The 57,671-nt window shown below is 63.2% G+C and carries 42 protein-coding genes and 2 pseudogenes (1 of these 44 cut by a window edge); 20 read left to right on the top strand and 24 right to left on the bottom strand.

Going from position 1 to position 57,671, the window contains the following annotated elements:
• Nucleotides 1-106: 106 nt before the first annotated feature.
• The 5 genes from NLX68_RS03840 to NLX68_RS03860 all read right to left on the bottom strand — a co-directional run bounded on the left by NLX68_RS03840 (nt 107) and on the right by NLX68_RS03860 (nt 7,248).
• Complete coding sequence (locus NLX68_RS03840; protein ID WP_254282755.1) at nt 107-1,516, bottom strand: efflux transporter outer membrane subunit; 1,410 nt, start codon at nt 1,514-1,516, stop codon at nt 107-109.
• A complete protein-coding gene (locus NLX68_RS03845; protein ID WP_254282756.1) occupies nt 1,513-4,596 on the bottom strand; it encodes a MexW/MexI family multidrug efflux RND transporter permease subunit in 3,084 nt (1,027 codons plus the stop codon). Before NLX68_RS03845 ends, NLX68_RS03840 begins: the two co-directional genes overlap by 4 nt.
• 22 nt (nt 4,597-4,618) lie before the next feature.
• A complete protein-coding gene (locus NLX68_RS03850) occupies nt 4,619-5,716 on the bottom strand; it encodes an efflux RND transporter periplasmic adaptor subunit (protein WP_254282757.1) in 1,098 nt (365 codons plus the stop codon).
• 24 nt (nt 5,717-5,740) lie between these two features.
• The gene (locus NLX68_RS03855; RefSeq protein WP_036996206.1) at nt 5,741-6,226 is read right to left on the bottom strand and encodes a DUF2165 family protein; all 486 of its coding nucleotides are present in this window, start codon (nt 6,224-6,226) and stop codon (nt 5,741-5,743) included.
• A gap of 134 nt (nt 6,227-6,360) precedes the next feature.
• Nucleotides 6,361-7,248, bottom strand: a complete 888-nt coding sequence (locus NLX68_RS03860; protein WP_254282758.1) for an EamA family transporter — start codon at nt 7,246-7,248, stop codon at nt 6,361-6,363.
• 212 nt (nt 7,249-7,460) lie between these two features.
• On the opposite strand from NLX68_RS03860, the gene NLX68_RS03865 reads away from it, so the two are divergent.
• The gene (locus NLX68_RS03865) at nt 7,461-8,882 is read left to right on the top strand and encodes a cytosine permease (RefSeq protein ID WP_254282759.1); all 1,422 of its coding nucleotides are present in this window, start codon (nt 7,461-7,463) and stop codon (nt 8,880-8,882) included.
• A 153-nt stretch (nt 8,883-9,035) separates the two neighbouring features.
• Here the strand turns inward: NLX68_RS03865 and NLX68_RS03870 are convergent, their stop codons facing one another.
• From NLX68_RS03870 to NLX68_RS03880, 3 genes and pseudogenes are all read right to left on the bottom strand, one after another.
• A complete protein-coding gene (locus NLX68_RS03870) occupies nt 9,036-10,244 on the bottom strand; it encodes an MFS transporter (protein WP_254282760.1) in 1,209 nt (402 codons plus the stop codon).
• 164 nt (nt 10,245-10,408) lie between these two features.
• Nucleotides 10,409-11,983: a thioesterase domain-containing protein gene (locus NLX68_RS03875; RefSeq protein ID WP_367949524.1), complete on the bottom strand. Its 1,575-nt coding sequence runs from the start codon at nt 11,981-11,983 to the stop codon at nt 10,409-10,411.
• Nucleotides 11,957-19,561: pseudogene (locus NLX68_RS03880) on the bottom strand (amino acid adenylation domain-containing protein); the annotation flags it as partial. The pseudogene NLX68_RS03880 and the gene NLX68_RS03875, both read right to left, overlap by 27 nt.
• A 531-nt stretch (nt 19,562-20,092) precedes the next feature.
• Between NLX68_RS03880 and NLX68_RS03885 the strand changes: the two are divergent.
• Nucleotides 20,093-20,855 (top strand): annotated as a pseudogene (locus NLX68_RS03885) (IS5 family transposase).
• A gap of 169 nt (nt 20,856-21,024) precedes the next feature.
• Here the strand turns inward: NLX68_RS03885 and NLX68_RS03890 are convergent.
• Together NLX68_RS03890 and NLX68_RS03895 are read right to left on the bottom strand one after the other, a co-directional pair.
• A complete protein-coding gene (locus NLX68_RS03890; protein WP_254282761.1) occupies nt 21,025-21,327 on the bottom strand; it encodes a hypothetical protein in 303 nt (100 codons plus the stop codon).
• A gap of 235 nt (nt 21,328-21,562) precedes the next feature.
• A complete protein-coding gene (locus NLX68_RS03895) occupies nt 21,563-21,778 on the bottom strand; it encodes a molybdopterin-binding protein (RefSeq protein WP_010227092.1) in 216 nt (71 codons plus the stop codon).
• A gap of 214 nt (nt 21,779-21,992) precedes the next feature.
• Between NLX68_RS03895 and NLX68_RS03900 the strand changes: the two genes are divergently transcribed.
• Together NLX68_RS03900 and NLX68_RS03905 are read left to right on the top strand one after the other, a co-directional pair.
• On the top strand, nt 21,993-23,168 hold the full coding sequence (locus tag NLX68_RS03900; RefSeq protein ID WP_254282762.1) for an acyl-CoA dehydrogenase family protein: 1,176 nt from the start codon (nt 21,993-21,995) through the stop codon (nt 23,166-23,168).
• A gap of 10 nt (nt 23,169-23,178) precedes the next feature.
• A complete protein-coding gene (locus tag NLX68_RS03905; RefSeq protein ID WP_254282763.1) occupies nt 23,179-24,279 on the top strand; it encodes a sigma-54-dependent Fis family transcriptional regulator in 1,101 nt (366 codons plus the stop codon).
• Nucleotides 24,280-24,421: 142 nt separating this feature from the next.
• On the opposite strand, the gene NLX68_RS03910 is transcribed toward NLX68_RS03905, so the two are convergent.
• Genes NLX68_RS03910 through NLX68_RS03950 form a run of 9 tightly spaced genes read right to left on the bottom strand, consistent with a single transcriptional unit; the run spans nt 24,422 to nt 37,180 of the window.
• A complete protein-coding gene (locus NLX68_RS03910) occupies nt 24,422-25,834 on the bottom strand; it encodes an MFS transporter (RefSeq protein WP_254282764.1) in 1,413 nt (470 codons plus the stop codon).
• A 1-nt stretch (nt 25,835) separates the two neighbouring features.
• Nucleotides 25,836-27,044 carry an acyl-CoA dehydrogenase family protein gene (locus tag NLX68_RS03915; protein WP_254282765.1) on the bottom strand — a complete coding sequence of 403 codons (1,209 nt, stop codon included), beginning with the start codon at nt 27,042-27,044 and terminating at the stop codon, nt 25,836-25,838.
• Between the two features lie 26 nt (nt 27,045-27,070).
• Nucleotides 27,071-28,732 carry an ABC transporter ATP-binding protein gene (locus NLX68_RS03920; protein ID WP_254282766.1) on the bottom strand — a complete coding sequence of 554 codons (1,662 nt, stop codon included), beginning with the start codon at nt 28,730-28,732 and terminating at the stop codon, nt 27,071-27,073.
• On the bottom strand, nt 28,729-29,619 hold the full coding sequence (locus tag NLX68_RS03925; RefSeq protein WP_254282767.1) for an ABC transporter permease: 891 nt from the start codon (nt 29,617-29,619) through the stop codon (nt 28,729-28,731). The genes NLX68_RS03920 and NLX68_RS03925 overlap by 4 nt, the downstream gene beginning before the upstream one ends.
• 60 nt (nt 29,620-29,679) lie before the next feature.
• Entirely contained in the window at nt 29,680-31,023 is a 1,344-nt protein-coding gene (locus tag NLX68_RS03930) for an LLM class flavin-dependent oxidoreductase (RefSeq protein ID WP_254282768.1), read from the bottom strand.
• A gap of 20 nt (nt 31,024-31,043) precedes the next feature.
• On the bottom strand, nt 31,044-32,327 hold the full coding sequence (locus NLX68_RS03935; protein ID WP_254282769.1) for an acyl-CoA dehydrogenase family protein: 1,284 nt from the start codon (nt 32,325-32,327) through the stop codon (nt 31,044-31,046).
• Between the two features lie 22 nt (nt 32,328-32,349).
• Nucleotides 32,350-33,282, bottom strand: a complete 933-nt coding sequence (locus tag NLX68_RS03940; protein ID WP_010222351.1) for an ABC transporter permease — start codon at nt 33,280-33,282, stop codon at nt 32,350-32,352.
• Nucleotides 33,279-34,985, bottom strand: a complete 1,707-nt coding sequence (locus NLX68_RS03945; protein WP_254282770.1) for an ABC transporter substrate-binding protein — start codon at nt 34,983-34,985, stop codon at nt 33,279-33,281. The genes NLX68_RS03940 and NLX68_RS03945 overlap by 4 nt, the downstream gene beginning before the upstream one ends.
• 44 nt (nt 34,986-35,029) lie before the next feature.
• Nucleotides 35,030-37,180 carry a TonB-dependent receptor gene (locus tag NLX68_RS03950; RefSeq protein WP_254283311.1) on the bottom strand — a complete coding sequence of 717 codons (2,151 nt, stop codon included), beginning with the start codon at nt 37,178-37,180 and terminating at the stop codon, nt 35,030-35,032.
• Nucleotides 37,181-37,614: 434 nt separating this feature from the next.
• On the opposite strand from NLX68_RS03950, the gene fdnG reads away from it, so the two are divergent.
• The 5 genes from fdnG to NLX68_RS03975 all read left to right on the top strand — a co-directional run bounded on the left by fdnG (nt 37,615) and on the right by NLX68_RS03975 (nt 43,482).
• Entirely contained in the window at nt 37,615-40,665 is a 3,051-nt protein-coding gene (gene fdnG, locus NLX68_RS03955) for a formate dehydrogenase-N subunit alpha (protein WP_254282771.1), read from the top strand.
• Nucleotides 40,666-40,682: 17 nt separating this feature from the next.
• Nucleotides 40,683-41,573, top strand: coding sequence for a formate dehydrogenase subunit beta (gene fdxH / locus NLX68_RS03960; RefSeq protein ID WP_269467564.1), 891 nt, complete (start codon nt 40,683-40,685; stop codon nt 41,571-41,573).
• The gene (locus tag NLX68_RS03965) at nt 41,570-42,217 is read left to right on the top strand and encodes a formate dehydrogenase subunit gamma (RefSeq protein ID WP_254282772.1); all 648 of its coding nucleotides are present in this window, start codon (nt 41,570-41,572) and stop codon (nt 42,215-42,217) included. The genes fdxH and NLX68_RS03965 overlap by 4 nt, the downstream gene beginning before the upstream one ends.
• A complete protein-coding gene (gene fdhE / locus NLX68_RS03970; protein WP_254282773.1) occupies nt 42,214-43,125 on the top strand; it encodes a formate dehydrogenase accessory protein FdhE in 912 nt (303 codons plus the stop codon). Before NLX68_RS03965 ends, fdhE begins: the two co-directional genes overlap by 4 nt.
• 129 nt (nt 43,126-43,254) lie before the next feature.
• Nucleotides 43,255-43,482 carry a hypothetical protein gene (locus NLX68_RS03975; RefSeq protein ID WP_010222358.1) on the top strand — a complete coding sequence of 76 codons (228 nt, stop codon included), beginning with the start codon at nt 43,255-43,257 and terminating at the stop codon, nt 43,480-43,482.
• Here NLX68_RS03975 and NLX68_RS03980 read toward each other — a convergent pair whose 3' ends face one another.
• Both NLX68_RS03980 and NLX68_RS03985 read right to left on the bottom strand, forming a co-directional pair.
• A complete protein-coding gene (locus NLX68_RS03980; RefSeq protein ID WP_254282774.1) occupies nt 43,483-44,133 on the bottom strand; it encodes an RES family NAD+ phosphorylase in 651 nt (216 codons plus the stop codon).
• Complete coding sequence (locus tag NLX68_RS03985) at nt 44,126-44,794, bottom strand: hypothetical protein (protein ID WP_254282775.1); 669 nt, start codon at nt 44,792-44,794, stop codon at nt 44,126-44,128. The genes NLX68_RS03980 and NLX68_RS03985 overlap by 8 nt, the downstream gene beginning before the upstream one ends.
• 180 nt (nt 44,795-44,974) lie before the next feature.
• Between NLX68_RS03985 and NLX68_RS03990 the strand changes: the two genes are divergently transcribed.
• From NLX68_RS03990 to NLX68_RS04005, 4 genes are all read left to right on the top strand, one after another.
• Nucleotides 44,975-45,589 (top strand): LysE family translocator, encoded by a 615-nt coding sequence (locus tag NLX68_RS03990; protein WP_010222361.1) that lies wholly within the window; start codon nt 44,975-44,977, stop codon nt 45,587-45,589.
• Between the two features lie 12 nt (nt 45,590-45,601).
• On the top strand, nt 45,602-47,125 hold the full coding sequence (locus NLX68_RS03995; protein WP_254282776.1) for an FAD-dependent oxidoreductase: 1,524 nt from the start codon (nt 45,602-45,604) through the stop codon (nt 47,123-47,125).
• Between the two features lie 76 nt (nt 47,126-47,201).
• On the top strand, nt 47,202-47,465 hold the full coding sequence (locus NLX68_RS04000; RefSeq protein WP_254282777.1) for a YceK/YidQ family lipoprotein: 264 nt from the start codon (nt 47,202-47,204) through the stop codon (nt 47,463-47,465).
• A gap of 1 nt (nt 47,466) precedes the next feature.
• Nucleotides 47,467-47,802 (top strand): hypothetical protein, encoded by a 336-nt coding sequence (locus NLX68_RS04005; protein ID WP_254282778.1) that lies wholly within the window; start codon nt 47,467-47,469, stop codon nt 47,800-47,802.
• Between the two features lie 142 nt (nt 47,803-47,944).
• On the opposite strand, the gene NLX68_RS04010 is transcribed toward NLX68_RS04005, so the two are convergent.
• Nucleotides 47,945-49,126, bottom strand: coding sequence for a sugar transporter (locus NLX68_RS04010; protein ID WP_254282780.1), 1,182 nt, complete (start codon nt 49,124-49,126; stop codon nt 47,945-47,947).
• A 223-nt stretch (nt 49,127-49,349) separates the two neighbouring features.
• On the opposite strand from NLX68_RS04010, the gene NLX68_RS04015 reads away from it, so the two are divergent.
• The 7 genes from NLX68_RS04015 (at nt 49,350) to NLX68_RS04045 (ending at nt 54,965) form a co-directional block, all read left to right on the top strand.
• Complete coding sequence (locus tag NLX68_RS04015; RefSeq protein WP_254282782.1) at nt 49,350-49,925, top strand: NADAR family protein; 576 nt, start codon at nt 49,350-49,352, stop codon at nt 49,923-49,925.
• A 62-nt stretch (nt 49,926-49,987) separates the two neighbouring features.
• Nucleotides 49,988-50,212, top strand: a complete 225-nt coding sequence (locus NLX68_RS04020; RefSeq protein WP_254282783.1) for a hypothetical protein — start codon at nt 49,988-49,990, stop codon at nt 50,210-50,212.
• A gap of 125 nt (nt 50,213-50,337) precedes the next feature.
• Complete coding sequence (glcD, locus tag NLX68_RS04025; RefSeq protein WP_254282785.1) at nt 50,338-51,837, top strand: glycolate oxidase subunit GlcD; 1,500 nt, start codon at nt 50,338-50,340, stop codon at nt 51,835-51,837.
• A complete protein-coding gene (glcE, locus tag NLX68_RS04030) occupies nt 51,837-52,892 on the top strand; it encodes a glycolate oxidase subunit GlcE (protein ID WP_254282787.1) in 1,056 nt (351 codons plus the stop codon). The genes glcD and glcE overlap by 1 nt, the downstream gene beginning before the upstream one ends.
• A 3-nt stretch (nt 52,893-52,895) precedes the next feature.
• The gene (gene glcF, locus NLX68_RS04035; RefSeq protein ID WP_254282789.1) at nt 52,896-54,131 is read left to right on the top strand and encodes a glycolate oxidase subunit GlcF; all 1,236 of its coding nucleotides are present in this window, start codon (nt 52,896-52,898) and stop codon (nt 54,129-54,131) included.
• Between the two features lie 41 nt (nt 54,132-54,172).
• The gene (locus NLX68_RS04040; RefSeq protein WP_254282790.1) at nt 54,173-54,436 is read left to right on the top strand and encodes a PepSY domain-containing protein; all 264 of its coding nucleotides are present in this window, start codon (nt 54,173-54,175) and stop codon (nt 54,434-54,436) included.
• A 1-nt stretch (nt 54,437) separates the two neighbouring features.
• Nucleotides 54,438-54,965, top strand: coding sequence for a cytochrome b/b6 domain-containing protein (locus NLX68_RS04045; protein WP_254282792.1), 528 nt, complete (start codon nt 54,438-54,440; stop codon nt 54,963-54,965).
• A gap of 42 nt (nt 54,966-55,007) precedes the next feature.
• On the opposite strand, the gene NLX68_RS04050 is transcribed toward NLX68_RS04045, so the two are convergent.
• Together NLX68_RS04050 and NLX68_RS04055 are read right to left on the bottom strand one after the other, a co-directional pair.
• Nucleotides 55,008-57,122, bottom strand: coding sequence for a TonB-dependent siderophore receptor (locus tag NLX68_RS04050; protein ID WP_254282793.1), 2,115 nt, complete (start codon nt 57,120-57,122; stop codon nt 55,008-55,010).
• A 162-nt stretch (nt 57,123-57,284) separates the two neighbouring features.
• Nucleotides 57,285-57,671, bottom strand: partial view of a copper chaperone PCu(A)C gene (locus tag NLX68_RS04055; RefSeq protein ID WP_010222377.1) — the 3' portion only. The gene runs 87 nt beyond the window's last position; the window shows 387 of its 474 coding nt (coding positions 88-474); its start codon lies beyond the right edge, outside the window; the stop codon is at nt 57,285-57,287.

The following is a 57,671-nucleotide window of genomic DNA, read 5'->3' on the forward strand; positions in this document are numbered from 1 at the left end:
CGGCCTTGCCGGCGATCGAGCGCGCAGCGGTCGCAATTCAGGCAACACTGATGGCAAGCCAGCTCCCACAATCGATCGCTGTACGCCGGGCCCGCGATGAGGCCGATCACTGCACCGCGCCACTGCCCCAGCCCAACGCCTTGTACAGCGCAATCGCATTCAGGTACGAAGCGGTCTCCGCCTCTGCCACTTCACGCTTGATCAAGAAAAACGCGCGCTGGTTTTCCAGCACCGCCATGTAGGTGCCCGCCCCTCGCCGATAGCGTTTGGAGGCGATGTCGATGGCATCGGCGCCATGCGCCGCCGATTGCATCAACGCACCGAGGCGGGTCTGGTTGCGCGCCAGGCGCGTGACGGCGTTTTCCACTTCTTCGCGGGCCAGCAACAGTGACTGCTCATAGCGCGCCTGCGCCCCTTGCGCTTGCGCCTGCGCAACACGCAAGCGGGCCTTGGCATTACCCAGGCGCAACGCCGGCCAGGTTACTGTCGGCGCCAGCTCATAAGCGCGCGCGGCACTGCCCAGGTCGCCACTGCGCAAGGCGAAGAAGCCGATAAACCCGCCCAGGTCCAGGCGCGGGTACAGCTCGGCGGTGGCCACGCCAACGTCTTCGCTGCTGGCTGCCAGTTGCCGCTCGGCACTGGCAACATCCGGGCGGTTGTTGATCAGCGCGTTGACATCGCCCAAGGGCAATTGCCGCGCCAGCGGTGGCAGAAAGCGTGCTTGCCCTGGCGCCTCGGCAAGGCCCGGCGCGCGCCCGGTGAGCACATCGAGGCGGTACCCGGCCTCCTGGATCGATGCCTGCAATGGCGGCACCGCCGCTTCGCTGAGCAACAGGTTGGCATGGGCGCTCTGCTCGTCCTCGTACTGGCCGCTGCCGGCACGCACCTGGGCACTGGTGAGTTTCAGGGTTTCACGCCAGGCCTCGACCTGGGCCTGCGCCACTTCCAGGCTGCGGTGCAAACCCTGCTGCTGGTAGTAGGCACGGGCGACCTCGGCGGCGATGCTCAGGCGCATCTGTTCAAGGTCGGCGCGCGCCGCCTCCGAGCGTGCCTCGGCAGCGGCGGTCAGGCGTTGCAAGCGGCCGAACAGGTCGATCTCCCACTGCACGTCAAACCCTGCGCGATAACTGCGTGAAAACATGCGCTGCGGGTCGCTGCCATCGGCCAGTTGCTGCTGCTCAAGGCTCTGGTTGAAGGCGGTGCGTGCGGTGACGCCCGGGTACTGGTCCAGGCGCCGGTCATCGAACAGCGCCCGCGCCGCCAGCAGGTTGGCCTGGGCCTGGCGGATATCGTGGTTGTGCTTGAGCGCGGTGTCGACCAGGCGGTTCAGCTGCGGGTCCTCGAAGAACGACCACCACTGCGCCGGCAGTTGCGCCTGCTGGGCGAACTGCTGCTGTTGCGGCGTGCTCAGGGGGATGGGCGCAGGGGTTGTCTTTTCATAGTCGGGGCCAACCTTGCAGCCCGCCAGGGCCAGGCTCGAAATCACACAGGCCAGGGCCAGGTTCACTCTGTTCATCCTTCGCTCCTCAGCGCATCAGCCAGGGACACCGCACGCGGTGTACCCGCGGCGATCGCGTGTTTGCGCGCCAGCAGGCTGTACACCGTGGGCAGCACGAACAGGGTGAACAAGGTGCCGATCAACATCCCGCAGACAATCACCAACCCCAGGCCAAAGCGGCTGTTGGCACCGGCACCGGAGGCGAACAGCAAAGGGATCAGGCCGACCACCATGGCCGCGGTGGTCATCAGGATCGGCCGCAGGCGAATCTGCGCCGCCTTGCTGATCGCCGCCGCGCGGTCGAGCTGCTCGTGTTCCTGCAGGGTGTTGGCGAATTCGACCATGAGGATACCGTGCTTGCTGATCAGGCCGATCAAGGTCACCAGGCCGATCTGGGTGTAGATGTTCACCGTCGCATAGCCCAGCGCCAGCGGGATCAACGCACCACTGATCGACAGCGGCACGGTGATCAGAATGATCAGCGGGTCGACCAGGCTCTCATACTGCGCCGCCAGCACCAGGTAGATGACGATCACCGCGGCCAGGAACGCCAGCATCAGCGCACTGCCCTCCTGGGTGTACTGGCGTGCATCCGATTGCCAGTCGTAGCTGAAGCCGGCCGGCAGCGACGCTGCCACCTGATCGAGAAATGCCACCGCATCACCCAGGGTCACGCCGGCCGCCGGGATGCCCTGGAAGGTGGCGGCGTTCTGCTGGTTGAACTGGGTCAGCTTGTTCGGCTCGACCTGCTCGGACACCTGCACCACGGTCGACAATGGCACCAACGTGCCGTCTTCGCTGCGCACGTACTGGCGGGTCAGGGTTTGCGCGGTCAGGCGCTGGCTGCGCGGGCTCTGGGCGATGACATCGTAGGAACGCCCTTCGAGGCCGAAGCGGTTCAAGTAGTTCTCGCCCACCAGCACCGCCAACGACTCACCGATGTCCTGCATGCGAATGCCCAGGCTGTTGGCCTTGGCCCGATCGACGCGCACCTGAACCACCGGGTTGTTGTAGTCCAGGTCGCTGTCGACCACGGCGAACAAGCCGCTGTCCCGGGCCTTTTGCTTGATCTCCTGCATGGTCTGGTACAGCACCTGGTAGTCCTGGGAGCTGCGCAGCACCAGTTGCACCGGCAAGCCGCCGGTGGAACCCGGCAAGGCCGGCAACTGGAAGGCGAAGATGCTGGTGCCTTCGACATCGTTGACCGCCGCCTGCAGGTCGACCTGAATCTGCGAGGCGGTACGCTCGCGCTCGTCCCACAGCGACAGGTTGATACCGCCGATGCCCGAGGCCAGGCCGTCACTGCCGTTGATGATCCAGGTGCTGACCGTTTCTGGCAGACGCTTGTAGACCTGGTCGAGCTTGTCGGCGAAGCGCTCGACGTATTCGAGGTTGGCGTGCTGCGGCGCCTTGATCGCGGTCAGCAGCCCGGCCTGGTCTTCGGTCGGCGCCAGCTCGCGCTGAGGCAGGCCGTACAGCCAGGGCAAACTGAGCAGCACCAGCAAGGCAAACCCGGCGCTCAGCCAGCGCCGCGCCAGGGAGAATTCCAGCGCCCGGCTGTAGCGTCTGGCCAGGGCGTCGAAAAAGCGGTTGGCGGCATGGGCCATGCGCCCTTCGGATTGCTTGGCCTGCAACAGGAACGAGCTCATCACCGGCGACAGGGTCAAGGCCACCACACCCGACACCACCACCGCTCCGGCCAGGGTCAGGGCGAACTCGCGAAACAACGCACCGGTCAAGCCGCCCATCATGCCGATCGGTGCATACACCGCAGCCAGGGTGATGGTCATGGCGATCACCGGCCCGGCCACTTCCCGCGCCCCCACCAGGGCAGCGGCCACCGGGGTCTTGCCCTCTTCGATATGACGGTGGACGTTCTCGACCACGACGATGGCATCGTCCACCACCAGGCCGACGGCCAGGACCATGGCCAGCAAGGTCAACAGGTTGAGGCTGAAGCCGAACATCAGCATCAGCGCCGCCGCGCCAAGCATCGACAGCGGAATGGTCACCACCGGGATCAGCACCGTACGCAGCGAACCCAGGCACAGGTAGATGACGATGACCACGATCAGCAGCGCTTCGAGCAGGGTCTTGCTCACTTCGTCGATGGAGGCCTGGATGAAGCGCGCGGTCTCGAACGCAAGCTCGGCCTTGACGTCCGGCGGCAGGGTCTTGCGGATGTCCGGCAGCACCTTGCGGATGCCGTCGACGATTACCAAGGGGTTGCCGCCGGGGGTCGGGAACAGGCCCAGGTGCACGGCGCGCACGCCGTCCATGGAGGCGCTGGTTTCCACCGAGGCGGCGCCCAGCTCGACAGTGCCGACATCCTTGATGCGCACCAGGCCATTGCCGTCGTTGCGGATCACCAGCTCGCGAAATTCGCCGACGCTGGTCAAGTCGGTATTGACCCGGATGTTGGAGACCACGAACTGGCCTTTGACCTTGCCGGGCGCCGCCTGGTAGTTGTTGCGCCTGACCGCCTCGGCTACATCCGCGGCAGTCAGGCCGCGCGCGGCCAGGCGCGCCGGGTCGATCCACAGGCGCATCGACAGGGTCTGGCCGCCAAACACCTGGACCTTGGCCACACCGTCGATGGTGGTCAGGATCGGCTCGACCACCCGCGCCAGGTAGTCAGTCATCGCCGGGGTCGACAGGCTGTTGCTGGCAAAGCCGATATAGGCCACCGCCGTCGACTCGCCGGACGAGCGTTCGATCACCGGGTCATAGGCTTGCTCGGGCAGGCGAAAACGCACCTGGTTGACCTTGGCCATCACCTCGGTCAGCGCCTGGGTGGAGTCGCGGTTGAGCTCCATGCGCACAGTGACCAGGCTGCGGCCCTGCACCGAGGACGATGACAGGTAATCGATGCCCTCGACCGACGACACCGCCTGGGCAATCGGCTGGGTGACAAAGCCCTGCATCAGCTCGGCCGAGGCGCCGGGGTATTCGGTGGTGACGGTGATGGTCGAGCTTTCCAGCATCGGGTACTGGCGGATCGGCAGCTGGCGCAGGGAGAGGATGCCCAGCAGCAGGATGAGGATGCTGACCACCAACGCCAGCACCGGCCGCCGCACGAACAGATCGGTGAATTTCATCTAAGGGTCTCTGGGCAATCGGTCAGGAGCCGGACAGCGCCGGGGCTTGCAGGGTGTCTTCGGTGGCTTCGACCGCGACCCCGTCACTGAGCTTGAGCTGCCCGGAGGTCACCACCTGGTCGGCCTCCCGCAGCCCTTCAAGGATGATCACTCGGCCATCCTGGCGTTCGCCGATCTTCACCGGCACCCGCTGCACCACCAGCGCTTGCTGCTGCTCGTCATGGCGGGCGAGAAACACCGTGTCGCCGTAGGCGGTATAGGTCACCGCGGTTTCCGGCAGGCTGAGCACCTCGGCCACCTGCGGGTCGGCAACCTTGACGCTGGCATACATGCCGGCCTTGAGCAGCGCATCGGCGTTGTCCAGGGTCGCCTGCACCTGCACCGTGCGCGAACGGCCGATCAGCGGGTCGATGGCACTGATGCGCGCCGCAAAGGTTCGCTCGGGATAGGCGTCGAGCAACACGTCGACCGCCTGCCCGGGCTTGAGGTGGATGCTCAGCTGCTCGTCGAGGGAGAAGTTCACATACAGGGTGCGGGTATCGATCAGGCTGACGATCGCATCGCCGACATTCAGGTACTGACCTTCGTTGACCTTGCGAATGCCCAGCACACCGTCGAACGGCGCGCGGATGGTCTTTTGCGCGATCACCGCCTCGGTGTGCGCCAGCTCGCCGCTGGCCATGTCGCGTGCGGCCAGGGCGTTGTCGAGCTGCTCCTGGGTGGCGGCGTTTTCCGCGACCAGGTCGCGCACCCGGCGGTGGTTGATCCGGGCGTTGTGCAGTTGCGCCTGCAGGCGAATGCGCTCGGCCTGCTCGGGGGCATCGTTGAGGGTCAGCAGTACGTCGCCACGGCGCACCTTCTGCCCGGAGACGAAGTTGATGCGTGTCACCCGCCCGCCGATTTCGGCCGAGACCAGCACCTGGCGCGCCGCCTCAAGCTCGCCGACCCCGGCGAAAAAACCGTTGGCCGGACCGCGCTGCACAGTGCCCAGTGCCACCTTGACCAGCGTCCGCGGCGCCGGTGCCGAGGCCTGTGCGGTGTGCGCCTGTTGCCAGACCACCAGCACCGCCAGGGCTGCACCCGCCAGCAGCGTACCAAGCGCGAGATTCTTGCTGTTCATCCACCACTCCCTGTGAGGCTGGCCTCAGGCCCACTGCACGTTGAACACCACGAAGGCCAGCAAGGCCCAGAGCACCAGTACCAGATGGGTCAGTTGCAACCCCTCCTGGCGAATCCAGTAACCGAACCACAGGCCGCCTAGCAGCATGGCGAAGGTAAAGCCGAGAAACGCGCTCAGCGCCAGGTTCAGCCAGGGCCGCGCCGCCTCAAGCCCCGCGCCGATCAGCAGGGCGTAGCTGCCGATCAGGGCAGTGGCTGCCGCCGCGACCTGCAGCACCAGCACGACCACCAGGGCGATTCGATGTGCAGCCGTGGAATGCAGGGCCCGGGACAACAGCGGGAAGTCGATGGTCGGAGCCTGGCGCAGCGGCGCCATCGCCATGGTCGCGCCGACCGCACCGAGAGAGGCGCGAAACGCCTGCAGGTTGTTGAGTACCGCGATGCAGAGCCAGAGGCTCAGGCCAATGGCCTGAACGGCCTGGAACAGCCAGAGGGAAGTATGCAAATCCATTTGTACGTCCGTGGTGGTTGAGCGCAATAACACAAGAAAACACTTGGATATTAGAGCCGTGCCTTCCAATGCACAACCCACAAGACGCTAACCACCCAGCGCCGAGCAAACATTGTCGGCGGTCATGCTTTGCCCTAATCGGCCAACCGGGCCAGCATTCGCTGGCGCAAGCGCGGGCCGAAAACGTTGACCAACAGCCCGGCCATCACCAGTAACGCACCCCAACCTTGCAGCGGTGTCAGGCGTTCATCCAGCAGCAGCGCCGAGGAACTCAGGCCCACCACCGGCACCAGCAGCGAGAACGGCGCCACCTTGCCCGCCGGGTAACGCGACAGCAGGTGGCTCCACAGGCTGTAGCCCAGCATGGTGGCCACAAAAGCCAGGTACGCCAGCGACAAAATCGAGCTCCAGCCAATGCCGCGCAGCGAGCGTTCAATCAGCTCGGGACCTTCCAGCCACCAGGACAGGGCCAGGAACGGCAGCGGCGGCACCAGCCCACCCCAAATCACCAGGGCCACCAGGTCGATGTTGCCGAAACGCCGGGTGATGATATTGCCCATGGCCCACATCGACGCGGCGCACAGGGTCAGCAGCAAGGCGAAAAACGGCACGCTGGCGCCGTTCTCGCTGCCGATCAGGGTCAGGCCGCCGGCGGCCACCAGCAAGCCCAGCACGCTGGCCGCGCGCAATCGCTCACCGAGAAAGATCGCGGCAAAAAACAGGGTGAAGAACGCCTGGGATTGCAGCACCAGCGACGCCAGGCCCGGCGGCATGCCGTTACCCATGGCCTCGAACAGAAAGGCGAACTGGCCCAGGGAAATGGTCGCGCCATAGGCGATCAGCCAGCGCCAGGGCAATTGCGGGCGCTTGACCAGCAGCACCGCCGGAAACGCCACCAGGGCAAAGCGCAAGGCCCCCAGCAACATCGGTGGCAGGCCATCGAGGCCAACCTTGATGACCACGAAGTTGACGCCCCAGACGACGATCACCACCAGCGCCAACAGCAAGTCCTTTAATGGCATTGTTCCCTCACCGGCTTTGTAATATTTCGCAACAGCATAACCTTATGCCCGAAATCATCGCACCCACCTATCGCGACGGATGGGCGCATCAAAGCCGACACCTTCACTTGACCGTATTTGTATATACATGCTCATATCTGTCTCAGTCGCCCACCTGCGTTCGACTGGCGACCCGACCGCGACAACACAACAATAGGCGGAGATCCCGAGCAATGACCCAGGCCAATGCCTCGCGCAGCAAGCCCCTGATCGAGCGCCGCTCGATCGACTACATCCCGGAAAACGAACGACACGGACGCCTGTACAGCCAGTTCACCCTGTGGCTGGGCGCCAACCTGCAGATCACCGCAATCGTCACCGGGGCCCTGGCCGTGGTGCTCGGCGGCGATGTGTTCTGGTCGCTGATCGGCCTGCTGCTCGGCCAACTGGTCGGTGGCGCGGTCATGGCCCTGCACGCCGCCCAGGGGCCGAAACTCGGCCTGCCGCAGATGATCTCCAGCCGCGTGCAGTTCGGTGTGTATGGCGCGGCCATCCCGATTGCCCTGGTGTGCCTGATGTACCTGGGCTTCACCGCCACCGGCACCGTGCTCTCGGGCCAGGCCATCGGCCAGTTGCTCAGCGTCAGCGACAGTGCCGGCATCCTGATCTTCGCCGGGGTCATCGTCCTCGCCACGGTGTTCGGTTACCGCATGATCCACTGGATCGGCCGGGTCGCCAGCGTGTTGGGGATCATCGCCTTCGTCTACCTGTTCAGCCGCATCATGGTCATCAGCGACATCGGCCAGCTCCTGGAAAACCGCCACTTCACCTGGGCCTCGTTCCTGCTCGCGGTGTCGCTGTCGGCGTCCTGGCAGATCTCCTTCGGCCCGTATGTCGCCGACTACTCGCGCTACCTGCCGAGCAACACCTCATCGTTCAAGACCTTCCTCGCCGCAGGCCTGGGTTCGGTGGTCGGCGCCCAGGCATCGATGGTGCTCGGGGTGTTCGCTGCGGCCATTGCCAACGGCCAGTTCTCCGGCCGTGAAGTGGCCTACATCGTCGGCCTGGGCGGTACCGGCGCGACCGCCGCGCTGCTGTACTTCAGCATCGCCTTCGGCAAGGTGACCATCTCCACCCTCAACTCCTACGGCAGCTTCATGTGCATCGCCACCATCATCAGTGGCTTTCGCGGGCACATCGACGTGACGCGCCGCCAGCGCCTGTTCTTCGTCCTCGCCATCGTCGGGGCCTCGACCCTGATCGCCCTGCTCGGCCAGCATTCGTTCCTGGCGGCGTTCAAGTCGTTCATCCTGTTCCTACTGACCTTCTTCGTCCCCTGGAGCGCGGTCAACCTGGTGGACTACTACTTCATCACCAAGGAACGCTACGACGTGCCGGCGCTGGCCGACCCCAACGGCCGCTACGGGCGCTGGAACCTGCCGGGCATCATCGTCTACACCGTCGGCGTGCTGGTGCAGATGCCGTTCATTTCCACCAAGCTCTATACCGGCCCGATGGTTGCCCACCTGGGCGGTGTCGACCTGTCGTGGATCATCGGCCTGGTGGTGCCGAGCGTGCTGTATTACCTGGTCGCACGGCGCAAGGCCGCCGATGCCCCAGCGCAGATGATCCTGCCGCAAAGCAGCCACTCCTGATGAAACAAAATAGAAGTACATACACCCGCTTCAGGAACAAAGAGGACCAAACCCGGAAGCAGAGGTAGTGGTGTGGCCTAATCAAAGCCGTTCGTGAAGGGGGCCGCGCCCGTTGCCGGCAGATCGATGCCTCGACGAAGTCCAGAGTGCTGATCACTGGAAGTTCAGCTCGGCACAAACCGCAGACGTGGCACGAAGTGTACGCAGCCCCAAAAGCACGATCACCACCATGGACAGACCCGCGACAATCGCGACACCGAACCCTGCCTGCGCGCCATAGACGTCGATGACCAGGCCCGCCAATACGCCACCGAGCGCTACGCCGATGCTGATGCCTGTCGTCATCCACGTAAGTCCTTCGGTGATCCTGGACGGTGGAACAATGATCGTACCGAGATTCATCACGACGACCATCGTTGGTGCAAATGACATACCTGCCACAAACAGCATCCCGGAAAGAATGTAGACGTCCGGTGAAAGAATGGGCAACACGGCAGTGACTGCCGTTATCAGTACCCCGATAAAGAACTGCTTTTCAATCGGCAAGGAAATCCTTAAAGCACCGAACGTCAGACCCGCGATCATTGAGCCGAGCGCATAGGCTGCCAGGATGAAACTGGCAGACGCCGGCCAGCCTTGTGCGTTGGCGAAGGCAACAACCGCCACGTCGACTGCTCCGCCAATCACACCCATCGCCAAGAGCGCCAGCACGATGGTACGAACGCCGGGGATAAGCAGGGTCGAGCTTGCGCTCCTTCTAATGCCCACGACCACCTTCGGTTCTGTGTGCCGCTGCATAAGAAAAGCCGTCACGCCGACAACCAGCAACAAGACGGCTACAAGAGGTCCGGCTTCCGCGAAAAAGCTGACGCTCAAACCAATGGCAAGTGGTGGGCCGATGATAAAGGCGAGTTCAGTTAGAACCGTGTCCAGGGAGAAGGCCGTGTGTAACTGTGGCTTGCCACGGAAAAGCTGCGTCCAGCGTGCTCTTATCATGGCGGGCATGCTCGGCATCGTGCCCGCCAATGCCGCAAGAATAAACAGCAGTATGGCGGGAGCCCTCATGTAGACGGCAATGATCAGTGCGAGCAACATACCAATGCTGAAGGCCGTCACAAAGGGCAGAACCCGACGTTGCCCCCGCTGATCAACATGTTTCGATACGTGCGGACCGATAAGCGCATTCGCCAAGGTAAAAGTACCGGCGACTGAGCCCGCCAGCCAATAAAGACCCGTCTGCTGCACCAACATGGTAATGATGCCGATGCCGATCATTGCCTGTGGCAGACGGGCAATGGAACTCGCGATCACTAACCCCATGACGCCCGGAGTGGTGAGAAGCTCACGGTAGGGATTTGCCATGCTTCCTCCTTTTTATAATTTGACGCTGATGAATGGCCCGCTGCATGCGACTCAAATTAATGGAGCGGTAAATCGGCGCCCGAGTGCTTATTTGAGCAAATATACAACGGGGCGGTTACAAGTCCACTTGCATCTAGATGAGCGAAACACTCAATGATCACCTCTTACAAAAGCGCTCGACTCAATGCGTCAGCCAAGTGCTTGCGATTACTAACGTTCTCCATCATGGAGACATGCCCACCTGGAATAGAAACAGAACGCATCGCCAAATCAGGCAAGAGCTCTCTCCACCCACCTACCATATCAACCTGCGGCAAAGGGGGGCGCTCACAATCAGTCGCGTAGAAATGATGGAGATTGACCTGCAATGGAGATGGTTTATAGGCGCCGGCAATTTGTGAAAAATGATAAATGGTTTGCCATTTGACTGTTTCCAGCGAGAGGTCTGCATTTAAATCATAGCCTCCCAAACGCTGTGCTTTTTTTATCAGCTCCGCAAGCTCATCATCCTCATTTAACACATCGAATTGATGACGCTCCGCCTCGGAAGTCGACGCCTTAACATGCTCAATAAAGTAGTTCTCAACGCCCTGGTTTTTATATGGCAACTTGTGCGGCGCGGGAACATCAATAAAGCCTAAAAATTCAACGCTGGCCTCTTTGCACATAAGCGCATGGACGATGGCATAAGCGAGAATCCCTCCAGAGGAATACCCCGCAATACGATAAGGCCCTTCAGGCTGGATCGCCTGGATGAGCGGTATCATTTTTTCGGCCATATCCTCCATTGAATGAGGCAGAGGGTCGCCAATGGCCGACCACGGCAATACATGGATCGGACAACTGGCGCGGATTTGTTGGGCTAGCGAAATAGCATACGAGTAATCGGCTAATCCCGAGGGCACGAAAAAGACCGGGGGCTCAGTCCCGCCAGCGCGCACCGTGATCGCCCCGATCTGCGGGTTGAACACAGGAGACTGTGCGATCTGAGTGGCAAGGTTAGCCAATCGCGGGTGTTCAAAAATGTCGCTCAACGAACACTCCAAACCATAACTCCTGACTTTCTGCATCAGCTGGACGGCCATGAGCGAATGGCCGCCGAGGGCGAAGAAGTTGTCATGGCGACCGATCTGCTCAAGCCCGAGCAACCCTGACCAAATCGCTGTCAGAATCGTCTCGGTCTCACCTTGCGGCGCCTCATACGCTGCATGGGCAAAGGCATTGCCTTCAGCAACAGGCAATGCCCGCCGATCAAGCTTGCCATTCGGGGTTAGCGGCAAGCGTTCAATCAGCACAAAGGCAGACGGCACCATGTAGTCGGGTAGACGTTCACTCAAGTAATCACGCAGTCGTCCTGCAAGCGGTAGACCCGCCTCCGAATCGGCCCTAGGTATAAAGGCATCATTTCCCGAGACCTCTGGCTGAGCCACTACGTAAGCGACCAGTCGCTTGTCCGGGTCTACGCCTTGCACCTCTACAATCGCCCCGCAGATGGAGGGATGCTCGGTCAGTCTAGCCGCAATTTCACCCGGCTCAATCCGCAAGCCACGGATCTTGATCTGGTCGTCATTACGGCCCAGGAACACCAGGTTTGCGTTCGGCAGGTAACGGGCCAGGTCCCCTGTCTTATACATCCGCGCGTCAGGCTTGCCGGCAAATGGATCGGGCAAGAAGCGCTCATCCGTCAGTTCGGCGAGGTTCAGATATCCACGCGCAACACCCATGCCCCCGATGTACATCTCACCCACCGCACCCAGCGGAACAGGCTCGCCATGCGCGTCCAGAAGGTAAATTCGTGTGTTTGAAATCGGACGGCCTATCGGAACCGGATCAACGTCATCAGAGGAACAGCGATGGACCGCCGCCCAGACTGTCGCCTCCGTCGGGCCATATTCATTGAATAATTCAACCGCAGTAAATGCTGAGGTCACTTCCTGGACCAGCTTCGCAGGACACACTTCACCTGCCACAATCACCCGACACAGTTGTCCATATCCAAGTTGGGCGACTTGCAGCAAAACCAATCTTGCGAGAGACGGTACCAGCAAAACTGAGGTGACTTTTTTTTCAATCATAAGGCGGCTGATGGCGTATGGATCTACGACGGCTTTGCTGCCTGGTAAACACAAGGCACCACCGGTTGTTAACGTTCCGAAAATGCCTGCCACGGAACTGTCAAACGCCATGGATGACAGCAGTAAAAATACAGTGCCGAAACTTGGCTTATAGACCGTGGTTCTTGCCAATGTCTATGCGACTAATCCACGGTGTTCAATCATGACGCCCTTGGGTTTTCCGGTTGAACCCGAGGTGTAGATCAGATAAGCGAGGTTGCGGGGTGTCAGGCCGGTGACCTGGAAATCAGCATCAGCCTTCGTCAAGATTTCATTGGGATCAAGCACGGTATAGCGCTGCAACGCCTCACCTAGCACCTGCCGGCCGGCCGCATCGGCCAGCACCAGGGCCGGCGCCGTATCGGCAAGAATGTAAGCCAGTCGATCTCCTGGGTAAGCCGGATCAAGCGGCACATAGGCGCCGCCCGACTTCAGGATCGCCATAAGACCAACAACCATCGCCGTCGAGCGCTCGACACAGATCGCCACCCGTTGGTCTGGCCCAACGCCCCGCTCAACCAGCCGATGTGCCAGTCGATTGGCCCTGGCATTGAGCTCACCGTAACTGAGCGCCTCGCCCTCAAAGATCAGCGCCGTTGCCTCCGGAGTGCGCGCCACCTGCGCCTCAAACAAATGATGAATGCACAGTTGATCCGGGCTGGATGCGTCCGTCGCGTTCCACGTCTTGAGCAACAATGTACGTTCAGACGCAGGCAGAATATTCAGCTGTCGAACCGGGCGGTGCGGCGAGCGTTCCAGGGTCTGAGCCAGGCTGTTCAACGCCTGTTCCATGTAGCCACACACACGACCGGAATCGAACGGCGTGACCACTTGAGTCGTCAACCCCAGGGAGTGACCGAAATCTTCAACTGACAATGTGAACGGATAATTGGTCCGCTCTTGTTCACTCAAGAACTCAACACCCGGCATTTGCCCCATGGTCTGGACAATGTTGTCCGCACCCGTAAGGTCATTGTGCCGATAGTTGAGCAATGCGCTGAACAGCGGCGTGCCTGTAGCGACCCCACTGCACCTTTGTGCCAGCGCCAGCGAGGCATGCTCGTGGGCGAGCAACTCAGCCAGACGAGCATGAGCCCGCTGGACACTCTCAGCGGTATCAATGCCGCCTGAGTCAAATCGGATCGGCAGCGTATTGATGAACATGCCCATGGCTCGATCTGCCCCATGGCCCGCTTGCATGCGCCCAAACAGCACCGTGCCAAACACGACCTTTTCCTGGCCGCTGGTGCGCGCCAGTACCTGGGCAAAGGCAACGTGACACAGGCTGGCGAGACTCACATTCAATCGCCTCGCCTGCGCCCGCAGCCGATCATTGAGTTCGACCGAAATCATGCGGTGGGTCTGGCCCACCTGCGCGCCGTCCAGATGCACTTGCGCCAATCCAAAGGGCAACGTCGGCTCTTCTATGTCAGCCAGCATAGACCTGAAGAAACGTTCATGTTCCGCCGCGCTCTTACCCAACCGCACCTGACCGATCAGGTTGCGAAACGGTTGAGGCGACGGCAGTTTCTCACCGCGATCGGAGAGGAAAGCCTGCACTTCGTTATAAAAAAACTGCAATGAAGAAGCATCGTCAATCAAGTGATGCTGCAGCTGCATCAGAATGAAGCGGCCTGCGACAGGGTCATGGGCAACGATAAAACGCAGCACAGGCGCCTGGGTCAGGTCAATCCGGTGCCGACATGAATCAAAGCGCCGGGAAAGCTGTTCGGTAACGGGGCCGTCAGCCGGATCGAGAACAACATCAGTGACGCAGAGTGGAGCCTGTCGCCAGACAACTTGCGCGGCGCGAGACAACCCATCCCAAACAAAGGCGGTACGCAAAATGTCGTGACGGTCTACAACCTGTTGAACGGCGCAGAGATAGCGTTCCAGTGTTTCACGATCAGCAAATGCCATCTGGGCAACCAGCAAATAGGGGTCACCCTCCTTTGCCAACATGTGGTGGAACAGGATGCCGTCCTGCATGGGTGAGAGCGCATAGATATCCTGAATGTTGGCTGCCCCCCCAGGTACCTGTGAAAGGATCACGTCGATGTCCGATTGGCCGAGATCGATCAACGGCAGCAGGTCGGGCGTGATTCTGCATGTCTCGGGCTTTATCAGATTGGGCGGCACTACCACCTCGCGGTGTTGGCCAAGCATGCTGGCCAGCACCGACAACACCGGCGTCTGAAACAGATCACGCACAGCAAGGCTCAAGCCCTGGCGGCGCAACCGCTCGATCAACCGCACTGCCAAAAGTGAATGGCCGCCGAGGGCAAAGAAGTTGTCATGGCGACCGACTTGTTCGACGCCAAGCAGCTCTGACCACATCCTGGCAAGGGTGACCTCGATCTCGCCCAACGGCGCCTCGTAGATCGCATGGGCAAAATCATCGCCCTCTGGAACCGGCAACGCCCGCCGATCAAGCTTGCCATTGCCCGTCAGCGGTAAGCTTTCCATCCGCACAAAGGCAGACGGCACCATGTAGTCGGGTAAACGGCTACTCAGGTAATCACGCAGCGCGCCCGCTAGCGCCAAGCCAGCCTCGGAGTCTACCGGCGTGTTCTGAACTGCGGACTGTACCACCACGTAAGCAACCAGGCGCTTGTCGGCATCCGCGCCTTGCGCCACCACCACCGCCTCGCGGATGGAACGATGCTCGGCCAATCGGGCCGCAATTTCACCCAGTTCAATCCGGAAGCCGCGGATCTTGACCTGGTCGTCATTGCGACCCAGAAACGCCAGATTGCCGTTCGGAAGATAACGGGCCAGGTCCCCCGTTTTATACATCCGCGCTTCAGGTTTGCCGGCGAAGGGATCGTGCAGGAAACGCTCTGCGGTCAACTCGGGCCGGTTCAGATAACCACGCGCAACGCCGGCGCCGCCGACGTACACTTCACCCGCGGCCCCCATCGGAACAGGCTGGCCAAATGCGTCGAGAAGATAGAGATTCAAATCCGGCAGACGCTGACCGATCACGCTGTCGTCCTGCCGCGCATCGGATGAAGTCAGGGGGTAATAGGAGACGTGGACCGTAGTTTCGGTGATCCCGTACATGTTGATCAGTTGCGGGGCAGATTCGCCACGCACGCCATACCAGTCGCACAGGGTCGACGGCTGCAGCGCTTCGCCGCCAAATATGACATAGCGCAGCCGGTCCGATGATGGTTGCGCATGCTCCGTCAAGGCGGTGAAGGCGCTCGGGGTCTGGTTCAGGACCGTGACGCCTTGCTCACAAATCAGCTGGTAGAACGCTTTCGGTGAACGGGTAATGGCATGCGGAACCAACACCAACGTGCCGCCATAACGAAGGGCTCCCCACAGTTCCCAGACCGAGAAGTCGAAGGCAAAGGAGTGGAACAGGCACCAAACATCACTGGCCTCAAAACCAAAGTCGGCATGTGTAGTGTCGAACAGGCGCACCACCTGAGCATGCTCGACCATGACCCCTTTGGGCTGTCCGGTCGAACCCGAAGTGTAGATGATATAAGCGAGATTTTTAGGGGCAAGGCCTGGAACTTCAGGGTTAGCGTCCGCCCCGATCAACGCTTCAGCGTGGGCCTCATTGGGATCGAGTACGGTTCGAGCCTGCAAAGCGTCCCCGAGCGCATGGCGCCCGGCCGCATCAGCCAGCACCAGGGCCGGAGCCGTATCGCCAAGAATGAACGCCAGTCGCTCGCCCGAATACTCCGGATCGAGCGGCACATAGGCGCCGCCCGCCTTCAGGATCGCCATCAGGCCAACAACCATCGCTGGGGAGCGCTCGACACAAATTGCTACTCGTTGGTCAGGCCTGACACCCAAAGCAATCAGCCGATGCGCCAGCCGATTGGCCCTGGCGTTGAGTTCACCATAGCTGACCGACTCGCCCTCAAAGACCAGTGCCGTTGCCTCAGAGTTGCGCGCAGCCTGCTCCTCGAATAGCTGATGCATACACAGATGAGCCGGGCAGGATTCATCCATCGAGTTCCATGTCTTGAGCAACAAAGTGCACTCAGACGCATCAAGCAGGTCTATTTTGGCGACAGTCTGGCTGGCATCCCGGGTCATCTCGGCAAGGACAGTCTTCAGATACCCCACGTGGCGCTCAATCGTGGCAGCGTCAAACAACGCCGTCGCATAGCCAAGAGCCCCCACGATTCGATCGCTCGCCTCGGCCAGGCTCAGCTCCAGATCGAACCGGGATACTTCATAGGAAGAACCCACCGGGCTGGCTTCAAGACCGGGCAAGGCCCATTGGCCTGCATCGTAGTTTTGCCAGGCAAATACAACCTGAAACAGTGGCGTATGGCTCAAACGTCTAGGCGGCTGGGTTATCTCTACTACCTGCTCGAACGGCAGATCCTGATGATCCTGGGCCTTGAGTGCCCGATCGCGCACTCGCGCAACAAGGTCGGCAACGCTCGGGTTGTTGCCAAGGTCAATCCGCAGCGCCAGTGTGTTGACGAAGAAGCCGATCAGCGGCTCGATGTCGCAATGCCCCCGGTTGGCACTTGGCACACCGATCACAATATCTTCCTGCCCCGACAGGCGTGACAGTACTGCCGCCCAGGCCGACAACACGGTCATGAATAGCGTCACACCCTGCTGCTGACTGAAACGCTTGAGGGCCGTTGTCAGCTCTGCACTGAGTTCGATCGACACAGAGGCGCCCACCAGGGATTGCTGCTCAGGCCGACGCCGGTCTGTTGGCAGGTCGAGCAGCGTTGGCGCATCGGCCAGGGCCTGTTTCCAGTAAGCCGCCTGCTGGTTCAAGCGCTCCCCCGACAGCCATTGCCGCTGCCAGGCGGCATAGTCAGGATACTGGATCGCCAGCGGCGGCAATGGACTGGCCTGATGGTTGCTAAACGCCATGTACAGTGCACTCAGCTCAGGCAAAAGTATGCCGAGCGACCAGCCATCCGAGACGATGTGGTGTTGTGTGAGTAGCAATACATGCTCATCAGCAGATGCGGGGACAGTCACCTGGATCAGGCAAGCCCGAATCAGCGGGCCTGCAGAGAGATGAAAGGGCGCCCGAGCCTCTTCGGTGCAAAGCCTTGCAAGCTCGGTTTCTGCGTCCGATCCAAAAAGATCAATCTCGCGCAATGGCAAACCCTGATCGCTGGCCAGCAGACGCACTTCGACCTCGCCTTCTTGGGTGACAAAGACCGAACGCAATGCCTCATGGCGCGACCACAGTGCATCAAGGGCCTGCTGCAAGACCGTCACGTTCAACTGACCGCGCAATCTCAGCGCCAAGGGGATGTGATAGGCGTCGCTGATCCCACTGTCGAGTTGCGCCAGAAACCACAGTCGCTGCTGAGCGAAAGACAGCGGCAAGGACTCATCGCGAGAGAGGGTCCGGATCGATGCACGCGCTGCAGCTCCAGCGTCGCGCCGGGCTTCAATCGCCAAAGCCACAACCTTGAGCGTTGGAGAGGTGAACAAGGTTGCGAGCGGCAATTCAGCCCCAAAGGCAGCTATGCGACTGACCAGCCGCACGGCCATGAGCGAATGGCCGCCGAGGGCGAAGAAGTTGTCATGGCGACCGATCTGTTCAACGCCAAGCAGATCCGACCAGATCCCGGCAAGGAGGACCTCTATCTCACCCAGCGGCGCCTCGTAGGCCTCACGGGCAAAAGCGTCGTGCTGCGGAACAGGCAAAGCCTTGCGATCAAGCTTGCCATTGGCCGTCAGGGGGAAGCTTTCCATCCACACAAAGGCAGACGGCACCATGTAATCGGGTAAACGGTTACTCAGGTAATCACGCAGTGTTCCCGCCAGCGCCAAGCCAGAGTCAGAAGCTACCAATGCGTCCTGGACCTCGGACTGCGTCAAAACATAAGCAACCAGGCGCTTGTCGGCATCCTCGCCTTGCGCCACCACCACCGCCTCGCGAATGGAAGGATACTCGGCCAATTTGGCCGCAATCTCACCCAGCTCAATCCGGAAACCGCGGATCTTCACCTGGTCGTCATTGCGCCCTAGAAACGCCAGATTGCCGTTTGGAAGATAACGGGCAAGATCTCCCGACCTGTACATCCGCGCGTCAGCCTTCCCTGCAAAAGGGTCGTGCAGGAAACGCTCTGCCGTCAGCTCGGGTCGGTTCAGATAGCCGCGCGCCACACCGGCGCCTCCGACGTACATTTCACCCACTTCCCCCATCGGAGCAGGCTGGCCATGCGCGTCCAGAAGATAGAGATTCAGATCCGGCAGACATTGACCGATCACGCTGTCGGCTTGTTGCGCATCCGATGAAGTCAGCGGGTAATAGGTGACGTGAACCGTGGTTTCGGTGATCCCGTACATGTTGATCAGTTGCGGGACAGATTCTTCACGCATGCCATACCAGTCGCGCAAAGTTGACGGCTGCAGCACTTCGCCGCCAAAAATGACATAGCGCAGCCGGTCCGATGACGGTTGTACGTATTCCATCAAGGCGGTGAAGGCGCTCGGGGTCTGGTTCAGGACCGTGACGCCTTGCTCACAAATCAGCTGGTAGAACGCTTTCGGTGAACGGGTAATGGCATGCGGAACCAACACCAGCGTGCCGCCATAACGAAGGGCTCCCCACAGTTCCCAGACCGAGAAGTCGAAGGCAAAAGAGTGGGACAGGCACCAAACATCACTGGCCTCAAAACCAAAGTCGGCATGTGTAGTGTCGAACAGGCGCACCACCTGAGCATGCTCGACCATGACCCCTTTGGGTTGTCCGGTTGAGCCTGAGGTGTAGATGATATAGGCGAGGTTGCTGGGGGCAAGGCCGATGACTTCAGGGTTGGCGGCCGCTTCAGGGTGGACATCACGGGGATCGAGGACGGTATGAGCCTGCAAAGCGTCTCCGAGCGCATGGCGCCCGGCCGCATCAGCCAGCACCAAAACCGCAGCCGTATCGCCAAGAATGAACGCCAGTCGCTCGCCCGAATACTCCAGATCGAGCGGCACATAGGCGCCGCCCGCCTTCAGGATCGCCATCAGGCCAACAACCATCGCCGGGGAGCGTTCGACACAAATTGCTACTCGCTGGTCAGGCCTGACACCCAAAGCAATCAGCCGATGCGCCAACCGATTGGCCCTGGCGTTGAGTTCGCTGTAGCTGAGCACCTCACCCTCAAAGATCAGTGCCGTTGCCTCAGGACTGCGCGCAACCTGCGCCTCAAACAGCTGATGAATACACAGACGAACATAATCTTCCGACGTAACTTGGTCGTGCATCCTTACCTCCAGAAGTGAATAAGGTCACTTCTATCGATTGATTGCACCCACATCAGGCAAGTGCAAGTTCATGGAGTATTATTTATTGACTTCTGTCTGTCGTACGCCTCAAGCCATCCAGCGGTAACGTGTCGACCCTTAGAACTAACCACTATCCATTATATAGATCAGGTGTATTAATCTACATTATCTTGCCAGTACCACCACACATTACCAAACCCACGCCTGCCGGCAAATTTAGACAGTTTTCAGCTAAAAGCCCTGGTTATTTCCGCTCATGAAAAACAACATCCATGGCCAGGCAAACCAGGACATATCTTTCCTGCACCAGAGATAAACAATAATCTTTGATTATATTCAGAAAAACGACTTCGATCCGATTCCAGCTACGACCCCCGTCGAAACCGAGAGTCTACCCCCGACACATCAAAGTCAATACCGGTCGAAAAATGACACATCCTATGTTCTGTACGAAAACCCTTGAAACATCGAAATGGGTAGAATCGACGCCATCAAAGATAGGAGCACCCAATGGCCAAGCGATACGAACTCAGCGATGCGTCCTGGGAAATGATTAAAGATTTGATCACCCTGGATCAGAAAACCGGACGCCCACGCAACAACGACCGACTGATGCTCAACGGCATACTCTGGGTGCTCTGCTCGGGGGCCACATGGCGTGATATGCCTGAGCGCTTCGGCCCTTGGTCGACGGTTTATCAGCGCTTTCGCGACTGGCGAAATCGAGGCACGTTTGACCAGATGCTCAAGCGCTTGAACATCAAACTCAATGAGCAAGGCCTGATCGATCTGGACACCTGGATGATCGACTCCACCACAGTGCGCGCAACCCGAGCCTCCTCCGGCGTCGGAAAAAAGGGGGGGCTGAAGAACCGCTAGACCATGAGCTGGGGCGCAGTCGCTGTGGCCTCACGACCAAGATTCATAGGCTCTGCGATTCGAATGGAATACCGCTGTGTTTCAACTTTTCGGATGGACAGGCCAGCGACATTGCGCATGCGCAGCCATTACTTGACCGGGTTCAAATACCAAGCAGTCAGAGAGGGCGATCGCGTAAGCGCTGCCGCTGGTTGTTGGCGGACAAGGGCTACGATGCCGAACACCTTCGACGCTATAACGACCGCTACCGAACATCCCCTTGCCCTGCATGAAACGCAAACCAAAGCCCGGCCTGCCCAGGCTGTTCGACAAGCTGGCAAAAAATTTTGGAGCAATGGTCTCTCTGGCTTGCACCATGCGGTGTTTACGACATTACTTTTCGTACACTGCATAACGCCGGATTGTCCGGCCCCATCTGCTAAGCTAAGCGATTCATGAACGAGTTACCCACGAGTAGTTGCTCCTGCTCGGACAGCAGCATGAAGACGGGCCACAGGTGGTCGCGGAAAAGAGCAGAATCGAGTATCTGGCATCGACGAAACACAGCCTTACCCGGATCAAGATCAGGATACATTTCTACATTTTTGACAGACGTTGGTAATTTGCAACAGTTCCGACTCTATTTCCTCAATCGCTATATTCACATCTGCCATGCTACCAACCGCAATCAGTTGGGTTCCATCACCTTGAGAAGCCGTCGCTGCTTGTTGGCAGCGCTCGATCAAGCGGTAGCCAGCGACCAAGTCTTCGGCAAGATCGCTGAATCGCTTCATAGCTGTTTCCCACACAGTTTGTATTTGACGATAGGCATCAATTTTGGCAAAAGGCTGCCCGGACTCTTCAGCGTCAGCTTTCTGTTTCTTCAAGTCCTATAAGACATTTTTATGGACGAGGCAGGCATTGCGCTGGAAAATCTTAGTCCGGGCCTTATCATACATAACGTTTACCAGCAAACACATAAGATGTTTATTTATGGTATAGCTTCAATTTTTGGGTAAAAAAACACCCCATCGAGAGGGGTGCCAGTTTTTTGCTTAAACTATGTATTCAGATGTTGGGGGAATAAGTCGCCGGGGCTCGGCCTGTTTTTGTTCCTGTCCTTCATAGCTTGGCGATCGACACCTCGGTGGATTTGACGAAGGCAATCACTTCGCTGCCGACCCGCAGCTCCAGCTCGTGCACCGAGCGGGTGGTAATCACCGAGGTGACGATGCCAGCGGAGGTCTGCACATCGATTTCCGAGACCACCGGGCCTTCGATGATCTCCTTGACCGTGCCTTTGAACTGATTGCGTACGTTGATTGCCTTGATGGTCATGCGCTGCTTCCTCGTCCTAGGGTGCACTGCCGCGCAGTGCTTGAGGTGCAGAGTGCGCCCGAGCAGATAAAATTAAAAAGAATAAATACTTACGAATATAGAACCAAAAGAGATATATAAATCGACATATAGAAAGTCCTACAAGTTATTTATTTTCAGTTTTTTAGATCCTTTAGCATCGGTGCCACCCTCATAGAGCAAGTGAGCGCAACCTTTGCACAGCACGCCATCGACCCCTTTGCAAATCGCGCGGGAACTGACCAATGAGTTCGCCCGCACCGCGGTCGAACGCGACCGCCTGGGCGGTACGCCCAAGGCCGAACGCGATGCCATCCGCAGCAGCGGCCTGCTGGCCTTGAGCATCCCCCGCGACTTCGGCGGCCTGGGCGCCAGCTGGTCGCAAACCTTCGAGGTGGTCCGTGAGTTCGCCCGGGTCGATAGCTCCCTGGCCCATGTGTTCGGCTTTCATCACCTGATGCTCGCCACCGTGCGCCTGTTCGCCACCCCGGCACAGTGGCAGCCCTGGTTCGAACTGACCGCGCGCAAAAGCTGGTTCTGGGGCAATGCCCTCAACCCCCTGGACACCCGCACGGTGGTCAAGGACCGCGGTAGTTTTCGTGAATTCTCCGGCAAAAAAAGCTTCTGCTCCGGCGCCAGCGATTCAGAGATGCTCATCGCCTCGGCAATCGACGAGAACGCCGGCGGCAAGCTGTTAATCGCCGCGATTCCCAGTGGCCGCACCGGCATCACCTTGCACAACGACTGGCACAACATGGGCCAGCGCCAGACCGACAGCGGCAGCGCCAGCTTCGAGCGGGTACGGGTGGAAGAAAGCGAGCTGCTGCTCGACCCCGGCCCCTTGAGCACACCGTTCGCCTGCCTGCGGCCGCTGATTGCCCAGCTGCATTTCGCCACGATCTTCCTCGGCATCGCCGAAGGCGCCTTCGAGGAGGCCCGGCATTACGCCCTGCGCGAATCGCGGCCGTGGTTCAAGTCAGCGGCCGAACAGAGCAGCGCCGACCCTTATGTGCTCAACCATTTCGGTGACTTCTGGGTGCGCCTGCAGGGCGCACGCCTGTTGGTCGAGCAGGCCGCCCTGGCGCTGGACCAGGCCTGGGCCAAGGGCGCGGCGCTGAGTGCCGAACAGCGCGGGCGCCTGGCGGTGACCATCGCCACCGCCAAGGTCGCCGCCAGCCGGGATGGCCTGGAGATCTGCAGCAAGGTCTTCGAGGTTACCGGCGCCCGTGCCACCCAGGCCTCGGTGGGCCTTGACCGGCACTGGCGCAACCTGCGCACGCAAAGCCTGCACGACCCGCTCGACTACAAGCTGCACGAACTCGGTGAATGGGCCCTGCGCGGGCAATTGCCGACTCCGACCTTCTACTCATAGTGTGACCGCCATGCAATTGTTGACCCTACCGCCCTCCCCGGCCCTGGCCACCTCGATCCGCGCCACGGCGCAGGTGTTCGAAGACCCCAAGTCGCGGGCCTTGCTGGCGCACCTGCAACGGGTCGCGCCAAGTGAAGCCAGCGTGCTGATCATCGGCGAGACCGGCACCGGCAAAGAGCTGGTGGCCCGGCACATCCACAACTTGAGCGGGCGGCGCGACAAGCCTTTCGTGGCGGTCAACTGCGGAGCATTTTCCGAATCGCTGGTCGAGGCCGAGCTGTTCGGCCACGAAAAAGGCGCGTTCACCGGCGCCCTCAGTTCCAAGGCCGGCTGGTTCGAAGAGGCCAATGGCGGCACCTTGTTCCTGGATGAGATCGGCGACTTGCCGATGCCGATCCAGGTCAAGCTGCTGCGCGTGTTGCAGGAACGTGAAGTGGTGCGCCTGGGCTCGCGCAAGAGCATTCCCATCGATGTACGGGTGCTGGCGGCAACCAACGTGCAGCTGGAAAAAGCCATCAACGCCGGGCACTTTCGCGAAGACCTGTACTACCGCCTCGACGTGGTCAGCCTGGAGCTGGTGCCACTGCGCGAGCGCCCGGGTGACATCCTGCCGCTGACCCGCCACTTCATCCAGGCCTACAGCCAGCGCCTGGGCTATGGCGACGTCAGCCTCAGCAGCGAGGCCGAAGCCAAGCTGCGCAGCTACGGTTGGCCGGGCAATATCCGCGAACTGGAAAACGTCATCCATCACACCTTGCTGATCTGCCGCGACGGGGTGATCCGCCAGGACGACCTGCGCCTGTCGAACATGCGCATCGAGCGCGCCGACGACAGCCCCGGCCCCGATGATTCGGCTGAAGGGCTACTGCAGCGAGCGTTCCAGAAGCTGTTCGAGCAGCCCGCGGGTGCCTTGCACGAGAAGGTCGAGGATGCGCTGCTGCGCGCGGCGTACCGCTTCAGTCATTACAACCAGGTGCATACGGCGAACTTGTTGGGCTTGAGCCGCAATGTCACCCGCACGCGCCTGATCAAGATGGGCGAGCTGGCGGTGAACCGCAGGCAGCCTGCGGGGAGTACCCAGGGTGAGCGGGTACTGAATTTGTCTATCTAATGGCCTCATCGCGGGTCAAGTCGAATCGTCGCACCGCCGCTCCCACAGGTACTGCACCAATCTCATGACCACTGCCAATCCTGTGGGAGCCGGACTTGCCGGCGATCGAGCGCGCAGCGGTCGCAGTCCAGGCGAAAAAAGGTCAGCGGTAGGTCTCACTTCCCGCATCCGGCGCCAGTTTGCGAAACACCAGCGCCGAGGCCATGCACGCCAGCGCACACACGCCAATCACCAGGGCAATATCCGCCACCGCCACCTGCTGCTCGCCCTTCACGCTCATCAGCACGCTCAGCAGCGAGGCCGCCACGCCCACCGACACGCTCATGGCCAACTGCACCGTCGCCGCCGACAAACTGCTGGCCCGGCTGTGCAGCTCGGCAGGGACATCAGCATAGGTCAAGCCGCCCATGGCGCTGAACTGCAAGGAGCGGATCAGGCCGCTGGCGAACAGGATCAAGACCACCAGCCAGTACGGCGTGTCGAGGTTGAAACTGGCGCAGGCGCCCAGGCTCACGCCGGTAAACAACGCATTGACGCTCAAGGTGCGGCGAAAGCCAAAGCGGCGCACGATGCGCACCGCCAGCAGCTTGACCACAAAGGCGCCGACGCCACCGGTAAAGGTCAGCAAGCCGGCATGCAAGGGGCTCAGGCCAAAACACAGCTGGAACAACAGCACCATCAAGAACGGCTGCGCCGCCGTGCCCAGGCGAAACAGGTTGCCGCCCCAGAAACTCAAGGCAAAGCTGCGCACGCGCAACGGCGCAAAGTCCAGCAGCGGCTGGGCGCAGTGGCGCGCATGGCGCACATACAGCAGCGCCGCCAACAGCCCGAGCAGCAACAGCAGCAGTACCCAACGCCGCGCCAGCAAGCCATGGCCCAAGGCTTCGAAGCCGAACACCAGTGACGCCAGGGCCACACTGGCCAGCAGCAAGCCACGCAGGTCCAGGCGTTGCCGGCTGTCGCCGGGGTAATCGGGAATATGCCGCAGCACCAGGTAAACCCCGAGCACGCCGATGGGCAGGTTGACCAGAAAGATCCATTGCCACGACAGCAGGGTCACCAGAAAACCGCCCAGGGGCGGCCCGAGCATCGGCCCCACCAGCGGCGGGATGGTCAGGTAGGACATGTTGCCCAGCAGTTGCTCGCGCGGCGACCAGCGCAGCAGGATCATCAACCCCACCGGCACCATCATCGCCCCCGCTGCGCCCTGGCACAGGCGCGCCAGGCATAGCTGCAGCAACGAACCGGCCAGGGCGCAGGCCAGCGACGACAGGGTGAACAGAACGATGGCCAGGACGAACAGCCGCCGTGGCCCATAGCGGTCCGCCGCCCAGCCGCTGACCGGCACGGCCAAGGCGGCGGCAAGCAGGTACAGCGATACCACCAGGTTCATGCGTACGCTCGGCGCGCCGAATTCGCTGGCCATCTGCGGCAAGGCGGTCATCACCACGGTGGAGTCGATCAGCTCCATCAGCAGCGCACAGCCGATGATTATCGGTACTCGCCGTGATTGCCAGGTGCTGAGGTTCAGCAAAGGCGCCTGCACGCTGCCCAATTCAGAACAACCCCGAGGTCGGTGGCGGTGTGCCGGTCAGCTGCCAGGCGCCCACCGCCGCAGCCTTCCAGTGCCGAGGGTTATGGTTGGCGACCGTGCGCGCGTTGCGCCAGTGGCGATCGAGGTTGTGGCTGCGGCCGGTGGTCGAGGCACCGCCGACGTCAAACAGCAATTCGGCGGCCTTGAGCGCCGATTCGGCAGCAATGTACTGGGCCTGGGCAACATCGATGGCGGCCTGGTCGACCTGTTGCGGGTCAAGGCCGGCGGCCCAGGCGCGGTCGATCGACGCCGCAGCGCGCAGCACCACGGCCTCGGCGGTAAAGGCGCGGGCAGCGATTTCACCAACGCTGAGCTGCACGTACGGGTCATCCACCGAGCGCGTGGCGCTGCTGTGCTTGATCGGCCGCGCGTGCTCACGGGCAAAGCGGGTGGCATCGTCCAGGGCATTGCGGGCGATGCCAGCCTGCACCGTGGCCAGAAACAACTGCAAGAACGGCGTGACGATGGTGCGCTTGCCCTCCTCCACGGTGCGCGTGCGAATCTCGTCGGCGTACACCAGCACATCGTTCAGGCGCGTGGTGCCGCTGGCCGTCAGGCGCTGGCCCATGGCGTCGAAATCGTCGAGCAATTCCAGGCCCTGGCGCTCGCGCGGCAGCACGAACGACACCGGCTGATCGTTTTCATCCAGGGCCACGGCGCTGACCCAGTCGGCGTACAGGGCGCCAGTGCTGTAGTACTTGCTGCCGCTGGCACGGTAATGCTCGCCCTCGCGCACGATGCGCGCGCTGATCGCGCCATTGGCGCCACCCACTTCCCAACCGGCATTGCCCAGCACCGCGCCTTGCAGGTAGCGGGCGAACCAGCGCTGGCGCTCGGCTTCGGCACCGTCGACGGTAGAAGACAACAAGCCCTCGATAAAGCCGAAGCCCGGACGCAACGCCTGGGCAACGTTGGAGTCCACCGAAGCGATGCGCAGCAGCAGGCCAATCACATCGCTGACACTGCCACCCGGGCCACCGTACGCCTGCGGAATGCGGCAGGTGTAGAGCCCGGCCTGGGCAATCTGGCGGACCGCTTCATAGGGCAGCTGGCGCTCGCGTTCACGTTGCGCGGCGCCGGCGGCAATCAGCGCCAGGAGGTTTTCGGTATTGCCCTTGAGTTCGTCGAGGGTGCGCCGCTCAACGCGGGGTACTGCGGATAAACCAGGCATGGACTTTCCTTGTGCGGATCAGGCGATCAGATCGCCAGGCGGAGAAATTCGAAACTGACTCGACGGCCGCTTTCCAGGTGCGGGATGGCGTCGAGCAAGGCACGGGTATAGGGGTGTTGCGGACGGTCGAAGACATCGCGCACGGCGCCGCTTTCCACCGCCACGCCGTCTTTCATCACCAGCACCTGGTCGCTGACATGGTTGATCACCCCCAGGTCGTGGGAGATGAACAGGCAGGCCAGGCCCAGGCGCTGCTTGAGGTCGTCGAGCAGCTCGAGAATCTGCGCCTGCACCGACACATCCAACGCCGACACCGGCTCGTCGCACACCAGTATCTGCGGCTGCGCGGCCAGGGCGCGAGCGATGGCGATGCGTTGCCGTTGGCCGCCAGACAGCTCGATCGGGCGGCGCTCCAGCAGGCTGGGGTCGAGGCGCACCAGGGTCAGCAGCTCGATCGCTTGCTGGCGCCACTGCGCGCGCGCGTGCCCGGCCACTTGCAGCGCCTCAAACAACACTCGCTGCACGGTGTAGCGCGGGTCGAAGGAACTCAGCGGGTCCTGGAACACCACCTGGATGCTGCGGCGCAACTGGCGTTTTTCCTGGTCATCGAGTTGCAACCAGGGCCGGCCCTTGATCTGGATCTCGCCGCTGTCGGGGGTTTCCAGGCCGAGGATCATCCTGGTGAGGGTGGTCTTGCCCGAGCCCGACTCGCCGACGATGCCCAAGGTGCGGCCCTTGTGCAGTTGCAGCGAGACCTTGTCGACCACGGTGCGCAAGTTGCCGTCCGGGCCCTTGAAGGCCTTGCTCAGTTGCTGCACCTGCAACAGCGGCGCGCTGCGTTCCACCACCGCGGGTGCGACCGGCGCCAACGCCGGCGCCTGCGGCCGGCGAAAATGCACGGCGGCGCCAGCCTTGAGCAGGTACTGGGTATAGGGGTGCTGCGGGTCTTGCAGCACCGCCTCGACACTGCCCTGCTCGACGATTACGCCGTTGTGCATCACCGCCACCCGGTTGGCCAGGCGCGAGACCACCGCCAGGTCATGGCTGACGATCAGCATCGCGGTACTGTCGCCACGCAGGGATTCGAGCAGGCTCAAGACCTGGGCCTGGACCGTGGCGTCCAGCGCCGTGGTCGGCTCATCGGCAATCAGCAGGCGCGGGTTGCAGGCGATGGCCGAGGCGATCAAGGCACGCTGACGCAAGCCGCCGGAAAGCTGCCAGGGGTATTGGCGGGCGCGCAGCTCAGGCTCCGGCACGCCGACCGCGCGCAGCAGTTCAAGCACGCGCGCCTGGCGCTGTGCGCGGTTCAGGTCGCTGTGCAACTGCAAGGGTTCGGCAATCTCCTTGCCGACCGGGCGCAGGGGGTCGAGCGAACCCAGGGCGTCCTGCATGACAAAACCGATCTGCGCACCGCGCACCCGGCGCCAGGCACGCTCGTCGAACTGGCGCAGGTCCTGCCCGGCGAAGGCCAGGCGGCTGGCCTGCAACTGCGCATGGGCACCGGTGAGCCCGGCCAGGGTGCGCGAAGTGACGCTCTTGCCCGAGCCGGACTCGCCCACCAGCGCCAGGCATTCGCCCTGCTGCAGGCTGAAGCTGATGCCCTTGAGCACCGGCACGCCCTGGCCGAAGCGCACCTGCAGGTCGCTGACCTCGATCAGCGGCGCGGGGTGTTGGATAACAGCATTCATAGGCGTTTACCTTCGTTGCGGCGCAGCAGTTCGCGGCCGATGGCGGTGATCGAAACCACGGTGAGGGTGATGGCCAAGGCCGGCCAGGCCACCAGCCACCAGGCGTTGGCCAGGTAGTTGCGGCCGATGGCGAGCATGCCGCCCCACTCGGGTTCTGGCGGTGGCGCGCCAAAGCCGAGAAAACTCAAGGCGGCCCCGGCGACGATGGTGCTGCCGATACCGATGGTGGCGAGTATCAAGATCGGCTTGATCGCATTGGGCAGCACATGCCGCCAGATCACCTGACGCCGAGGCAGGCCGAGGGTGGTGGCCGCCTCGACATAGCCGGCATTGCGCACCACCAGGGTTTGCGCACGCACCAGGCGCGCATAACGCGGCACGCTGGCGATGCCCACGGCGATGATGGTGTTGAGCGCGCCCTGGCCAAAGAAGGTGATGATCACCAGTGCCAGCAGCAGGTCGGGAAAGGCCAGCAGCACATCGACCAGGCGCATCACCACGCCGTCGACCAGCCGGGGCCCGAGCCCGGCCAGCAAGCCCAGCACGGTGCCGAGCAACAACCCCAGGGCCGTGGCGCTCAGGCCCAGCACCAGCGACGGGCGCACGGCATGCACCAGCCGCGCGAGGATGTCGCGGCCGTTCTCGTCAGTGCCCAGCCAGTGCAGGCTGCTCGGTGGCTGGAAAGCCTGGCGGGCGCTGGCATCGAGCGGGTCGGCGGACACCAGCCAGCCTGGCTGCAGCGCCGCCAGCACCAGCAGCGCGACAAACAGCGCGGCCAGTACCAGCCCCGGGCGCAGGGCCACCTGTCGACGCCTGACGAAGCGCGTCTGGGCCTGGATCAGGCCGTTGGCCGGCAGCACCGCCGCCGTTGAATTGATCGGCGCCATCGGGCACCTCCTTGGGCTAAACGTTAAAGGGCAGGATTGCGGCTCTGCCGGTGGCCAGGCTCACACCGCTTCGGCGGCGCGCTGGTACTGGCTGGCCGGGTACGGCAGGCCGAGGTGGTCGCGCAGGGTGCTGCCCTGGTATTCGTGGCGGAACACCCCGCGCTTTTGCAGCAGCGGCACCACCTCGTCGACGAACACCTCGACACCCGAGGGGAACATGTCCGGCATGATGTTGAAGCCGTCGGCGGCACCGGCGCGGAACCAGTGTTCGAGGGTGTCGGCGACCTGTTCCGGGGTGCCGACGATCAGCCGGTGGCCGACCAGGATGCGCCGCGACAGCTCACGGAGGGTCAGGTGCTCGCGCCGCGCCAGGTTCAACTGGGCTTCGAGAAAACCGTGGGAGCCGCGCTCGAATTCCGCCACCGGGCCGATCCGCTCCCAGGGCAAGGGCGCATCCAGTTCCAGCTCGTTGACCGCAAGACCCACCCGCGCCGCCACCTGATTGATCAGCCCCTCTTCGCCGTACCAGGCATTGAGTTCGTCGAAGCGCGCCTGGGCCTCGGCCTCGCTGCTGCCGATCACCGTCGACAGCCCCGGCATGATTTTCAGGTGCTCGGGGTTACGCCCCCACTGGCGGGCGCGCTGTTTCATTTCCTGGTAGAAGGCCTGGCCGTCGACCAGGGTGGTCTGGGTGGTGAAGATCGCATCGGCATAGCGCGAGCCGAGGGCCTTGCCACCTTCGGAGGAACCGGCCTGGACCAGCACCGGCCGGCCCTGGGGCGAGCGCGGCAGGTTCAGGGGGCCCTTGACCGAGAAATGCGCGCCGACAAAGTTGATCGCATGCACCTTGGCCGGGTCGGCAAAGCGCCCACGGCGGGCGTCGCCAATCACCGCGTCATCTTCCCAGCTGTCCCACAACTTGAGGGTGACGTCGATGAACTCATCGGCACGGGCGTAACGGTCAACATGGCGCGGCGCGCCGGCCAGGCCGAAGTTCTGCGCCGCCGCGTCGCCGGCATTGGTGACCACGTTCCAGGCCGCACGGCCGCCGCTGATATGGTCCAGCGAGCTGAAACGCCGGGCCAGGTTATAGGGCTCGTTGTAGCTGCTCGAGGCGGTGGCGATCACGCCGATGTGGCGGGTGGCCAGGGCCACGGCGGTGAGCAGCACGGTCGGTTCCAGGCGCCCTGCCGGCTGCTCGGCAATATCGCCCAGCAGCGCCGGGCCGTCGGCGAGGAAAATCGCATCGAGCTTGCCGCGTTCGGCGATGCGCGCGATGTTGCTGTAGTACTGGTGGTCGAGGTAGGCATCGGCCGGCACCTCGGCCTGGCGCCAGGCGCCGGCATGGGCGCCGAAGCCGAGGATGTTCATGCCGATGCTCATGTGTTTGGCGGGCTGGCTCATGGCAACTCCTTAAGTGGGGGTCAAACCGCGCTGGCTTCGTCGCGGGCGGCGTTGTCCTGGGCGTGCAACTGGCGCCAGGCGGCACCTGGGCTGACGCCATTGAGGTAGTAGTTGCCCAGCGCCCGTTCGCGGTAGATCGCCGGGTTGTGCGAGGCCAGGGTGCGGGCGTTGCGCCAGTGCCGGTCGAGGCGCCGGGCCTGGCTGGTGGCCGAGGCGCCGCCGACTTCAAACAGCAAGGTGGTGGCTTCGAGCACCTGCTCCAGGACGATCTGCTGAGCCTGGTAGGTGCGGATATCGGCCTCGACGTAGTGCGCTTCGCCAACCGAGCCGTCGAGCTCAGCCTCGTGCACCCGCTGCAGCACCTGGGCGACATCCAGCACCAGCGCCTGGGCGGCATAGGCCAGGCTCGACAGGCGGCCGATCACCCGCTGCACCAGCGGGTCGTCCTTGGGGCTGGACTGGCCGGGCACGCCAAAGGCGCGGGTACGGCCCTGGACGAAGGCGACGGCATCGCGCTGCACGGCGCGGGCAATCCCGGCCAGGGTCGCCAGGTGGAACAGCTGGTAGAACGCCGACAGGTAGGATTCGGCGCGCAGCTCACCAGGCTTGAAGCGGCGCAGCACCTGCCCCGGCGGCACCGCCACATCGGCGAAACGGGTGGTGCCGCTGCCGCTCAGGCGCTGGCCGAAACCGTCCCAGTCGTCTTCCAGGCTGACGCCGGGGGCCGTGGTGGACACCACCACGCTGACATAGTCCTCGTCGAGCATGGCCACCGCCGCCACCCAGTCGGCGTAAATGGCGCCGGTGCAGTAGTACTTCTCGCCCTGCAGCAACCAGCCGGCCTCTGGTGCCTGCGGGTCGGCGGCAGTGAGCAGCACCGAGTTGCCGGTGGTGTCGGTGCGTTCGGCCATGGCCGCGCCCCACAATTGCCCCGCCGCTACCTTGGCCAGCCAGTAACGCTGGGAAGCGGCATCGCCGCTGGACAACCGACCTTCGACAAAGCCGAAGTGCGCGCGAAAGATCTGCGGCAGGTTGGAGTCGGCTGCGGCCAGATCGATCAGCAGGCGAAACAGCACCGGCAAGCTGACCTGCGCGCCGTTCAATGCCTGGGGCACGCGCAAGGCGCCGAAGCCCGCGTCGCGCAGCCAGGCCACCGGCTCATGGGCCAGTGTGCGCTGCTGCTCGCGGTCTACCGCGCCTTCGGCGATGCGGGCAAAAACCGCGGCAAAACGCGCCTGCAGGTGGGCATAGTCCTGGCCTGCGGGGTTCGCGGCCAGGGGTGTTGGCAACTCATGGGCACTCATGGCTGGTCCTTGAAATGCGGGTTCATACGCTTTTGCTGCGCGGGTCGACCCAGTGGTTGATCAGGTCGACCAGAACGTTGACGACCCCATAAATCGCCGCCGCCAGCAGGGTGATCCCCAGCAGCAACGGCATGTCCTTGGTGATGGCGGCGTCGAGCATCAGCCGGCCGATGCCCTGGCGGGCGAACAGCATTTCGATGATCACCGCACCGCCCAGCAGGCTGGCAAAGACGAAACCGGACAACGTCACCAGCGGCACCAGGGCATGGCGCAAGGCGTGCTTGAGGCGCACGCCGGTCTCGGACATGCCGCGCGCCCGGGCCATGGCGATAAAGGGCTGTTCGAGGATGTCCTCGAGTTCCTGGCGCAGTACCTGGGTCAGCACCGCGGCAACCGGCAGGGCCAGGGCCAGGCTCGGCAGGATCAGCGCCTGCCAGCTGTTGGAGCCGGACGGTGGCAGCAGGTGCCAGCCGAACGAGAACAACAGCAACAGCACGATGCCGATCACGAACGATGGCGCCGACGACAGCACCAGTTCGCTGCCGGACACCAGCGCGCGCACCCAGCGCGGGCGGTTGGCGGTGAGCACCGCGCAGCTCACCGCGAGGAGGATCGACAGCAAGGCTGCGGCCAGCGACAGCTGCAGCGTGGCGCCCAACTGGCTGCCGATCACCTGCAGCACCGGAATGCGCAGGCGGTACGACTCACCGAGATCGCCCTGGGCCAGGCGCGCCAGGTACTGGCCGTACTGCACCCACAACGGCTGGTCGAGGCCGTATTCGGCGCGCACCTGGGCGATCAGCTCGGCGCTGGGCATGGCGTCGGGGCCGCCGAGAATTGCCAGGGCCGGGTCGCCGGCACTGAGGTTGATGGCCAGGAATGTCAGGGTCGCCGCGCCCCAGAGCACGCCGATGCCGGCCAGCAGGCGCCAGGCCAATCGCTGCAAAGTAGTCATTTGCCCTCCGGGTCGAGCCACACGCTGGTGAACAACGGGGTGTTGTGCGAGGTGTCGAAAATCAGGCCCTTGACCTGCTTGCGGTAGGCCAGCAGCACATGGCTTTCGAACACCGGCACCGCCGGGATGGTCTGCGCCAGGCGCTGCTGGGCGATGCGGTAGAGGTCGCGCAGCTCGACCGGGTCGGTGGTCTGGCGTGCGGCGCTGAGCACCCGGTCGAGCTCGGCATCGCGAAAGCGCCCGGCGTTCTGGCCGATCAGCTTGGCGGTGCTGATCGCCTGGCTGTGGTAGAGGATGTACAGGCCATCGGGGGTGTTGGTGTGCCAGTAGCCGCCGCCGATCAGCTGGAAATCGCTGGCGTAACGGCGCTGGGTGACCTGGGCCAGGGGCAGCAGGTCGATGTCGATCTGCAGGCCGATCTTCTTCAGGTCGGCCTGGATGGCCACGGCGATGCTGCTGGGGTAGGCGGCGGTTTCGTAGGTCAGCAAATGTGCGGCCAGGCGCTGGCCGTGCTTGACCCGATACCCCTTGGCGTCGCGTTCGCGCCAGCCGGCCTGGTCGAGAATGCGGTTGGCTTCAGCCACGTCATAGGCCAGCACGTCCTTGAATGCCGGGTCGTAGTAGCGGGTGTTGGCGGCAAGGAAATCACCCTTGGCCAGGTACTCGCCAAATCCGGTGATCCAGGCCAGGCCGTCGCGGTCGATGGCCTTGGCCACGGCGCGGCGCACCTGCACGTCATCGAAGGGGAAGCGCTCGACGTTGAAGGTCAGGCTGCGAAACGGATTGGCCTTGCGGATACGGCTGTGCATCTGCAAATCCGGGTTGGCGCGAATGGCCCGGGCATTCTGGGTCGGGGCATCGACGGTGAAGTCCGATTGGCCGGCTTCCAGGGTGCTGAAGCGGATCATCGGTTCGGGGACGATGCTCAGTTCCAGGCGGTCGAGGTAGGCCTCGCCCTGGTGCCGGGTCACTGCGGGAGCCCAGTTGTAGCCCTTGCGCTTGACGAAGTTGGCGCCCTGGTCGCGGGTGTAGCTTTCCAGCACGAAGGGCCCGGAGCCGATCGGGTGTGCGGCGATGGTCTTCGGCGCTTCGAGGATCTGCCGTGGCGAGATCATGCTCAGCCAGGATTGCGCCAGCACATCGAGAAACGGCGAATAAGGCTCGCGCAGGTGCGCTTCGAAGGTGTACTCATCGACGATGCGCCCATCCACATAGGGGGCGATATAGGCGGCGGCCAGCGGCGACTTGGTCGCCGGGTCGCGCATGTGTTCGAGGTTGACCTGCAGGGCGCGGGCGTTGAATTTTTCGCCATCGCTGAAGGTCACGTCATCGCGCAGATGAAAGGTGTAGGTCTTACCGTCGTCGGAGATCTCCCAGGACTTGGCCAGCCACGGCGAGATATTGCCCTGCTCGTCCTGGTACAGCAGGCAATCAAACAGGATGCGCCCCAGCCACTGCACATTGCCGTGGGAAATCGAATGCACGTCGAGGGTCGTGGTGTCCGAGGCCGTGGACACCCGCAAGGTACCGCCGGGCTTGCCCGGGGCGGCCTCGTAATAGTCTTGCGCGGCATAGCTCAGGGTGCCGTTGTGCAGCGTGCCGTCGATGCCCTGCCCCGGCGCGGGTTCCACCGGCTTGCAGGCGCCCAGGGCCAGCAGCGCACCAAGCACGGCGGGCGTACCCAGCCTTGCGATTACTCTCATGCGGTTCTCCTGCAGGTGCCGCACGAACGGCACCCACCCCTGGCTCAGAAGTTGTAGGCAATCCCGGTGTAGGCGCCGAAGCCATCACCTGGATACAGCGAAGCGGTGTCCTGGCCCTTGGCGTCGTAGCTGGGCACCAGGGCGGTGACGTAGTCCTTGTCGGTGAGATTTTTCAGGTCCAGGTACACTTGCCAGGTCTTGTTCGGCGCGTCGTACCCCAGGCGTGCGCCCCACAGGGTGTAGGACGGGGCGTAGAAGCTGTTGGCGTAGTCCACCGCCGTGCTCGATGCCGAGCGCACATTGACCCCGGCGTAGAAGCCGTTGGCGTACTGGTAGAACAGCTCGCCCTGGTAGATATGCTTGGGCAGGCCCGGCAGCTCGTTCTTGGCGAACAGCGGGTCGTTGCGGTAGTGGAAGTCGTTGAGGGTGTAGGCCTGGCGCCAGCTCAGCACATCGCCGTTATCGCGCTGCCAGAGCCTGGTGGTCAGCCCCGCCTCGATGCCCTGGTGGATGGTCGGGCTGGCGTTGGAGGTCGAGACCACGGCGGCCGCGGTGTTGGTGGCCGGGAGGATTTCGACGTTGAGCAGTTCGTCCTTGATCCAGGACTTGTACAGGGTCAGGCTGCCGTCGAAGATCTCCGAGCGCCCGCGAATACCGACCTCCACGGTGTTGGCGCTTTGTGGCACCAGGGTCTTGGCGAAGTTGGTGGTCACCCCCGAGCCGGAACTGGACCAGGAGCTGGGCGGGTCGATGGAGCGGCTGACGTTACCGAACACCTGCACGTCCGGGGTCAGGTAGTAGCGCAGGCCGACCCGTGGCGCCAGTTTCCACTCGTCATAACGATAGTGGCTGGGGATGCCGCTGGTGTTGGGCCGGTCGCTGAAGTTGACGTCGACGTTGCGCTTGACCTCAATGGCCGAGAGGCCCGTGGACAGGTACAGGTTGTCGGTCAGGCCGAGGTCGTTGCCCAGCGACAACACATGGTCGAACGAGCCGTCGTACTCGACCTGTTTCTGCAACCTGCCCAGGTCCTTGTCACCGCTGTAGGTGCGCACCCCGGCGCGAATGTGCTGGGTGCTGCTCCAGCCGACGCTGGTGGTGCTCGGCAGGCCGAACAGCTGGTCGCTGCGGGTGTACTTGAGCGAGTAGTTGATGTCGCGCCAGTCCCAGTAGTTGGGGTTGACCGTGCTCTTCTTGCTGAGGATCTGCGGGTAGTTGTGATAGACCAGCCCGGCCACCAGGGTCGAGTCGTCGTCGAAGGTGTAGGTGGTCTTGCTGCCGACCCAGGTCGAGCCTTCCTTGGTCGAGTCGCCACGGGTGGCGCGGGTGCTGGGGTTGGTCTGCGAGGAATTCTTTTTCAGCTGCGCCAGGGTCAGGGCCCCGGCGTTCTCGTGGTATTCCTCGCGGTAGCGGATGTACAGGCGGGTTTCCAGCTTGGGGTTGAAGCGGTAGCCGAAGTTGGTGACCACGCCCTTGGCCTTGGTGAAGGTGAAGTCCTGGTAACCGTCGCGCTTGGAATTGTCGACGCTGATGAAGTAGTCGGCATTGCCGGCCACGCCACCGGTGCTGAGGGTCTGCTTCTGCCAGCCGAAACTGCCGCCTTCGACCTTGATGCGGTTGCCTGGCGCAGTGAGGCCAGAGTGGGTGACGAAGTTGATCGCCCCGCCCAGCGACAAGGCGCCGTACTCGAAGGCGTTGGCGCCGCGCAGCACTTCGGTGTAGCTCAAGCCCTGGGTGTCGAGCAGTTCATAAGGCGTGCCGCCGGCGCCGGTCAGGGCCAGGCCGTCGAAGAGGAACTTGGTGCCTTCGCGAAAATAGCCCGGCGAGGTGTTGGCGCCCGAACCACGGATGGAAATCTTGATCGCATCGTTGCCTCCGGCGGCCTGGGCATACACCCCCGGTTGATAGGCCAGGGTGTCTTCCAGGGTGGCCGAACGGCCCTTCTCCACCTCGGCCTGCTGAACCAGCCCGGTACCGCCGGGGATCTCGTCCAGTTGCGCCTGCGCCGCTTGCACCGGGGTGGCTTTGGCCGCCTGGACGGTGACCGTCTCCAGGCGTTTTTCGGTCTGTGTGGCGTCTTCGGCCTGGGCCAGCGGCGCCAGGCTCAACAGTGCGGCGCCGACGCTGGCCAGCGTCCAGTCCTTGCCTACTACTTTGGTCGAAGAATTGAATAAAGCGGATGTTGCCCGAGGCACGAAATTCAAGGTATTGCTCCCCACCTGATTAAAAAATAGGCGAGTTTCTATTGGTATAGTCAATCTCGAAGGGAGCTGTTGCAGCGACCGTGCCAACCGGTAAAACCCTTGTAATCCCTGCGCTTGAGCGGCTCCTGCGGTTTAAACAATTGTTCGAATTTCGGGTATCTGTGCAACTGCTGTTGCCTGGCGAACAGTTGATCATGCTCCAAGCCTTGATAGATACCGTCGATAGACCTATCAACAAGCTCGATTAGTCCCACATTCCGTACGGGAATACACTAGCGCGCATACGTCCGCTCAAAACCCTGCAGCAGACAGGGACTTGCGACACACCGTGCTTTTTACCCCAGCCAACCGCGCTTGCGACGCCTTGTTGCCGGGCATGCCTATGCCCGCAGCTTTGTGCAGCCGATAAGAATGAGGAGATACCCATGGGACTTGGCAGACGACAGTTTTTCAAGCTCTGTACCGCCGGCGTCGCCACCGCCACCTGTGCGAGCCTGGGCTTTGCCCCGGGCGTGGCCCAGGCGACCCAGTCGCGCCAGTACAAGCTGCTGCGCGCCAAGGAAACCCGCAACAACTGCACCTATTGCTCGGTCGGTTGCGGGATTCTCATGTACAGCCTTGGCGACGGTGCCAAGAACGCCAAGGCGCGCATCTTCCATATCGAAGGCGACCCTGATCATCCGGTCAGCCGTGGCTCGCTGTGCCCCAAGGGCGCCGGCCTGGTCGACTATGTGCACAGCGAACAGCGCCTGCTCTACCCCGAATACCGCGCGCCGGGCTCGGACAAATGGCAGCGCATCAGCTGGGATCACGCCATCGAGCGCATCGCCCGGCTGATGAAGGACGACCGCGACGCCAACTTCATCGAGAAGAACGCCAAGGGCACCACGGTCAACCGCTGGCTCAGCACCGGCATGCTCTGCTCGTCGGCGGCCAGCAGCGAAACCGGCTCGCTGGACCAGCGTTTCACCCGCGCCCTGGGCATCCTCGGCACCGACAGCCAGGCCCGGGTCTGCCACGCGCCGACCGTTTCGGCCCTGGCGCCGACCTTCGGCCGTGGCGCCATGACCAACAACTGGGTCGACATCAAGAACGCCAACGTCGTGCTGATCATGGGCGGCAACCCGGCCGAGGCGCACCCGGTGGGCTTCAAGTGGGTGATCGAGGCGAAGATCCGCAACGGCGCCAAGGTCATCGTCGTCGACCCGCGCTTCAACCGCAGCGCCGCGGTGGCCGACATCTACTCGCCGATCCGCGCAGGCTCCGACGTGACCTTCCTGATGGGCGTGGTCAACTACCTGATCAGCCACGACAAGATCCAGCACGAGTACGTGCGCCACTACACCAACGCCAGCCTGATCGTGCGCGCGGACTACCACTTCGACGACGGCCTGTTCAGTGGCTATGACACGAAAAAACGCAGCTACGACCGCAGTTCCTGGACCTACGAACTCGACGAAAAAGGCTACGCCAAGCGCGACCTGACCCTGCAGCACCCGCGCTGCGTGTGGAACCTGCTCAAGGCCCACGTCAGCCGCTACACCCCGGAGATGGTCACCAATGTCTGCGGCACGCCCAAGGACGACTTCCTCAAGATCTGCGCGATCCTTGGCGAAACCTCTGCCCCGGACAAGACCGCGACCTTCCTCTACGCCCTGGGCTGGACCCACCACACCAACGGCGCGCAGATGATCCGTGGCTCGGGCATGATCCAGCTGCTGCTGGGCAACATCGGCATGGCCGGTGGCGGGGTCAACGCCCTGCGCGGCCACTCCAACATCCAGGGCTACACCGACCTGGGCCTGCTGTCGCTGCGCCTGCCCGGCTACATGAACCTGCCGTCCGACGAACAGACCACGCTGGCCACCTACCTCAAGCAGACGACGCCGACGGCGCTGCTGGAGGACCAGGTCAACTACTACAAGCACACGCCGAAATTCTTCATCAGCCTGATGAAAAGCCTCTGGGGCGACAAGGCCACCCAGGACAACGACTGGGGCTACGACTGGCTGCCCAAGTGGGACGACAGCTACGACGTGCTCAATTTCAGCAACCGCATGTACGAGGGCAAGGTCAACGGCTACATCGCCCAGGGCTTCAACCCGGTGGCGGCGTTCCCCGACAAGAACAAGGCCCAGGCGGCGCTGGCCAAGCTCAAGTTCCTGGTGATCATCGACCCGCTGGCCACCGAGACCTCGAGCTTCTGGCAGAACCACGGCGAGCAGCATGACGTCGATAGCGCCGCGATCCAGACCGAAGTGTTCCGCCTGCCCTCCTCGTGCTTTGCCGAGGAAGACGGCTCGATCGTCAACTCCGGACGCTGGCTGCAATGGCACTGGGCGGGCGCTGCGCCACCCGGGGAGGCCTGGCACGACGGCAAGATCCTCGGCCACCTGTTCCTGAAGATCCGCGAGCTGTACGAAAAGGAGGGCGGCGCCAACCCGGCACCGATCCTCAACATGGCCTGGAACTACGCCGACCCGCTGGACCCCAAGCCCGAAGAAGTGGCCAAGGAATCCAACGGCCGCGCCCTGGCCGACCTGCACGACGAGCAAGGCAACCTGATCCTGCGCAAGGGCCAGTTGCTCAGCGACTTCTCGCAACTGCGCGACGACGGCAGCACCCAGTGCTTCAACTGGATCTTCGCCGGTTCCTGGACCGAACAAGGCAACCAGATGGCCCGTCGCGACAACGCCGACAGCGGCCTGGGTTGTACCCCGGGCTGGGCCTGGGCCTGGCCGCAGAACCGGCGCATCCTTTACAACCGCGCCTCGGCCGACCCGCAGGGCAAGCCGTGGGACCCGAAACGCAAGCTGATCGGCTGGGACGGCGTGCGCTGGAGCGGTGTCGACGTACCCGACTTTGCCATCACCGCCGCCCCTGGGGGCAAGGTCAACCCGTTCATCATGCTGCCTGAAGGCCTGGGCCGGCTGTTCTCGGTCGGCGCCATGAACGACGGGCCGTTCCCCGAGCACTACGAACCGACCGAAAGCCCGCTGGCGAGCAACCCGCTGCACCCGAACGTGACCTACAGCCCGACCGCGCGGCTGTATGAAAGCGATCGCCAGCGCATGGGCAAGCGCGAAGAGTTTCCCTACGTGGCGACCACCTACTCGATCACCGAGTTGTTCCGCCACTGGACCAAGCACGCGCGGCTGAACGCCATCGTCCAGCCCGAGCAGTTCATCGAGATCGGCGAGAAGCTGGCCGCCGACAAAGGCATCGTCCAGGGTGACCTGGTCAAGGTCAGCACCAAGCGTGGCTACATCAAGGCCAAGGCGGTGGTGACCAAGCGCATCCGCCGCCTGGCGGTCGACGGCCAGGATGTCGACACCATCGGCATCCCCTGCCACTGGGGTTACGAAGGCAGCACGCGCAAGGGCTTTCTGGCCAACACCCTGACCCCGGGCATCGGCGAGTCGAACACCCATACGCCGGAGTACAAGGCGTTTCTCGTGAACATTGAAAAGGTCTGAGGGCGAATACCATGTCCATGCAATCCCAAGACATCGTCCGCCGCTCGGCCACCAACGTGCTGACCCCGGCGCCGCACACCCGCGATCACCAGGCCGAAGTGGCCAAGCTGATCGACGTGAGCATCTGCATCGGCTGCAAGGCTTGCCAGGTGGCGTGCAACGAATGGAACGACCTGCGTGATGAGGTCGGCCACAACGTTGGCGTATACGACAACCCGGCGGACCTGTCCGCCGAAACCTGGACGCTGATGCGCTTCGATGAAGTCGAAGACGAAAGCGGCAAGCTCGAATGGCTGATCCGCAAGGACGGCTGCATGCACTGCGCCGACCCCGGCTGCCTGAAAGCCTGCCCGCAACCGGGGGCGATCATCCAGTACGCCAACGGCATCGTTGATTTCCAGTCCGAGCACTGCATCGGCTGCGGCTACTGCATCGCCGGCTGCCCGTTCGATGTGCCGCGCATCAGCCAGAAAGACAACAAGGCCTACAAGTGCACGCTGTGCGTCGACCGCGTCTCGGTCGGCCAGGAGCCGGCCTGCGTCAAGACCTGCCCGACCGGAGCGATCAACTTCGGCAGCAAACAGGACATGCTGCACCAGGCCAGCGAACGGGTCACCGAGCTGCAGGGCCGCGGCTTTGCCGGTGCCGGCATCTATGACCCGCAGGGCGTCGGCGGCACCCACGTGGTGTACGTGCTGCAGCATGCCGACAAACCGCAGCTGTACCACAAGCTGCCCACCGACCCGCGCATCAGCAATGCCATCCAGGGCTGGAAAGGCTGGATGAAACCGGTGGCCGCGGCGGCGTTCTTCGCCACCCTGGCCGGCACCCTGTTCCACTACATCGGCGTCGGCCCCAATGAAGTCGACGAACAGGACCAGAAGATCGAAGAGGATACCCACGCATGAACAAGGACAAACTGATCCTGCGCACGCGTTTCATCGAACGTGCCAGCCACTGGTTCATGGTGATCTGCTTCTTCGCCGTGGCGCTGTCGGGGCTGTCGTGGTTCTTCCCGTCGCTCAACGGCCTCAATGCGGTATTCGGCACCCCGCAGCTGGCGCGCATCCTTCACCCGTTTTTCGGTGTGCTGGTGTTCTTGCTGCTGATGTTCCTGTTCGTGCGCTTCGTGCGCTACAACCTGCCGGAGCGCGAAGACCTGCAGTGGTTCAAGAACCTCAAGCAGGTACTGGCCGGCAAGCATGAGCCGGTGCTGAACATTGGCAAGTACAACGCCGGGCAGAAGATCCTGTTCTGGGGAATCATGGGCCTGATCAGCCTGCTGCTGCTCAGCGGCGTGGTGATCTGGCGGCCATACTTCGCCCCGCTGTTCAGCATCCCGACCATCCGCATCGGCCTGCTGGTGCATGCACTCGCCGGCATCAGCCTGATTCTGCTGATCATCGGTCACGCTTATCTTGCATTCTGGGTCAAGGGCTCGATCCGCGGCATGGTCACCGGCTACGTCAGCCGCAGCTGGGCCAAGACCCACCACGACCGCTGGTACCGTCAGCTGAACAGCAAGCAGGGCAAGGCCGGGAGCGATAAATGAACAGCATCCAGATGACCCCGGTGCAGACGCCCAGCGGTGGCGTCAACGAGATCGTCGCGGTGCTGCTGCCGTCGCTCAAGGGCCGCTACCGCCATCGCGCGGCGCGCCTGCGCCAGTTGGCCGACGGCCATGCCATGGGCGATTACCTGGGCTTTTGTGCAGGCATCGCCGAGGCTCAGCAACAGCTGCTTGAAACGCTGCCGTTGCCTGAGGCGCTGGCATCCGGACTGGCAGCGCGCCTGGCCAATGGCCGGGCGCCGCTGGCGAGCAGCGAGTACCCACGCGACGCTTACTGGCAGCAGTTGCTCAGTGCCTTGAACGATGCGCTGTACAGCGACGCCACGCCGGCGGTTCGCAGCACCCTGGAGACCTTGCGCGGCTACTCGGCGGCGCAGCGGGAAGACCTCGCCAGCGCCTTGCTCGCCGGTGACTACGACCAGGTCGACAGCGGCCAGGCGCTGTTCCTCTGGAGCGCGCTGTCGTTGTACTTCACCCAGCTGGCCAATGCCCTGCCGGCCTCGGCCAAGGCCGCCCTGGGCGAGCAGCGCCAGCACTGCCCGGTATGCGCCAGCGCGCCGGTGGCCAGCGTGATCATGACCGGCGCCCAGGCCGGGCTGCGTTACCTGCATTGCAGCCTGTGCGAAAGCCGCTGGCACATGGTTCGGGTAAAATGCAGCAACTGCGAAGCCACCGGCGCCCTGGACTATTGGTCGCTGGAACGGCAGGATGCGCCGATCAAGGCCGAGAGCTGCAACGACTGTCACAGCTACCTGAAAGTGTTGTACCCGGAAAAGGACCGCGACCAGGAAGTGCTGGCCGATGACCTGGCCTCCCTGGCGCTGGACGCCGAAGTGGAGCGTGAGGGGTATGGGCGCAGTGGTGTCAGCCCGTTTCTGTTTCCCGGCTGATACAGCAATCGCCGGCAAGGCCGGCTCCCACAGGTGCGGTGTGCACCTTGGCATTGTGGGAGCCGGCCTTGCCGGCGATGGGCTGCACAGCAGCCCTCTGACAAGCACTACCCCACCAAGAGACTCCCCATGGGCATCAAGAAATCCTCCGCCGAACTCAAGCGCGACCTTAAAACCGTCGCCAGCAACCTGGAACGCACCGCCGGTGAAATCAGCAAACTGGCCGAGCGCATCGACGGCGTTGACGTGGTTGCCGTACTGCACCTGATGAACCGCCTGTACAAAGACTCCGACAAGCTCAAGGCCTACGCCGACGAGATCAAGGGCGGGCGCATCGTGCGCGGCAAAGCCGAGTAATCAACCCATGCGCCCGGCGACCAGCAGCACACCGATCTGCTCGGCCAGGTGCAGCAGCTCGGCGTAAGCGCCGCTGTCCTGCAGCACGCTGCGCGATTCGCCCTGGGGCTTGAGCATTTTGCCCGCCAGCCGATCGCCAAACAGCATCATCGCCCGCGCACTGTCATCCTGCCGTGAGGTCCAGCACAGGCCCTGCACCTCGGGGCTCTGCCGGTGAATCGCCTCGGCCCACAAGCGGGTCTGCGGGTACTGGTCCTTCTCGGTATCGATCAACTGGTTGCGCGGCACCCCGAGCTTGCGCAGGGCCTTGCTGCCCAGGTCCACCAACAGCAGGTCCTGCGCGCTGCGCAGCACCGAATGCAGCTGCCCCTGCAACTTGCCCTTGTCATACGTCTTGAGCCCGGCGGCAAAGGGCACGTCGTGGAACACCGTTTCCATTGCCGCACAGTCGAAGCTGGTGCCGCCGTACAAGGTCGGGATCGGCTGGCCACGGGCGTCCCGGATCGGGCTGAAACGGGCATTGCCCTTGAGCCCGGGGTTGAACTGGCCGGGGCCGTAACTCTCCAGGTGCAGCCGATGGATCGGCGTACCCTGGGCCCAGGTCAGGGTCGACAGCTGCAATACACCGGCAGGTGCCGGTGTATCACCCATGGACGACGCCCTGCAGCTCGTCGTCGGCGGCGGCCAGCACCTGCTCCGGGGCACGGCTGATGACATCGAGCGGGCGCTTGCCACCGAGAAAGCTGTTGGCCGACATGAACCAATACGCCAGGCCCCAGCTGTCCTTGGCCTGGGCAAAACGTGCAAGCACCGGCCCCATGGCCTTGAGCGGCCGGTAAGCGGCGTCCAGGCCGTAGGCCGGGAAATAATCCACGCCATGGTGGCGCAGGGCGAAGATCGCGCCTTCGCGCTTCCACTTGTTCGGCTGGGCGCTGGGGTTGCTCAGGCTGAAGCCGGCAAGCCCGGCGATCTGCGCGGCGGTCAGCCAATCGCCGCTCTCCAGCACTGCGGTGCGTGCCTGGGCCAGCATCGCCGCCTCTTTGAGCGCATTGGGCGTTGGCGGCGCCTTGGGCACCAGGGCTTCGACGATGGATTCGAGGGTGTGCTGCTGTTGCCGGCCCATCAGGCTTTTGACCAATTCGGCAACGCTGGCGAAGGTGGCGGCAATGGCATCGGCCTCCCCCGGGCTGGCATCGGCCAGGGCCACGGCTACCACCTGCTCGGCTTGCTGGTGGCTCAGGCGCTTGCGCAGGGCTTTGGGGGACCCGGCCAACGCGCTAACCGCCGGACGCTGATCCGTAGCACGGCTCATGGAACCTCCTGATGATGAGATCGAATACTTTGAATCAAGGATAATCCAGATAACCCAGGCTCACCAGCCAGGCGCCGACGACCGGCGAGCAAATCCTGCCAGCGGCTTTACACTTGAACTAAGCAGTGGACGCCTGTAAACAGGTCTTCAACCAACCCTGACAAGATGGAGCCTGTCGCAATGCCGAGCCTGGATTTTCTCATTACTTCATTGATCGTCGTGCTGATTCCCGGCAGCGGCGTGATCCTGACCCTCTCCACTGCCCTGGTGGCCGGCAAGCGCGCCAGCCTCTATACAGCGCTGGGCTGCACGGCGGGGATTATCCCGCACCTGCTGGCCTCGATCCTTGGCCTGTCGGCCATCCTGCACACCAGCGCGCTGGCCTTTCAGGGCCTGAAGTTCGCCGGCGTCGCCTACCTGCTGTACCTGGCCTATGCCACCTGGCGCGACCGCTCGGCCTTTGCGGTCGACAGCAACACCGCTGTCGGCAGTGCTGGCAGCCTGATCCTGCGGGCCTGCCTGTTGAACATCCTCAACCCGAAACTGACGATTTTCTTCCTCGCCTTCCTGCCACAGTTCATCCGTGCCGAGGGGGGCTCGGTGACCGGGCAGATGCTCAGCCTGAGCGCGGTGTTCATGCTCATGACCTTCGTGGTGTTTGTGTTGTACGGTCTGCTGGCCAACCTGTTTCGCCGCGCGGTGATTGAATCGCCGCGGGTGCAGAACTGGCTGCGCCGCAGTTTTGCTGCCTCTTTTGCCGGCCTGGGCCTGAACCTGGCGTTCACTCAGCGCTGAGGAGCGCCTGCGATGAACCGCTGTGACGTACTGATTATCGGCGCCGGCCCCACCGGGTTGGTGCTGGCGCTGTGGCTGAGCAAGCTGGGCATCAAGGTACGGATCATCGACAAGACCGCCGCCCCCGGCACCACTTCCCGGGCCTTGGCGGTACAGGCCCGGACCCTGGAGCTGTATCGCCAGCTGGACCTGACCGAGGCGATTATCGAGCAGGGTCACCAGGTGCCGGCGGCCAACCTGTGGGTCAAGGGCGAAGCCGCCGCACGCTTGCCGTTCAGTGCCATTGGCGCCGACCTTACGCCCTACCCGTTCCTGCACATCTACCCGCAGGACCAGCATGAACGGCTGCTGATCGAACGCTTGCAGCGCTTTGCGGTGGAAGTCGAACGGCAAACCGAACTGCTCGGTTTCAGCCAGGACAGCGACGGCGTCACTGCCCGGCTACGCAATGCCGACGGTGAGGAGCACGTTTGCCACGCCGACTACCTGGCCGGTTGCGACGGTGCCCGCTCGACGGTGCGCAAAGTGCTGGGCATCGGCTTTCCCGGCGGCACCTACCAGCAAGTATTTTATGTTGCCGATGTCGATGGCGCGGGGCCGGCGTTCAATGGCGAGCTGCATGTGGACCTGGACGAGGCAGATTTTCTCGCCGTGTTCCCACTGGCCGGCAATGGCCGCGCGCGGTTGATCGGCACGGTGCGCGACGAGCGCGCCGAACACCCACGGGACCTGCGCTTCGAAGACGTCAGCAAGCGGGCCATGGAGCACCTGAAGGTCGAGATTCATCAGGTCAACTGGTTCTCTACCTACCGCGTGCACCACCGGGTGGCCGAGCAGTTTGGCCGCGAGCGCGCCTTCCTGCTCGGTGACGCGGCCCACGTGCACAGCCCGGCCGGTGGCCAGGGCATGAACACCGGTATCGGCGATGCCATCAACCTGGCCTGGAAGCTGGCGGCCGTGTTGCAAGGCACCGCCACCGACGCCCTGCTCGGCACCTATGAAATCGAGCGCAGCGCCTTCGCCCAGCGGCTGGTGTCGACCACCGACCAGGTGTTCAACTTCATCACCGCCGACGGCCGCCTGGCCGCCCTGCTGCGTACGCGCCTGGCGCCGTTGCTGCTGCCGCGGGTGGCGGCGTTCAAGGCGGCGCGGGCATTTTTGTTCCGTACGGTGTCGCAGATCACCCTGAACTATCGCGACATGCCCTTGAGCGTCGGTAGCGCTGGCCAGGTGCATGGCGGCGAACGCATGCCCTGGGTCAGCGACGGCAGGCATGACAACTTTGCCGGGCTGGCGCGGATGTGCTGGCAGGTACAGGTGTATGGCGCCGCCAGTGGCAGCCTGGTGGCCTGGTGCAGCGAGCGCGGCATGCCGCTGGAGGTGTTCGAGTGGCACGAGGCTCATGAGGCGGCCGGGTTGCAGCAAGAAGGCGTGTACCTGATACGCCCGGACAGCTATGTGGCGTTGGCCCAGGTCGGTGCCGGGCCAGAGGTACTGGAAGATTACTTCGCTGCGCGCGGGTTACGCGGATACTAGTGGTGATGTGCGAGAATGCGCGCTTGTCCCGCGTCTCTACCTGCTAAGGAATGGCACCATTAGAATCTTCACGTTTTTGCTCCTGGCCTCAACCCTGACCCTGGCCAGTTGCGGCACCTTTCTCGCCCGTGGCGTCAGTGGTTATAGCAATCACTACGAGTACTACATAGGCACCCGGGCCAACGTCGAGCTAGTGACGATGCACAATAGAGCCGGCTACGACGCCTACGCCACTGTGCTCTGCTGGGCGACCATCGTCTGCCCGGTGGTTGCCATTGTCACCTTGCCGGTGGATATGGCGGTCGACACCGTCCTGCTGCCCCATGATGCGATGAACTGACATGCCGCAACTTGACTACCGCCACGTGGCGTTTCTGAACATCTACATCAATGACCTCAGCATCTATATCGGCGCGCCCCTGATGGCGCTGACGGTGTTCGACTGGATGCCGAAGAGCATTACCGCGACCTGCATTCTGGTGATTCTCGGCCTGTGCTTTCTGAGCTTCCCGCTGGCGATGCTGGTGCGCTGCCCGCTGTGCAACGCGGCGATGCTGCATCTATACAAGGACGAGGCCGGGACCGCGCTGTCACGCCGGGTCGGCTTTAGCGAAGTGCACAAGCTGAAGAAGGTGCGTTGCCTGAAGTGCGATGGGCTGCTGAAGATTCGCGATTGATCGCAGGGCCTCATCGCGGGTCAAGCCCGCTCCCACAATGGATCTGCGTACGCCGGACCTGTGGGAGCGGGCTTGACCCGCGATGAGGCCAGTACAGCCAGCACATCAGGTTTTGTCAGCATTGCGACCGCTGCGCGCGCGATCACGCCACCTCAGCCCGGGCAAAGCGGTAAGTCGTCACCCCGCACAACAGCAACCCCGCCAGGGCCAGCGCGCCCCCGACAAAACCGATGTTGCCCAGGCCCATGTGCACGCTGACCAGGCTGCCGATCAAGGCCCCGGCGCCAATACCGATGTTGTAGATGCCGGAGAACATGGCCATGGCCACGTCGGTGGCGTCCGAGGCCAGGCTCAGCACCCTGGACTGCAACGCCAGGCTGAAGCACATGATCGAGATGCCCCAGAACACACTCAAGGTGCCCAGCAGCCTGAAGTTGCCGGACAACGGTAGCAACAGCAGCAGACAGGTCGCCAGCATGGCGATCGCCCCGATCAGAAAACCCTGCGGGAAGCGCTCGCTGTAGCGGCTGAACAGCACCGACCCAAACACCCCGGCGCCGCCGAACAGCAACAGCAGCACGGTGGTCAGTTCTGCGCCGATCTGCGCCACATTCAACGCGAACGGCTCGATATAGCTGTAGGCGGTGAACTGCGCGGCAATCACCAGCGCCACCAGCACATACACGGTGACCAGCGCCGGGCGCTTGAACAGCACCGGCACGCTGCGCAGCGAGCCGGAGTTCTGGCTGGGCAGCAACGGCAAGGATTTGACCAGGCACAGCAAGGTCGCCAGCGCCACCCCGGCAATCGCCAGGAAGGTGGTGCGCCAGCCCAGCGCCTCGCCGACCACCCGCCCCAGTGGAATCCCCATGACCATCGCCAGGGTGGTGCCGGTGGCCAGCAAGCCCAGGGCCTTGGCCTGCTGCCCCGGCGGCGCCACGCGCACTGCCAGCGAAGCGGTAATGGCCCAGAACACCGCATGGGCCAGGGCGATGCCGATACGGCTGACCAGCAGCATGGCAAAGCTCTGCGCCACCCCCGAGAGCAAGTGGCTGAGGATGAACAGGGCAAAGACGATGATCAGCAACGTGCGCCGCTCGATGTTGCGCGTCAGCAGCATCATCGGCAGCGAGGCCAGGGCCACCACCCAGGCGTAGATGGTCAGCATCAGCCCGACCTGGGCGGTGGACATCTCGAAGCTGCGGCCGATGTCGCTGAGCAGCGCCACCGGGACGAATTCGGTGGTGTTGAAAATGAAGGCCGCCAGGGCCAGGGCGATGACACTCAGCCAACTGCCGGTTCGCGCATCCACGGATGTATTCATGAGTAAAGCCTTGCTCCGAGTCGTTTGCGGTTGCCGGGAACGAAAACGCGCCCAGCGCCAGACACTCATGCCGGTCGGGCCTGAGTGAAGCGTGTGCGCTGAGGAAAGATTTGTAAGTATGCGGGGTATCGCTTGCTGGCAAGGATAGTACGTCAGCACCGAGGCTGTCACAACCGCGCAGGCCTGGAGTACCATGGCCCGATTCGCTCATGGAAGACTCCGTATGACTTCAACGCCCGCCGCGCTGGCCAACGTCCTCGACAACGCCAGCCTGATCGCCGCTATCGACCAGGGGCTTGCGCCGCAGTACCTGTACTTCTGGGGCCACCGGCAAAAAGTCGAGGGCAAGCCGGACAAAAGCTGCTTCAGCCAGTGGTTCGAGGCCGGGTTCAAGGAACAGCGCCTGCACTACCCCAGCGCCGAGCACTACATGATGGCCGGCAAGGCGCGGCTGTTCGACGACCAGGCCACCCTGGAGAAAATCCTCGCCGCCCACACGCCCGCTGACGCCAAGAAGCTCGGCCGTGAAGTTGCCGGGTACGATGAGGCGGCCTGGGTTGCCGAGCGTTCGGCGATCGTCGAGCAGGCCAACCTGCTCAAGTTCGAACAGCACCCGGGGCTGCGCACGTTTCTGCTGTCCACCGACGGCCAGGTGCTGGTCGAGGCCAGCCCCGTGGACCGCATCTGGGGCATCGGCCTGGACGCCAAGGCGCCGCAAGCGGCTGACCCACGCCAGTGGCAAGGCCTGAACCTGCTCGGCTATGCGTTGATGCGCGTGCGCGAGCGCTTGGCCGGCTGAGGCCCCAGCGCAGGATTTTTCTGCGCTGCTACACTTTATTCGCGCAGATGGAGGATTCCCTCATGTCCGATAAAGAGATCACCACCGCCCTTAACCTGATCAACCAGCGCCAGGCCCGGCTCGCTTTGGCGTGCAAGGAGATTGCCGACTGGATCGACCGCCAGGGTGATGTGCCTGTGGCCGGCAAGATCCGCGACACCCTCAAGGCCGTCGAAGCCGACGATCAGTTGGTCAGAAAAACCCTCACCTCGCTGAGCGTTGAACGCCCACTGCCCCGTTTCCGCTAGCCCGCAGTGGCTAGTGGCGGGCAGCAGGCGCGTCATCCTTTCAAGACCCAGGGTCGCCTGTGCCCGACGCGGCTCCCGTCTTCGATTTCCCGCAGGTTCGGGCAGATACCGGTGATTAGCCGTCAATGAATATCCTTTACGACGAACGCGTCGATGGTGCCCTGCCCGCAGTCGACAAACCGGCGCTGCTGCAGGCCTTGCAGGCACAACTGCCCGACCTCGATATCCTCCACGCCGAGGAAGACCTCAAGCCCTACGAATGCGATGGCCTCTCGGCCTACCGCTGCACGCCGATGCTGGTGGTACTGCCGCATACCCTCGCGCAGGTCCAGGGCATCCTCACACTGTGTTTCGAGCGCAAGGTGCCGGTGGTCGCGCGCGGTGCCGGCACCGGCCTGTCGGGCGGCGCCTTGCCGCTGGCAAAAGGCGTGCTGCTGGTGATGGCGCGCTTCAACAAGATCCTCGCCATCGACCCGGCCGCCCGTACCGCGCGGGTGCAGCCCGGGGTGCGCAACCTGGCGATTTCCCAGGCCGCCGCGCCCTTTGGCCTGTACTACGCGCCCGACCCGTCGTCACAGATTGCCTGCTCGATCGGCGGCAACGTCGCCGAGAATGCCGGTGGCGTGCATTGCCTGAAGTACGGCCTGACCGTGCACAACCTGCTCAAGCTCGAGATCCTCACGGTCGAAGGCGAATGCCTGACCCTCGGCGCCGACAGCCTCGACGCCCCAGGGTTTGACCTGCTGGCGCTGTTCACCGGCTCCGAAGGCATGCTCGGGATCATCACCGAAGTCACGGTCAAGCTGCTGCCCAAGCCGCAGGTGGCCAAGGTGCTGCTGGCAGCCTTCGACTCGGTGGCCAAGGCCGGCCGTGCGGTTGGCGACATCATCGCCGCCGGGATCATTCCCGGTGGCCTGGAGATGATGGACAACCTGGCCATCCGCGCCGCCGAGGACTTCATTCACGCCGGCTACCCGGTGGCGGCCGAAGCGATTTTGCTGTGCGAACTCGATGGCGTCGAAGCCGATGTGCACGACGACTGCGACCGCGTGCGTACCCTGCTGGAGCAGGCCGGCGCCACCGAGGTGCGCCAGGCCCGTGACGAAGTGGAGCGGGTGAAACTCTGGGCCGGGCGCAAGAACGCCTTCCCGGCGGTGGGGCGGATTTCGGCCGATTACTACTGCATGGACGGCACCATCCCGCGCCGCGAGCTGCCCCATGTACTGCAGTGCATCGCTGCGCTTGCGCACAAGTACGACCTGCGGGTGGCCAACGTCTTTCATGCCGGCGACGGCAACATGCACCCGCTGATCCTCTTCGACGCCAACCAGCCGGGCGAGCTGGAGCGGGCCGAAGCCTTTGGCGGGGAAATCCTCGAACTGTGCGTGAGCGTCGGCGGCAGCATCACCGGCGAACATGGCGTGGGCCGCGAGAAGATCAACCAGATGTGCGCCCAGTTCAGCAGCGACGAGCTGACCCTGTTCCATGCGGTCAAGGCGGCCTTCGACCCCCATGGCCTGCTCAACCCCGGCAAGAACATCCCCACCCTGCACCGCTGCGCCGAGTTCGGCGCCCTGCACGTGCACGCCGGCCAGTTGCCCTTCCCCGACCTGGAGCGGTTCTGATGCCGGCCCACCATAACGATGCCAGCCAGGCACTGCTGGAGCAGGTCAACCAGGCCCGCGCCGCTGGCACGCCGTTGCAGATTCGTGGCGGCGCCAGCAAGGCCTTTCTCGGCCGCCCGGTTGCAGGCGTTACGCTCGATACCCGCGACCACCGCGGCATCGTCAACTACGACCCGACCGAGCTGGTGATCACCGCCCGCGCCGGTACGCCCCTGGGTGAACTGTCGGCGGCGCTGGAAGCCGCCGGGCAGATGCTGGCATGCGAGCCGCCGCACAGCGACGACGGTGCCACCCTCGGCGGCATGGTCGCCACCGGGTTGTCCGGGCCACGCCGGCCGTGGGCGGGCTCGGTGCGCGATTATGTGCTCGGCACCCGGGTGATCAGCGGCCTGGGCGTGCACCTGCGCTTTGGCGGCGAGGTGATGAAGAACGTCGCCGGTTACGACCTGTCGCGCTTGATGGCCGGCAGTTTCGGCTGCCTGGGGCTGATCACCGAAGTGTCGCTGAAAGTGCTGCCCAAACCGCGCTGCGAAGCGCACATCGCCCTGCACCTCGACCCGCAACAGGCCCTGCTGAAACTGGCGCAGTGGGGCCAGCAACCGATCCCGATCAGCGCCGCCTGCCATGACGGCACGGTGTTGCGCCTGCGTCTTGAGGGCGGCGAAGGCTCAGTCAAGGCCGCCCGCGAGCGGCTTGGCGGCGAGCACTTCCAGGCCAGCTGGTGGCAGGACCTGAACAACCGCCGCCTGGCTTTTTTCGCCGACCCGCGCCCGCTGTGGCGCCTGTCCTTGCCCAACAACGGCGCGGCGCTGGAACTGCCCGGCGAGCAACTGTTGGACTGGGCCGGTGCCCAGCGCTGGCTGAAATCCTCGGCGCCAGCCGAGACCATCCGCAGCGCCGCCAGCCGCCTGGGTGGCCATGCCACCTGCTACAGCGCCAGCGACAGCCCGTTCCAGCCACTGCCTGGCGCCTTGCTGCGCTACCACCAGCAACTCAAACAGCGCCTCGACCCGCAAGGGATCTTCAACCCCGGGCGGATGTACGCACAGGTCTGAACCATGCAAACCACCCTCAGCGATGCCGCCAAACGCCTGGCCCGCGCCGAAGAAGCCGAGAGCATCCTGCGCTGCTGCGTGCACTGCGGCTTCTGCAATGCCACCTGCCCGACCTATCAATTGCTCGGCGACGAGCTCGATGGCCCGCGCGGGCGGATCTACCTGATCAAGCAGGTGCTGGAAGGCCACCCCGCCAGTGCCAAGACCCAACTGCACCTGGACCGTTGCCTGTCGTGCCGCAACTGCGAAACCACCTGCCCGTCCGGGGTCGATTACCACAACCTGCTGGATATCGGCCGCGCCGTGGTCGATCAGGCCGTGCCTCGCCCGCCCCTGCAACGCGCCTTGCGCCGCGGCCTGCGCAGCCTGGCCAGCCACCCGCAGGCCTTCAAGCGCCTGGTGCAGCTGGGGCGCAGCGTCGACCGCCTGCTGCCGGCGCCGCTCAAGGCCAAGCTGCCGCGCTCGGTGACCCGCGCCCCGCCCCGTCCACAGCCCCGCCATGCCCGGCGCGTCCTGCTGCTCGAAGGCTGCGTGCAGCCGAGCCTGTCGCCCAACACCAACGCCGCCACCGCACGGGTGCTCGATCGCCTGGGCATCAGCGTCACCCCGGCGCCGCTAGCCGGCTGCTGCGGTGCTGTCGACTATCACCTGAATGCACAAGCCAGCGGCCTTGCGCGCGCCCGCCGCAACATCGATGCCTGGTGGCCGGCGATCGAGGCCGGTGCCGAAGCCATCGTGCAGACGGCCAGCGGCTGCGGGGCCTTCGTCAAGGAGTACGCCACGCTGTTGCAGGGCGATGCGCAGTACGCCGGCAGAGCCCGGCGGGTCAGCGAACTGGCCAGGGACCTGGTCGAGGTCGTCAGCGCCGAACCCCTGGAGCCGTTGGCCTGCCAGAGCGGTCTGGTGCTGGCGGTGCACTGCCCGTGCACCTTGCAGCATGCGCAGAAGCTTGGCGGCAGCGTCGAGGCCCTGCTCTCGCGCCTGGGCTTGACCCTCAGCCACGTGCCCGACGGCCACCTGTGCTGCGGCTCGGCCGGCACCTATTCGCTGACCCAGCCAGCGTTGGCCAGGCAACTGCGCGACAACAAGCTCGATGCCCTGGAAAGCGGCCAGCCAGACCTGATCGTCACCGCCAATATCGGCTGCCAGACCCACCTCGACGGCGCCGGACGCACGCCGGTGCGGCACTGGATCGAGCTGCTGGACGAGGCGCTAGCGAAGTCGCCAACCCTGGCATAAGCTCAATCGGGCAGCCCCTTTCGACAACCCGAGGACTCGTCATGCGTCAGCTTCTACTGGTCTCATTGCTCGTCGTAAGCCCCGCCATTCTGGCCAAGACCGAATGCAGCAGCGCCGACAAGGTGCAATGGCAGGACCAGAACAACTTCCAGGAAGAACTGAAAAAACAGGGCTATGAGATCAAGAAATTCAAGGTCACCGACGGCAACTGCTACGAGATCTATGGCAAGAACAAAGAAGGCAAGAAGGTCGAGATCTACTTCGATCCGGTGACCGGCAAAAAAGTGAAAGAAGAGATCGACTGAGGTGAGCGGCGATAACCTGCGCCTTTGGGACCCGGTGGTGCGCGTGTGCCACTGGTCGTTGGTGCTGGTGTTTATCGGTGGTTATTTTTTCACCGAAGAAGGCGATGGCTGGCACCGCTGGCTGGGTTACTACGGCCTGGCGATCGTGCTGCTACGTAGCGTATGGGGCTTTATCGGCAGCCCGGCAGCGCGCTGGGCGGACTTCTGGCCGACGCCAACGCGACTGAAGTGGCACCTGCAGGCGTTGTACCGCGGCGAAAACTACCACCGCCTCGGGCATTCGCCGTTGGGCGCCCTGGTGATGGTGCTGATGTTGCTGCTGATGGCCGGCCTTGGGGTCAGCGGCTTCATGATGGAAGAGATCTATTACTTCTGGGGTGAAGACGGCCTGCGCGATGTCCATGCGTTCATGGCCGATGCCCTGCTGGCGCTGGTGTGCCTGCACATTGCGGCGGCGCTGGTCGAGAGTTGGCGGCTGAAGGAAAACCTGCCGCTGTCGATGCTCACCGGCCGGCGGCGCCAGCGTTGAAACGGGGCAACGCAGCCACTGCTGCGTTGCCCGGCACGGGTATCAGAAGCGGTAGTTGGTGCTCAGCTCCAGGGTCCGTGGTGCCCCGGGGGTGATCAGGTCCACCGAGCCGTGGGCCGAGGCGTAGTAGTCGCGGTCAAAGACATTGCGCAGGCGCAGGGCCATGTCCCACTTCGGCTGGTTGTACAGCAGTGCAGCGTCCACGGTGGTGTAGGACGGCATCACCACGACGTTATCCAGCGCGGTGTAACGCTCGTCCACATAGTTGGCGCCCATGCCCACACGCCAGTGCTCGGTCAACGAGCGAACCAGCCACAGGTTGGCGCTGGTGCGCGGGGTCAGGGTCGGGGTCTGGCCTTCGTTGGCCACGCCATTGGTGCGGTTGGTGGACTTGATGATTTCGGCATCGAGGAAGGCAAAGCCGCCATAGACCTGCCACTTGTCCGTCAGTTGCCCGCTCACGGTCGCTTCGAAACCGTCGGTACGCTGCTCACCGGCCAGCACCAACTGCGCCGGGTTGGCCGGGTTGGTGGTTTTCATGTTGGTACGTTCCAGGCGGAACAAGGCCGCGGTCACCGCCAGGCGGCTATCGAGCAAGTCCCACTTGGCGCCGATTTCATAGTTGGTGGTTTGTTCCGGTTCCAGGCCCTGGTTGCCGGCACTGAGGGCGAAGACTTCCGAGGACGGCTGGTAGGAGCGGCTGACCGACACGTAGTAGGACTGGATCGCGTCCGGCTGGTAGACCAGGCCGATGCGCGGGCTCCAGGTGGTGTCGGTGCGCGACAGCTCGGTGCCGCTCAGGTCGTCGGCGTACTCCTGGTCAAACACGTCGTAACGCACCCCGAGCAGGGCCTTCCACTGCGGCGCCAGCTCAATCAGGTCCTGTACGTAGAAACCTGCGGTGTCCTGGGTGGTGGTGCCCTTGGCGGTCTGGCGGTTGGCCTGGAACGGCACATCGACCAGGCCGTCACGGAACACCGGGACCTGGGCCACGTTGCTCTGGCTGAACACGCTCTGGTCCTTGACCTGCCGGCCGAGCTCCACACCGTACAACAGGTTGTGGTTCATGCCGGCCAGCAGCGCCTGCTGCTTGAGCTCGGTCTGGTTGAACCAGCCGTCTTCGCTGCGTTGCACGTTGCCGCGGTTGAGCTTGACCAGCAGTTCACCATTGGCGGCGGTGACGAAGCGGGTCGGGCTGGAGTCCGCCAAGGTGTTGTTGCGGTCCAGGTCGTAGTGGTAGTAACGGCTGGTATTGCTCAAGGTGAAGTTGTCATTGATCCGGTAGTCGACACCGGCGCTGAAGGAAAACACCTCGCTGCGGGCGTAATCGTCATCCGGGTCGGCGGCGCCGAAGCGCTTGTCGCGATCGACATCGACCGGGCGGTTGCCCAAGGCCGGAATGCCGAAGTCGATCAGGCGCTTGTCGTACAGGTAGGTAGCGCCCAGGTTCAGCTCCAGGTCATCGGACAGCTTGAAATAGGCCGAGGGTGCCAGGGCCTTGCGGTCGATGTAGCCATCGTCACGGAAGGTGTCGCTGTCTTCCAGGGCGCCGGTCAGACGAAAGGCCTTGTCACCCTGCTGCTGGTCGGCCCAGCCGGTATCGAACTGGGTACGGCGCTTGCCCTCGCTGTCGAAGCTGACGCCCACTTCCTGCACCGGGTTGAAGGTGGGTTTCTTGCTCACGCTGTTGATCAGGCCGCCAGAAGAGCCGCGGCCATAGAGCACGGCCGCCGGGCCCTTGACCACCTCGACCCGCTCGACATTGGACAGATCGCGGTAATACAGGGCGTCGTCACGCATGCCATCGACATACATATCGCCAATGGCACTGAAACCGCGAATCGTCACCTGGTCGCGCTGGCCGTCGCCGTTGGACAAGCCAATCCCCGGCACGTTCTTGAGCACGTCCTCCATCGACTGCGCGCCCTGATCCTTGATCACGCTCGCTGGCACGACGTTGACGGTTTGCGGGATGTCACGCAGCGGCGCGTCGATTTTCAGAGCACTGCGGCTTTCGCTGACCTTGTAGCTCTGTTCTTCATAGTTGCTGTTGACCGAGGTTGCCGGAATAGCCAGGGTTTCGGCGTGCAGCGCTGGAGCGACCAGCACGCTGAGCACGGAGAGTGAGGCCGGGTGAATGCGCGAAAGAGCCACCATGCGTTCCTTTTTTTGTAAGGATTGTAAAGAAGCGCAAATGGTAACGATTTGTAATTGAGAATTAAATACTATTACGTTTTAAATATTTTGACGCCACGCACAAAAAAGCCAGGCTGCCGTCCTTGACTGCAGCCTGGCTTGTTGTCGATCGCGTGGCGGCGATCAATGCATGTGCTGGTGGCCCGACATGGCTTCAGCATTCAGCGCCCGCACCGGCGCCTTGACTTCAATGGTCTGCTTGACGCCCTTGGCATCCTCGACCACCAGGGTCAGCGGCACCTGCTCGCCTTCCTTGAGCTGCTGGTTCAGTTGCATGAGCATCACGTGATAACCGTTGGGGTCCAGGGTCACCGCCTTGCCGGCCGGCAGCGCGACGCTGTCGACCTCGCCCATCTTCATCACGTCGTTGTCCATGGTCATCTGGTGCACCTGCACGATCTTGGCCACCGGCGAGGCCACGCTGATCAGCTTGCTGTCGGTGCTGGCGGTGAGGGTCATGAAGGCACCGCTGGACTGCTGGTGCGCCACGGTGGCGCGTGCCCAGGCGTC

Source organism: Pseudomonas sp. SBB6, assembly GCF_024213215.1.
Classification (GTDB): domain Bacteria; phylum Pseudomonadota; class Gammaproteobacteria; order Pseudomonadales; family Pseudomonadaceae; genus Aquipseudomonas; species Aquipseudomonas donghuensis.

Coding starts and splice junctions, on each gene's coding strand:
- NLX68_RS03840 (WP_254282755.1), bottom strand. CDS start 1,516: ATGAACAGAGTGAACCTGGCCCTGGCCTGTGTGATTTCGAGCCTGGCC.
- NLX68_RS03845 (WP_254282756.1), bottom strand. CDS start 4,596: ATGAAATTCACCGATCTGTTCGTGCGGCGGCCGGTGCTGGCGTTGGTG.
- NLX68_RS03850 (WP_254282757.1), bottom strand. CDS start 5,716: ATGAACAGCAAGAATCTCGCGCTTGGTACGCTGCTGGCGGGTGCAGCC.
- NLX68_RS03855 (WP_036996206.1), bottom strand. CDS start 6,226: ATGGATTTGCATACTTCCCTCTGGCTGTTCCAGGCCGTTCAGGCCATT.
- NLX68_RS03860 (WP_254282758.1), bottom strand. CDS start 7,248: ATGCCATTAAAGGACTTGCTGTTGGCGCTGGTGGTGATCGTCGTCTGG.
- NLX68_RS03865 (WP_254282759.1), top strand. CDS start 7,461: ATGACCCAGGCCAATGCCTCGCGCAGCAAGCCCCTGATCGAGCGCCGC.
- NLX68_RS03870 (WP_254282760.1), bottom strand. CDS start 10,244: ATGGCAAATCCCTACCGTGAGCTTCTCACCACTCCGGGCGTCATGGGG.
- NLX68_RS03875 (WP_367949524.1), bottom strand. CDS start 11,983: ATGTACATCGGGGGCATGGGTGTTGCGCGTGGATATCTGAACCTCGCC.
- NLX68_RS03895 (WP_010227092.1), bottom strand. CDS start 21,778: ATGACCATCAAGGCAATCAACGTACGCAATCAGTTCAAAGGCACGGTC.
- NLX68_RS03905 (WP_254282763.1), top strand. CDS start 23,179: ATGCAATTGTTGACCCTACCGCCCTCCCCGGCCCTGGCCACCTCGATC.
- NLX68_RS03915 (WP_254282765.1), bottom strand. CDS start 27,044: ATGCCTGGTTTATCCGCAGTACCCCGCGTTGAGCGGCGCACCCTCGAC.
- NLX68_RS03920 (WP_254282766.1), bottom strand. CDS start 28,732: ATGAATGCTGTTATCCAACACCCCGCGCCGCTGATCGAGGTCAGCGAC.
- NLX68_RS03925 (WP_254282767.1), bottom strand. CDS start 29,619: ATGGCGCCGATCAATTCAACGGCGGCGGTGCTGCCGGCCAACGGCCTG.
- NLX68_RS03930 (WP_254282768.1), bottom strand. CDS start 31,023: ATGAGCCAGCCCGCCAAACACATGAGCATCGGCATGAACATCCTCGGC.
- NLX68_RS03935 (WP_254282769.1), bottom strand. CDS start 32,327: ATGAGTGCCCATGAGTTGCCAACACCCCTGGCCGCGAACCCCGCAGGC.
- NLX68_RS03940 (WP_010222351.1), bottom strand. CDS start 33,282: ATGACTACTTTGCAGCGATTGGCCTGGCGCCTGCTGGCCGGCATCGGC.
- NLX68_RS03945 (WP_254282770.1), bottom strand. CDS start 34,985: ATGAGAGTAATCGCAAGGCTGGGTACGCCCGCCGTGCTTGGTGCGCTG.
- fdnG (WP_254282771.1), top strand. CDS start 37,615: ATGGGACTTGGCAGACGACAGTTTTTCAAGCTCTGTACCGCCGGCGTC.
- fdxH (WP_269467564.1), top strand. CDS start 40,683: ATGCAATCCCAAGACATCGTCCGCCGCTCGGCCACCAACGTGCTGACC.
- NLX68_RS03965 (WP_254282772.1), top strand. CDS start 41,570: ATGAACAAGGACAAACTGATCCTGCGCACGCGTTTCATCGAACGTGCC.
- fdhE (WP_254282773.1), top strand. CDS start 42,214: ATGAACAGCATCCAGATGACCCCGGTGCAGACGCCCAGCGGTGGCGTC.
- NLX68_RS03975 (WP_010222358.1), top strand. CDS start 43,255: ATGGGCATCAAGAAATCCTCCGCCGAACTCAAGCGCGACCTTAAAACC.
- NLX68_RS03980 (WP_254282774.1), bottom strand. CDS start 44,133: ATGGGTGATACACCGGCACCTGCCGGTGTATTGCAGCTGTCGACCCTG.
- NLX68_RS03985 (WP_254282775.1), bottom strand. CDS start 44,794: ATGAGCCGTGCTACGGATCAGCGTCCGGCGGTTAGCGCGTTGGCCGGG.
- NLX68_RS03990 (WP_010222361.1), top strand. CDS start 44,975: ATGCCGAGCCTGGATTTTCTCATTACTTCATTGATCGTCGTGCTGATT.
- NLX68_RS03995 (WP_254282776.1), top strand. CDS start 45,602: ATGAACCGCTGTGACGTACTGATTATCGGCGCCGGCCCCACCGGGTTG.
- NLX68_RS04005 (WP_254282778.1), top strand. CDS start 47,467: ATGCCGCAACTTGACTACCGCCACGTGGCGTTTCTGAACATCTACATC.
- NLX68_RS04010 (WP_254282780.1), bottom strand. CDS start 49,126: ATGAATACATCCGTGGATGCGCGAACCGGCAGTTGGCTGAGTGTCATC.
- NLX68_RS04015 (WP_254282782.1), top strand. CDS start 49,350: ATGACTTCAACGCCCGCCGCGCTGGCCAACGTCCTCGACAACGCCAGC.
- NLX68_RS04020 (WP_254282783.1), top strand. CDS start 49,988: ATGTCCGATAAAGAGATCACCACCGCCCTTAACCTGATCAACCAGCGC.
- glcD (WP_254282785.1), top strand. CDS start 50,338: ATGAATATCCTTTACGACGAACGCGTCGATGGTGCCCTGCCCGCAGTC.
- glcE (WP_254282787.1), top strand. CDS start 51,837: ATGCCGGCCCACCATAACGATGCCAGCCAGGCACTGCTGGAGCAGGTC.
- glcF (WP_254282789.1), top strand. CDS start 52,896: ATGCAAACCACCCTCAGCGATGCCGCCAAACGCCTGGCCCGCGCCGAA.
- NLX68_RS04040 (WP_254282790.1), top strand. CDS start 54,173: ATGCGTCAGCTTCTACTGGTCTCATTGCTCGTCGTAAGCCCCGCCATT.
- NLX68_RS04050 (WP_254282793.1), bottom strand. CDS start 57,122: ATGGTGGCTCTTTCGCGCATTCACCCGGCCTCACTCTCCGTGCTCAGC.